The organism is Streptomyces sp. NPDC006739 (genome assembly GCF_042869815.1).
Classification (GTDB): domain Bacteria; phylum Actinomycetota; class Actinomycetes; order Streptomycetales; family Streptomycetaceae; genus Streptomyces.
The window spans coordinates 55,023-112,693 of the sequence record NZ_JBIAGM010000015.1; the positions used below are offsets into that span (position 1 = coordinate 55,023).

The window sequence follows — 57,671 nt, forward strand, 5'->3', positions numbered from 1 at the left end:
CTCGGCGCGGATGCCGATGCGGCCCAGCGGCAGCATGTCGGCGTCCGCCCAGCCGCCCGCCCGCCCCGTGCCCTGCCAGGGCGCCCAGCGGGCCATCCGGGCGAACTGCGCCTCGACGTCCTCCCAGCGGTCCCACAGGTCGTCGCACACCCGCCACATGGTGGCGTTGTCCCGCAGGTGGTCGAGGTGCGCCACGGAGACGTCGGTGCCGGGGGAGAGGCTCAGCTCGACGGGCCGGCCGCTTCGCTCGACGGCACGGGCATAGGCGGCGATCTCCCGTTCGTGGTACGGGAAGAGCATGTCGTCGGCCTTGACGAAATCGACGCCCCAGGCCGCGAACTGGGCCACCTGGGAGTCGTAGTAGGCCTGGGCGCCCGGATGGTCGTGGTTCAGACCGTAGTTGTCGGAGTTCCAGGGGCACACGGACGTGGTGTCCGCGATCTGGTCGGCGGTGAACGCGGTGCCCGCCACCGGCAGCCGGGCGTCGACGGCGCGGCGCGGGATGCCGCGCATGATGTGCAGGCCGAAGCGCAGGCCGAGCCCGTGCACCCGCTCGGCGAGCGGACCGAAGCCCGCACCGTCCACGGCGGAGGGGAACCGGTTCGGCGCGGGCAGCTGACGGCCGTAGGCGTCGAGGACCAGCGGCGCGTCCGGGTTGTACCCGTGGGCGCGGGCGGTGGGCTCGTACCACTGGATGTCCACCACCACGGTGTCCCAGCCGTGGTCGAGCAGACGGTCGCGCATGAAGTGCGCGTTGGCGAGGACCTCCTCCTCGGTGACCGTGGTGCCGTAGCAGTCCCAGCTGTTCCAGCCCATCGGCGGACGCAGTCGGCGGGCGGGGAGCGGACGGACGGGGCGCGTCATGGTCGGCTGTCTCCAGTGCGGGTGCGGGGACGAGTGCGGGGACGGTCAGGCGTGGGGCGGGACGTCGCAGGGGGCCTGGACGGTGACGAACGAGTGCGGCGGCAGGGTGAGGGTGAGGCCGCGGTCGGTGACGTCCACGCCGTCGAAGGGCCGCGGGGCGACGGCGGCGGGGTCCTCGGGGGTGTTGTGGGCCTGGAGCCGGCCGGCCGTCAGGATGCGGGCGCTGGGCTCGCCGATCCGGCCGCCGCGCAGGTCGAGGGTCACCTCGGCCGCCTCGTCGGCGTCCAGGTTGCTCAGCGAGACGAGGAGCGCCCCGTCCTTGACGCTGGCCGAGGCGGACAGGGTCTCCAGCTCGGCGTCCCCGACGCGCCGCCGGGCGTCGCGCGAGCGCAGGTGCACGGCGAGCGAGGTGGCGTCCTGGTGGCCCTTGTTCATCTCGAAGACGTGGTACGTCGGCGTGCGGACCAGGGTGTCGCCGTCGGTGAGGAGCATGGCCTGCAGCACGTTGACGGTCTGGGCGATGTTGGCCATGTACAGGCGCGCGGCGTGCCGGTGGAAGATGTCGAAGTGGGTCCCGGCCACCAGCGCGTCGCGCAGCGTGTTCTGCTGGAACAGGAAACCCGGGTCGGTGCCCGGTTCCACGTCCCACCAGGTGCCCCACTCGTCCAGCACCAGGCCCACCGTGCGGCCGGGGTCGTAGCAGTCCATCACCGTCGAGTGGCCGGTCAGGATCCGGTCGACCTGCCGGGCCGACAGCATCGTGCGGTAGTAGTCCTCGGTGTCGAAGACGGTGGCGCTGCCCTTGGCCTCCCAGGGGCCGGCCAGCGTGTAGTGGTGGACGGAGATCCCCTGGAAGAAGGTGCGCGGGGCGGCCTCGCAGCCGAAGCAGCTGATCTGCTGCATCAGCGTCTCGGTCCACTTGTAGTCGTCGTCGGAGGCGCCGGAGGCGATCCGGTACAGCTTGTTGTCGCCGTGGTCGCGGCAGTACGTCGCGTACTGCCGGGCCAGGTCGGCGGAGTACTCGGCGCGCATGTTGCCGCCGCAGCCCCAGGTCTCGTTGCCGATGCCCCAGAACCTCACCCGCCACGGCTCCTCGCGGCCGTTGGCCCGGCGCAGCCGCACCATCGGGCTGTCGCCGTCACGGGTCAGGTACTCGACCCACTCGCTCATCTCCCGCACGGTGCCACTGCCCACGTTCCCGCTGATGTACGGCTCGGCGCCGAGCAGTTCGCACAGGGCCATGAACTCGTGGGTGCCGAAGTGGTTGTTCTCCTCGACGTTCCCCCAGTGCGTGTTGACCATCCGGGGCCGCCGCTCCCGCGGCCCGACACCGTCCCGCCAGTGGTACTCGTCCGCGAAACACCCGCCCGGCCAGCGCAGGTTGGGGATGTCCAGGGCACGCAGGGCCTCCACCACGTCCAGGCGGATGCCGCCCGCGTGCGGGACGGCCGAGTCCTCGCCCACCCAGAAGCCGCCGTACACGCAGCGGCCCAGGTGCTCGGCGAAGTGTCCGTAGAGATGACGGCTGATCTTCGGGCCCTCGATGTCGAGGTTGACGATCGCGGTGGCGGTGGCGGTGGGCACGGGTACTCCGATCCGAGATCCTTTGTATCGATAAAAAAGCTGCCATCGCCGGTGTCGGCGCGTCAAGGGGTCGACTTGTGCGGGCGACCGTCAGATGGAACGCTCCTGTTCGAACGGGGTGTGGGGATCGGCGGGCCGGGGCCTCGGCACCCGGCGGGGGAGTGGGGATGGAGCTGGAGCTGCGGCACCTGCGCGTGCTGTGCGCGATCGCCGACGCGGGCAGCGTGGGCCGGGCCGCCGCGCACCTCGGGTACTCGCAGCCCGCCGTGAGCACCCAGCTCCGGCGCATCGAGCGCCACCTGGGCGAGCCGCTGTTCGAGCGCGGGACGGCGGGGGTGCGGCCGACACCGTACGGTGCCGAGGTCGTCGCCCAGGCCCGGGACGTGCTGGCCCGCGCCGACGCGATCGGGCACCGCCCGGCCGCCGGACCCGCACGCTCCCGCCGCGTCCTCAGGGTGGCGGCGACCAACTCCCCGATGCTGTCCGGCGCCGTGTCCCGGCTGCGCACCCGGCTGCCGGACCTGTCCCTCGCGCTGAGCAGCGTCTACGCCTCCTCGCGGATCGTGGAACTCCTGGAGGAGGGCGCGGTGGACGCAGCCATCGCCGCCGACTATCCCGGCATGGAGCTCAGGCATTCGGCCGCGGTGCGCCACCGGGGGATCGTCACCGAGCCGACCTTCGTGGCCCTGCCGTCCCGGCACCGGCTCAGACAGCGCGCCCAGGTGCCGCTCGCCGACCTGGCCGAGGACGCCTGGTTCCTGACCCCGGACGACGGGGCCGGCTGGCCGGGCGTGTTCTACACCGCCTGCTCGGCGGCCGGGTTCACACCCGTGGCCGTGCACGAGTTCCTCGGCGACCAGACGCAGCTGCAGAGCATGATCGCCGACGGCCTCGGCGTGTCGGTCGTCCAGCCGACGCTGCGCCCGGGCCCGCACGTCGTGGTCAAGCCCCTCGCCGGCACGCCGCTGTGGTGTCGTTACGTCCTGGCGTGGCGGCCCGACACGGTCGCCGACGACCTGGTGGAGGCCCTGTTCCAGTCCGCCACCGCCGCCTACCGCGACCTCGTCGCCCAGGCCCCGCACCTGAGAACCTGGGCCTCGCGGCTGTGGAGCGTGGCCGGCGCGTAGAGCGGCCGCGAGCCTTGGATGTTATGGGCGGGCGGTGCCATGTGCTATGTCACACGGCATTGTTGGGGCGGGCGGTGAGCGAGACAGTGCCTCACACGCCTCATCACCCCTCAGAGGCGCTTCCATCCGTGGAGGAATCCCGATGCGCTATCGCTTCGCGCTGCCCGGACGCACGGCCGGCGCCCTCGCCGTGTGCGTCACGGTGGCCGGCCTGCTGTCGACACCGGTGCCGGCGGCGTCCCTGCCGCAGGGCCCCCCGGGCGTCGTCTCTCGTACGTCGGTGCCGGTCGCGTCCCCGCAGCGGGGCGGTCCGGGTGCCGTGTCCCGTACGCCGGTGCGGGCCGCGTCCCCGTCGCAGGCGTCCGGCGCCGTCGCGTCCGGTTCGGCGGTGCGGGTCTCGGTGCCGTCGCCCGTCGGTGCCGATGTGCCCGTCGGCGAGCGGCCCGCCGCCCAGGCGCGGCGGATCAGTCCCGCCCAGCTCCCGCCCCGGGCGGCCTTCTCGCCGCGTTCCCTCCGCAGCGCCGGGACCGCCCGGCCGAAGACCGGGTCCTGCGGGGCGGCCGACTTCGGCAGCCGGTCCGGTGCCGCCCTCGTCGCGTTCGTCAAGGGCGCGACCACGGACTGCGTCAACACGCTCTTCTCGGTGACGGGCACGGACGCGCACGCGGTCTTCCGCCAGTCGCAGATGCTCAGTGTCGCCGACGCCTTCACCGCGCACGGCCCGGCACTACCGGGGCGACGACTCCGGCGGCCTGTGGCAGCTGGTGCTGTTCCTGCGCGCCGGCTACTACGCGCAGTTCAACCACCCCGGTGACGTCGGCGCCTACGACGCCCGCCTGTCCACCGCCACCACCCGGGGCCTGGACACGTTCTTCGGCCGCCCCCACTCCAGGGACGTCACCGCGGCCAACGGCGACGTGCTCGGCGAGGTCGTCGTCCTCACCGACAGCGCCGACCGGCAGGCCCGCTACCTGAACGTCTACCGGCGGCTGCTCGCCGCCTACGACAGCTCGTACGACACCGTCAACAGCATGGTCAGGGCCGTCAACGACGTCTTCACGCCCCTGTGGCGCGGCAACTGGAACACCGCCTATGTGAAGGCGGTCGCCGCCGACCCGCGGATCACTCGCACCCTGCACGACTTCGCGCTCGACCACACCGGTCTGCTCGGCACCGACCTGGCCTTCCTCGACACCAACGCCGGGATGAACCTGGCCCGGTACGTCGAACACCCCGAACTGCGGGCGAGGGTCCGGCCGCTGGCCCAGGACCTGCTGTACGAGTCGGAGATCACCGGTCCGACGGCCGCGCTCTGGGTGGCGGTGGCCACGCAGGCCAACTCCTACGACGGCACCGACTGCTCGTACTACGGCGTCTGCGACCTGCCGGGCAGACTGACCGAGGCCGCCCTGCCCGTCACCCACCGGTGCGACGCCGACCACACGATCCGCGCCCAGTCCCTCACCGCCGCGGACCTCGACGCCGTGTGTGCCAGTGTGCTGCACCAGGACGCCTACTTCCGCGGCCTGGTCAAGGCCGCCGGCGCGATACCCGGCCAGTACGTCTCGGCCATCCGGCTCGTCGTCTTCGCCAGCCGCGCCGACTACCAGACCTACGCCGGGGCGATCTACGGCGTCAGCACGGACAACGGCGGCATCACCTTGGACGGCGACCCCTCCGACCCCGCCAACCAGACCGTGTCGATCATGTACCAGAAGGACCACGACGACGGATTCGTGGCCCGGATCTGGAACCTCAACCACGAGTACACGCACTTCCTCGACGGCCGCGACGACATGAAGGGCGACTTCGCCCACCAGATCTCGGTGCCGGACATCTGGTGGATCGAGGGACTGGCCGAGTACGTCTCCTACAGCTACCGGGGCCTGACCGACGACCAGGCGGTGCAGGAGGCCGCCCGGCACACCTACCGGCTCAGCACCCTCTTCGAGAGCACGTACGACAACAGCGACGTGACCCGCACCTACCCGTGGGGCTATCTCGCCGTCCGCTACATGACCGAGAAGCACCCCGAGGACGTCCAGCGGATGCTCGCCGCCTTCCGCGCCGGTGACTACGCGGGCGGCTACGCCGTCTACCACGACGGCATCGCAACCCGCTACGACGCCGACTTCGACCAGTGGCTCACCGCGTGCGCGGCGGGCGGCCGCGCCACCCCCGCCGGCTGACGTCCGCCCGAGGCCGTACCGCACGCGTGGTGCCGCCGACCGGGTCGCCGGCCGGCGGCACCACGCGTAAGGGAGACGAGCAGACCGTCAGACCGCGGTCGCCGGGTACGTGGGGTACTCCACCCCGGAGACGTGCTGGACGACGCGGACGACCTGGCAGGAGTAGCCGAACTCGTTGTCGTACCAGAGGTAGAGGATCGCGTTGTCCCCCTCCACCTTGAGGGCGCCGGCGTCGACGATCGAGGCGTGACGGGAGCCGATGAAGTCGCTGGAGACCGCGTCGGGCGCCGTGATGAAGTCGATCTGGCGCTTGAGCGGCGAGGTCAGCGACACCTCCCGCAGGTACTCCAGGACGTCCTCGCGGCTGGTCGCGCGGGCCAGCTGGAGGTTGAGGATCGCGATCGAGACGTCCGGCACCGGCACCCGGATCGAGCTGCCGGTGATCTTCGCCTTCAGATCGGGCAGAGCCTTGGCGACGGCGGAGGCGGCGCCCGTCTCGGTGATCACCATGTTGAGCGGCGCGGAACGGCCACGGCGCTCGGACTTGTGGTAGTTGTCCAGCAGGTTCTGGTCGTTGGTGAAGGAGTGGACCGTCTCCACGTGGCCGCGCAGCACCCCGTACTCGTCCGCCATCGCCTTCAGCGGCGGCACGATCGCGTTGGTGGTGCAGGAGGCGCAGGACAGGATCTGCTCGTCCGGCTTGATCGTGTCGTGGTTGACACCGTGCACGATGTTGGGGACGTCGCCCTTGCCCGGCGCGGTCAGCACGACCTTCTCGATGCCGGGGCGCAGATGCCTCGACAGGCCCTCGCGGTCCCGCCACTTTCCGGTGTTGTCGATGAGGATGGCGTCCCGGATGCCGTACTCGGTGTAGTCCACCGATGTCGGGTCGTCGGCGTAGATGACCTTGATCGCGTTACCGTTGGCGACGATCGTGCCGGTTTCCTGGTCCACGGTGATCGTGCCCTGGAACTGGCCGTGGATCGAGTCGCGGCGCAGCAGGGAGGCCCGCTTGACGATGTCGTCGCCGCCGGCGCCGCGCACCACGATGGCGCGCAGCCGCAGCCCGTTGCCGGAGCCCGACTTCTCGATGAGCAGACGGGCCACCAGGCGGCCGATGCGGCCGAAGCCGTACAGGACGACGTCCCGCGGCTCACGGCGGTCGATCTTGTTCGCGCCCGTGGCCCCGGCGACCGACTCCGCGGTGAACTCCGCCACCGTCAGACCGCGGTCGTCGGCCCGGAACGTCGCGGCGAGCATGCCCAGGTCGATCTGGGACGGCCCGAGGTCGAGGGTGGTCAGGGCCTGCAGGAACGGCATCGTCTCGGTGACCGACAGCTCCTCGCCGGCGATCTGCCGGGCGAAGCGGTGGGTCTTGAGGATGCTGACCACCGACTTGTTCACCAAGGAGCGGCTGTGGAGGAGGACCGTGACGTCCCGCTCGCGGTGCAGCTTCCCGATGATCGGGATCATCGACTCCGCGATCTCCTCGCGGTTCTTCCAGTTGGTGAACGAGTCGTCGTTGACAGTCACAGATCTATCTTTCGAGCTAGGCGGCGCTCATATGCTAACCCGACACGCGTTCGGTCCTTCACAGGGTGTCCGCGGAGGGCGGAAGATCGTAAGAAAGTCCGATTCCCGATTGCGATCGCGCGCGTTCCTGGCCAGAGTCTGAGGGTGAGTACGTCTTCGGCATCCCCTCCCGAGTACGCGGCGGCCTACAGCCCCGCCCGCCTGCCCGCCATCGAGCGCGCCCGCCGGCGGATCCCGCCCGGCGCCCTCAAGGCCCTCGCCCTGTTCGCGGCCGTCCGCTGCGCCGGCATCCTCACGGTGATGCTGGTGAACGCCCTCACCGGTCATCCGCTGCTGAAGACCCTGGCCCACTCCTGGGACTCCCGCTGGTACCTGCACATCGCCGCGCACGGCTACGGCCACCTCATCTGGATCACCCCGAAGGGAGCCGTGCAGAGCGACTGGGCCTTCTTCCCGCTCTACCCGCAACTCATCCGGGCCCTGACCACGGTCCTGCCGCTCACTCCCGGCGCGGCGGGGCTGCTGATCTCCTGGGCGGCCGCGGGCGTGGCCGCGTACGGCGTCTACGCGATCGGCCACTACCTGTACGGGCGAGGAGTCGCCACCGCGCTGGTCGCCCTGTGGGCCGTCATGCCGCACGCGATCGAGCTGAGCCTCGCGTACACGGAGTCCCTCTTCTCGGCCCTGGCCATCTGGGCGCTGTACTGCGTGCTGAAGGGCCGGTGGGTGTGGGCCGGTTCGCTGGCCGCGCTCGCGGGACTGTCCCGGCCGAGCGGATTCGCGGTGGCCGCGGCCGTGGGAGTAGCCGGTGCGTACGAGGTCGTACGGCGGCGCGGGCGGGTGCCGGCGGGCCTGTGGATCGGCGTCCTGCTCGCCCCGCTGGGCTGGCTGGGCTATGTGCTGTGGGTGGGCCAGCAGACGGGTGACCTGCTCGGCGGCTACTTCAAGGTGCAGAGCGCCTGGGACTCGCGCTTCGACTTCGGCGTCGGGGCACTGCACTTCCTGAAGGCGCTGATGCTGTACGGCGGCAAGTTCGTGTACCCGATGGCGCTGGTCACCGTCCTGGCGGGGGTCCTGCTGTTCGGCCTGCTCTGCCTGGACCGGGCCCCGCTGGTCCTGGTGGTCTTCACCGGCCTCCTGATCCTGCTGGTGGTCGGCGGCTCCGGCTCCTTCTCCTCCAAGCCGCGCTTCCTGCTGCCCGCGTTCCCCCTGCTCATCCCCATGGCCAGAGCCCTCGTCCGGACCTGGCGGGTACGCCCGGCCCAGGCCGTACTGGTGTGCGCCGCGCTGACCCTCGTGTCCCTGCTCTTCGGCGCCTATCTGACGGTGGTGGCCCACTCCCCGCTCTAGCCCGGGTGGCTCCGCATGGCGGCCGCGATGGCTGGTATGTGCCCTTTCGAACGGCCGGTTCCAGCCGTTTGATCCGCGGGGAGAGGGAAAGCGCCTCTCCCCGCGGATCCGGGGCATCAGGAGGAACGGGCGGTCCCGCCGTCACACCGACGGCGCGGAGGGGGCCGGAACAGGCCACGGCGACGGGCCCCGTACATGTCGTGAACGCCTGGTGCCGGGCGGAGTGGACGCACGTAGAATCCTGCTGGATCTGACGCGGAGGCCATGCGTGCTGCACGTCAGCCGTGGCCGGCGGGTCGACGGACGAGCGGGGGGAGCCGCCCGATGATCTCGACGACACCGGCCCACACGGCCGAAGACGTGCTGAGTCCCGTCCGGCGACCGACCGCCGGCGCCGAGGCCCCACCCGGGCCGGCCCCCTCGTCCTCCCTCTCCTCCCCCTCGGCCTGAAGGCCCGGCAGACGCAGGAGGGACCGCAGTGTCGCCGGCTCATCCACCCCGCCGACCTGTTCCACACCGCCACCGCCGCAGGGCTCACCCGCTTCCCCGGCGTGCCGCTCACCGCCGCGCGCTCGACGGGCGCGGGCCCGGGCGGTCCGGCGGCCGGCTCCAGGCCGGCCCCCGCCCGTGCCGCGGCCGACGGGAGTACGCCGTTCGGGCCACGCCTCACCCCGACGGCCGACGAGAAGCGGTCGGAGCCGTGAATCGGGGTACGCGAGACGTCCGAGGAAAGGATCGTCATGACGACCTACGTGATCACCGTGCCCGGCACGTTCACCACACAGATCGAGGACGAAACCCGATCGCACCTGAGCCGGGCGCTACGGCCGGCCGATCCGCACAGCACTCGGATGGGCACCACGGAGGATCTCGACGTCCTCACCGTCAATGAGGACAACACCTTCACCATCCGTCTCACCGTCGAGGCCGACACCGGCCCCCACGCCGAGCAGGACGCCCGCGCGCTCGCCGACTCCGCGCTGCGGGACGCCGGACTGGACGAGAGCCAGGCACCGCTGGGGCCCGCGGTGATCACCGGCATCGACTCCCAGGTGAGCTGAGCGGGCGGCGCCGGCCTCCCCGGGCGGGATCATCGCACAAAGGTAAAATCTAGGCGTTTGCCCTGAAAAGGGGCACCGCCCAGCCGGAGTGACCGATGCCCCGCAAGCGTTCAACGGATCACGGCGACGAGCTGCTGGCCAGACTCGGCTCGCTCACCGCCCAGGCGCGCCGGCGCGCGGAGCTGCAGCGCACCCAGGTCGAACTGGCCATCGCCCTGCAACGCGGCATGCTCCCGCGCGACCTGCCCGCCGTCCCCGGCTTGCAGCTCGCCGTCCGTTACGCCCCCGCGTGCTTCGGGCTCAACGTGGGCGGCGACTGGTACGACGCCTTCCCGATGCCCGACGGCCGCATCGCCCTGTCCATCGGCGACGTACAGGGCCACAACATCGAGGCGGCCGCCTTCATGGGCCAGGTCCGCGCAGCGCTGCGGGCCCTCGCCTCCGTCACCGGCGAGCCGGGCGAACTCCTCGGCCGGACCAACGACCTGCTGGTCTCCCTGGGCAGCGACCTGTTCGCCACCTGCACCTTCATGCGGCTGGACCCCGCCACCGGGATCCTGGAGAGCGCCCGGGCCGGCCACATCCCGTTCGTCTGGGCCACCGCCGACGGGAAGTCCGGTGTCGCCGAGGACGAGGCGGGCCCGCCGCTCGGCATCGAACAGGGCATCGACTACCCGGTGGCCCGGCACCGGCTGACCACCGGCGGAGTGTTCGTCCTGCTCACCGACGGCGTGGTGGAGGGGCCCCGGATCTCCGTCGAGAACGGCCTGGACCAGGTGGTCCGGCTCGCGGGCATCGCCGCCGTCTCCGGTCTGGAGGCGCAGGCGCTGGCCGCCGCCGTCATCAAGGGCGCGGAGAGCGTGGGGCACGAGGACGACGCCGCCGTCCTCGTCGTGGGCCATGACGGACCGCGCGTTCAGCCATAGGGCCGGACCGGACCCCGCTCGCCTCGCCGACCGGGCGGCACCGGTGTCAGATGGCTGCTGTGGTGGGTAGCCAGGAGCTGCGCCGAGCCGGCGTGCGAACCGTCCAGGTGCTGGCCGTCGCCGTCGGCTACTACGCGGCCGGACGGCTCGGCCTGGTGCGCCGGCTCGCAGTCGGGGGCGCGGTCGTGACACCCATCTGGCCGCCCACCGGCGTCGCCGTCGCCGCCCTGCTGCTCCTCGGGCTGCGCTGCTGGCCCGGCATCGCACTCGGCGTGTTCGGCGTCGTCCTGTCCCTGACCACACCCGGGCCGGAAACCGTCGGCGTGCTGCTGGGCAACACCGCCGCACCCGTCTGCGCGGCCCTGCTCCTGCGCCGCGCGGGCTTCCGGAATGAGCTGGGCCGACTGCGCGACGGCCTCGCGCTGGTGTTCCTCGGCGCGCTGACCGCCATGGCGGTCAGCGCGACCGTGGGCGTCGGTCTGCTGGTCCTCGAGGACAAGCTCGCCGCCGACGGCTTCTGGCCGGTCTGGCTGGCCTGGTGGGTGGGCGACGCGATGGGCGTCCTGATCGTCACCCCGCTGCTGTTGCTCGCGCACCGGGCGCGGTGGCCCGTGCCGCTGTCCCGGTGGAAGGAGGCGACCGCCCTGACCGTCGTCGCCGGCTGCCTCCTCCCGCTGGCCGTCTACAGCACGGTCAGCCTGCTGTTCCTGGTCTACCCGCTGCTCATCTGGGCGGCCCTGCGGTTCCAGCTGGTGGGCAGCATGCTGTGCGCGCTGCTCACCTCGGTCGTGGCCACGGTCGCCGCGACGGACGGCGCCGGAGCGTTCACCGGACTGGACCGGGTCGAGGTGATGGTGAAGCTGCAGGCCTTCAACGGCGCGATGGCCCTGACGGCGCTGCTCCTGTCGGCCGTGATCACCGAGCAGCGCAACACCAGACGTTCCGTGGAACGGGCCTGTCAGGAACTGGCCGAGGTCCTGGAGCACCTCACGGCCGGGGAGTCCCCGCCCGTGCGGCCGGCGCACCGGGAGGACCGGCCCGGCCACCGCTGAGCGGCCCCGCGCCCGGCACCGCCACGCGTCCGGCGTGTCGAACGCCCGGGCAGGGGCACTGGGAGACGATGGGCCCGGCCCGCGCGGGCGGCGCGCGGGCGGCGCGCGGGCGGCGGGCGGGCCGGACGGACAGGGGCGCCATGGAGCAGCGGCCGGCAGCGCGGACGGCGGACGCGCGCGAGACCCACGACGTACGCCGTGGCGTCCCGCGCACCGACGCGGTGCTGCGCGATCCCCGGCTGTCGACGGCGGCCGGGCGGCTCGGCCCCGGCGTGGTGAAGGCCGCGATCCGGCAGGCACAGGAGCAGGCACGCGCGGGCGCCGTCCCGCCGGAGCAGGTGCCGGACCTGGCGGTCGCCCTGCTGCCGGACACCGCGGGCGGACTGCGCCCGGTGATCAACGCCACCGGAGTGCTGCTGCACACCAACCTCGGCCGGGCCCCGCTGTCGACGGCGGCCCGGCAGGCCGTGTGGGCGGCGGCCGGCCCCACCGACGTCGAACTCGACCTGACGACGGGCGCACGGGCCCGGCGCGGGCGCTCCGCCCTGGCCGCCCTGCGCGACCGGGTGCCGTCCGCGGCCGACGCGCACGTCGTCAACAACGGCGCCGCCGCCCTGGTCCTGGCCGCCACCGCGCTCGCGGCCGGCCGGGACATCCTGATCAGCCGCGGCGAGATGGTGGAGATCGGGGACGGCTTCCGGCTGCCGGACCTGCTCGTCTCCACCGGTGCCCGGCTCCGCGAGGTCGGCACCACCAACCGGACCACCGCCGCCGACTACGCCGACGCCCTCGGCCCCGCGACGGGCTTCATCCTGAAGGTGCACCCGTCCAACTTCCGCATCACCGGCTTCACCCGGGCCGCCGGGATCGGCGAGCTGACCCCGCTGGGCGTCCCGGTGGTCGCCGACATCGGCTCCGGGCTCCTCGCCCCCCACCCGGCGCTCCCCGGGGAACCGGACGCCGAGACCCAGTTGCGCGCCGGCGCCTCACTCGTCACCGCCAGCGGCGACAAACTCCTCGGCGGCCCCCAGTGCGGCCTCCTGCTGGGGGAACGCGAACTGATCCGCACCCTCACCCGCCACCCCCTGGCCCGCGCCCTGCGCGTCGACAAGCTGACGCTGGCCGCGCTGCAGGCCACCCTCACCGGCCCCGAGACCCCCACCGCCACCGCGCTCACCGCCGACCCGGCACGGCTGCGGGCCCGCGCCGGCCGGCTCGCCGACGCCCTGAGCGCCGACGGCGTCGACGCGCGGGCCGTCGCCGGCGCCGCCACCGTCGGCGGGGGAGGGGCGCCCGGCGTCACCCTGCCCAGCGCGGCGCTGTCCCTGCCCGAGGCGTACGCCGTACCGCTGCGCACCGGCCGCGTGCCCGTGGTCGGGCGGCTGGAGGCGGGGCGCTGCCTGCTCGACCTGCGGGCGGTGCCGCCCGAGGACGACGAGCGGCTGGCCGAGGCCGTACGGTCGGCAGCGGGAAGGTAGGCGTCATGCGGGTGCTGGCCACCGCCGGGCACGTCGACCACGGAAAGTCCGCGCTGGTGCGGGCGCTGACCGGGATGGAGCCCGACCGGTTCGAGGAGGAACGGCGCCGGGGCCTGACCCTGGACCTCGGCTTCGTGTGGACCAGGCTCGCCCCGGGCGGGGAACACCTGGCCTTCGTGGACGTACCCGGACACGAGCGGTTCGTCGCCACCATGCTGGCCGGGGTCGGACCCGTCCCGGGGGTGCTCTTCGTCGTCGCCGCCGACCAGGGCTGGCAGCCGCAGTCGCAGGAGCACCTGGCCGTCCTCGACGCGCTCGGCGTCCGGCACGCCGTCCTCGCGGTGACCCGAAGCGACCTCGCCGACCCCGAGGCCGTGCGCGCCGACGCGGTGGCCCGCATGGCCGCGACCTCCCTCGGCCGGGTGCCGTCCGTCGCCGTGAGCGCGGTGACCGGCACCGGACTCGACGCACTGCGCGCCGAACTCGCCCGCCTGGCCCAGGCCCTGCCGGATCCGGACACCGACGCCGACGTACGCCTCTGGCTCGACCGCGCCTTCACCGTGCGCGGCCACGGCACCGTGGTCACCGGTACCCTCGGCGCGGGCACCCTGCGCGTCGGCGACCGGCTGGCCACCGGCGACGGACCGGCCGGACTGCGGGTGCGCGGGCTGCAGAGCCTGCACGAGGAACGCTCCGCCGTCGGCGCGGTGGCCCGCGTGGCCGTCAACGTGCACGGCCCGGGCGACGGAACCCTGCGGCGCGGGCAGGTCCTGCTGACCCCCGGCCGCTGGCTGCTCACACGGGTGACCGACGTCCGGGTCACCGGGGAGGCGGCCGCCGACCTGCCCCGCGCCCTCACCCTGCACCTCGGCACCGCCGCCGTCCCGGTCACCGTCCGACCGCTCGGTGAGGACACCGCCCGGCTCACCCTGCGCCGCGCACTGCCGCTGCGCGTCGGCGACCGCGCCGTGCTGCGCGAACCCGGTGGCAGCCGCCCGCCCCGCGGCGTGACCGTCCTGGACGTACGGCCGCCGTCGCTGACCCGACGCGGTGCGGGCCGCGCCCGGGCGGCCGAACTCATGGCACTGACCGGCCGCCCCGACGGGCCGGCCGAGCTGCGCCGCCGCAAGCTGATCCGTCGAGCCGACCTGCTCGCGATGGGCGTCGCGCCCCCCACGGCACCGGTCACCGGGGACTGGCTGGCCGACGCCGGCCACTGGACGCGGCTGCGGGAGAGCCTGGCCGCCGAGGTCGAGCGGCACGCCCGGTGCCACCCCCTCGACCCGGGCCTGCCCACCGAGGCGGCCCGCCACCTGCTCGGCCTGCCCGACCGCGCCCTCGTCGACGCCCTCGCCGGGTCCCCCGGCACCGGCCCGCTCGTCAGCCGCCGGGGCAGGCTGTACGCCCCCGGAAGCCTCCGGCCGACGCTGCCGCCGCCGCTGCGGGCGGCCGTGGACGCCGTACGACGGGACCTGGCCCGTACGCCCTTCCGCGCGCCCGAGGCGGACCGGCTGGCGGACCTCGGTCTCACCCGCAAGGCGGTGGCCGCCGCCGTCGCGGCGGGGGCGCTGCTGCGGATCACCGACGGCATCGTGCTGCTGCCCGGGGCGGACACCGAGGCCGCCGCCGTCCTGCGCACCCTGCCCCAGCCGTTCACGCTCAGCGAGGCCCGCCGGGCCCTGGACACCACCCGCCGGGTCGCCGTACCGCTGCTGGAGTTCCTGGACGCCGAGGGGTACACGGAGCGCGTGGACGACCGGCACCGGCGCTGCCGGCCGGAGCCGGGAAGCGGAGGCGGACAGGAATCGAACCTGCCTGCCCGAGATCCTCGGGCACCTCGGTTTTGAAGACCGGGAGGGCCACCAGGCACCCACACGCCTCCACCGTCCGCCAGGCTACGCGACCCAGGAGACCCGATGAGCGCGACCCGCCAAGCCCCCGTCCGGCTCACGCAGTTCGCGCACGGCGGCGGCTGCGCCTGCAAGATCCCGCCCGGGGAACTGGAGGAGGTGGTCGCCGGGCTGGCCGCGCCGCCGTCCGCCGCGGCCGGGGCACCCCTGCTCGTCGGGATCGCCACCGGCGACGACGCCGCCGTGGTCGGCCACCGCGGGACGGCGCTCGTCTGCACGGCGGACTTCTTCACGCCGGTGGTGGACGACCCCTACGACTGGGGACGCATCGCCGCCGCCAACGCCCTGTCCGACGTCTACGCGATGGGCGGCCGGCCGCTGCTCGCCGTCAACCTGCTGGCCTGGCCACGCGACCGGCTCCCCTTCGACCTGGCCGGCGAGGTGCTGCGCGGCGGACTCGACGTCGCCACGGAGGCCGCCTGCCATGTCGGCGGCGGTCACAGCGTGGACGACCCGGAGCCGAAGTACGGCATGGCCGTCACCGGCGTCGCCGACCCGGAACAGCTGCTGCGCAACGACGCCGGCCGGCCCGGACTGCCGCTGTCCCTGACCAAACCGCTGGGCCTCGGCGTGCTGAACAACCGGCACAAGGCCACCGGCGAGCGGTTCGAGCAGGCCGTCGCCACGATGGTGGCCCTCAACCGGGACGCCGGCGAGGCTGCCCTGGCCGCCGGGGCCCGCTGTGCCACCGACGTCACGGGTTTCGGCCTCCTCGGCCACCTCCACAAACTGGCCCGGGCCTCCGGGGTGAGCGCCGTGATCGACACCGGTGCCGTGCCCTACCTGGACGGCGCCCGCGAGGCCGTCCGGGACGGGTACGTCAGCGGCGGCACCCGGCGCAACCTGGAGTGGGTCACCCCGTACACCGACTTCGGCGACACGGACGCCGACACCCGGCTGCTGCTGGCCGACGCCCAGACCTCCGGGGGCCTGCTCGTCGCCGGGGAGGTGCCCGGCGCGCCGGTGATCGGGGAGCTGGTGCCGCGCGGCAGCCATTCCCTGGTGCTCCGGTGACTCAGGGCTCGGTCCCCGTGTCCGCGTCGATGCCCGCCCGGGCCCGGTAGGCGCGCACCAGCTCCACGGCCGCCGGGCCCCTCGGGCGGCGGCCCGGACGGATGTCGACGGCGAACGCCTTGGTCTCCTGGATGTGCGTGTTGGGGTCCAGGGACAGGTGCAGCAGCTCGTTGGCCGAGTCACCGGTGCTGTAGCCGTTCGGGCCCCAGTGGTAGGGCAGGCCCACCTGGTGCAGCTCGCGCCCGTGCACGGTCAGCGGCGGCATGCGGTCGGTGACCAGCACCCGCGCCTCGACGACGGCCCGCGCGCTGACGATCGTCGCCCAGCCGGTGTGCTCCAGGCCGCGCTCGGCGGCGAGGCGCGGGGAGACCTCGCAGAAGAACTCCGGCTGCAGCTCGGCCAGATAGGGCTGCCAGCGGGACATGCCGCCCGCGGTGTGGTGCTCGGTGAGCCGGTAGGTCGTCGCCACGTACGGGAACACCTCGGAGCCGGGGTCGGCGCCGCTGGGCTGGTAGCGGTTGTCCGGGTGCGGGGGCAGCAAGTGCCGTACCGGATTGCGCTGTTGGTCGTACAGGAGGTTGGGGAACGGCGAGTCCTGCGGCTCGTAGTGCGTCGGCAGCGGACCGTCGGTGAGCCCGGACGGCACGTACAGCCAGGCCTTGCCGTCGGCCTGCATGATGAACGGGTCCTGGCCGGAGAGGGCGTCCGGCCCGGTCGCGTCCGGCGGCGGGCGGTGGCCGGGGGACTTGGTGGCCTTGAAGTCGGGGACGTCGTGCCCGACCCACTTCTCCTGCTCCGCGTCCCACCACACCAGCGCCTTGCGCTCACTCCACGGCCTGCCGTCCGGGTCGGCGGAGGCACGGTTGTAGAGGATCCGGCGGTTGGCCGGCCAGGCCCACGCCCACTCGGCCGCCACCCAGTCCTGCTCGCGGCCGGGCTTGCGGCGGGCGGCCTGGTTGACGCCGTCGGCGTAGACCCCGCAGTAGATCCAGCAGCCGCACGAGGTGGAGCCGTCGGCCTCCAGCTGTTCGTAGGAGGACAGCGGTTCGCCGTCGGCGCCATGGCCGTTGATCTCGGCGAGGACCGCTTCCGCGTCCGGCTCGGCGAGCCGGCCCTTCGTCGGGTAGTCCCAGACCAGGTCGAGGACGGGCCGGTCCACCGGGTCGGTGGACGCGGCGAGCCGGTCCCGGATCAGCCGGCCGAGGTGGTAGGTGAACCACAGGTCGCTGCGTGCCTCGCCGGGCGGCTCGACCGCCTGGTGGTGCCACTGCAGCAGCCGCTGGGTGTTGGTGAAGCTGCCGTCCTTCTCGGTGTGCGCGGCGGCCGGCAGGAAGAACACCTCGGTGCGGATGTCCTCGGTGCGCATCTCCCCGGTCTCGATCTCCGGGCCGTCCCGCCACCAGGTCGCCGACTCGATCAGGGAGAAGTCCCGCACCACCAGCCAGTCCAGGTTGGCCATCCCCAGGCGCATCAGCTTGGAGTTGGCGTTGCCCACCGCCGGGTTCTCGCCGATCAGGAAGTAGCCCTTGCACACGCCGTCCAGCTGGGCCATGGCCGTCTCGTAGGCGGAGTGGGAGCCGGTCAGACGCGGCAGGTAGTCGAAGCAGAAGTCGTTGTCCTCGGTCGCCGCCTCCCCCCAGTAGGCCTTGAGCAGGCTCACCAGGTAGGCGCGCATGTTGCCCCAGTAGCCCTTGCGGGCCGCCTCCGCCCGCACGAAGGCCTCCAGGTCCTGCCGCTGGTGCGCGTGCGGCATCGGGATGTAGCCGGGCAGCAGGTTGAACAGGGTGGGGATGTCCGTCGAACCCTGGATGGAGGCGTGGCCGCGCAGCGCCAGGATGCCGCCGCCCGGCCGGCCGATGTTGCCGAGCAGCGTCTGCAGCACGGAGGCGGCACGGATGTTCTGGACGCCCACGGTGTGCTGGGTCCAGCCGACCGCATAGGCGAAGGCCGTGGTCCGCTCGCGCCCCGAGTTGTCCGTGACCAGTTCGCACACCTGCCGGAACAGGGTCTGCGGCACCCCGCAGACCCGCTCGACCATCTCGGGCGTGTAGCGGGCGTAGTGCCGCCTGAGGACCTGGAACACGCAGCGCGGATGGGTCAGCGACTCGTCCCGCTCCGGCTCGCCCTCGCCGATGTCCGCGCCGCCCGAACCGTGGGACTCGCCGCGCCCGGCCTCGGTGACCGAACTGCCGCCGCCGGTGCGCTCCTCGTACTCCTGGTCCCGCCGGCCCGAGGCGGCCTGCATCTCCGTGCCCTCGTACTGCCAGCTCCCGTTGTCGTAGCTGCGGCTGTCCGTGTCCAGGCCGGAGAAGACACCGGCCAGGTCCTCGGTGTCCCGGAAGTCCTCGCGCAGCACTACGGGCGCGTTGCTGTAGGCGACGAGGTACTCGCGGAAGTACTTCTCGTTCTCCAGGACGTAGTGGATGATCCCGCCGAGGAAGGCGATGTCCGTGCCCGCGCGCAGCGGCACGTGTACGTCGGCCAGCGCGCTGGTCCTCGTGAACCGCGGATCGACATGGATCACCTTGGCGCCGCGCGCCCGCGCCTCCATCACCCACTGGAACCCGACCGGATGGCACTCGGCCATGTTCGAGCCCTGGATGACGACACAGTCCGCGTTCTGCAGGTCCTGCTGGAAGGTGGTCGCGCCGCCGCGTCCGAACGAGGTTCCCAGACCGGGAACGGTGGAGGAGTGTCAAACACGCGCCTGGTTCTCGATCTGGATCGCGCCCAGCGCCGTGAACAACTTCTTGATCAGGTAGTTCTCCTCGTTGTCCAGCGTGGCCCCGCCCAGGCTCGCGATGCCCATGGTGCGGCGGGTGCGGGTCTCGTCGACCTCCCACTGCCAGCCGGCCCGCCGGGCCTCGATCACCCGGTCGGCGATCATCCCCATCGCCGTGCCGAGGTCCAGGCGCTCCCACCCGGTGCCGTGCGGGCGCCGGTACAGGACGTGCTGCTCGCGGGCGTCCCCCGTGGTCAGCTGGAGGCTCGCCGCGCCCTTGGGACACAGCCTGCCGCGCGAGACGGGGGAGTCGGGGTCGCCCTCGATCTGGGTGACCCGGCCGCACTCGACGTACACGTTCTGGCCGCAGCCGACGGCGCAGTACGGGCAGACGGACTTCACGACGCGGTCGGCGGTGGCGACACGGGGCTCGAGCGACGCGCTGCGCCCGCTCTTGGCGGCGGCGCCCCGGCCGAGCGGATCGGTGCCCGTGAGCTGGCGGTACACCGGCCAGGAGTCGATCCAGGTGCGTACGCCCATCGGTCGCTCCCTCCGACTGCTCCCGTAACCGATTCTCCCGCCGCCGGCGGGCTACGGCATCTCCGCGCGGCGTAGGGTTCCCGCATGCGATGCCGGATATGCGGCTCCGGCCGGCTGAGCCCGGTCGGTGAACTCGCCTCGGGGGAGAGGCGGGGCGAGAACCTGCGGCTCAAGTTCCCCCGCAGGGGTGTCCTCAAGCCCCGGCCGGTCTTCGAGGCCCGTCTGGGGCGCGCCTGCCGCGACTGCGGAGCCCTCCTCCCCTTCCTCGACGAGTACGGCCGGCAGCAGCTGGACGCCGTGGCCGACGACCTGACCGATGCCGAGGGAGCCCCGGCGCCCCCTTACGGCGCCCCCGACTGCCCCGGTCAGTGATCGCGGTCCCGCTGCGGTACGACGGTGTACTTCGGGTCCTCGGCGGACGCCACCCCGGCCTGGAACACACCGAACCGCAGCGCCGCCGAACCGCAGAGCAGCGCGGCACCCGCCGCCACCGCGCGAGGGCGGCCGCCCGGTCGCCCGGACAGCAGGGACAGCGCGGCGCCGCCCGCCGTCAACACCTCGGCCCCGCGCAGCATCCGGTGCGCACGGCCCTGCTCATAGGGCTCGGCGAGCAGGCCCAGGCGTCTCTTCATCACCTGGAAGGCGCCCAGTTCCAGCGTCGCGCCCAGCACCGCCATGCGGCGGGCCGGGCCCGCCTGGCCGCCCGGGACGGCGGCCAGCGCCAGACCGGCCGCCGCGGTCGCCCCCGAGCCCGCGAAGACGAACGGCAGCTGACGGTAGCCCTCGTGCCAGGAGGGCACCGCGGTGTCCGAGACCAGCACGGCCGTGTAGGTCGTGACCGCCGGACCGAGAACGGCGCAGGCCGCCGTCGCGGCGGAGCCCAGCGGGCGGTAGCGGCGGGCCACGTCGGTGGCGGCCGCGGTGAGCGTCAGCGGCGCGTACCCGGCCAGCAGCCAGGAGCCGACGCTCATCGGCGAGGTGGGCTTGAAGACGCGCAGCATGTTGAGGAAGCGGGCGGGCCGCCCCAGGTCGTGCACGAGCGCCGCCAGCGACAGCGAGATCGCCCCGGCCGCCCCCAGCTTCGCCGGCCGGGCCAGCGCCGGCCGCCCGGTGAGCTGGCCCCCGGCCGCCAGCAGCGAGGAGGCGCCGGCCAGACCGCCGAGGTACAGGTACCCGGCGATGTCGAGCGGGTTCCAGGTCGGGCTCTTCAGGACCGGGCGGCCGTAGTACGACGAGAACTCGGCGTCCGGCACCATCGGCTGCTCGCCCCGTCCGCGCCGGCGCCGGCGGCGCCCGGTGTGCGCCTGGGCCGCCGGGGCCACCGCGTCCCGTCCGGGCCGCTCCCGCCGCACGCCGTCCCGGGTGACGTCCGATCCGCTCATCGCGGCCTCCTGACGAAACTGGCCACGGCCAGGGCCGCGAGGGAGGCGGCGGCCAGTGCCGCGTGCCGCCACATGTCGGGCAGGTCCCGGGTGGTCACCACCGGGTCGGGCGGCAGGCCGTACACCTCCGGCTCGTCCAGCAGCAGGAAGAACGCCCCGGCGCCGCCCACGCCGTCCTGCGGATCGGCGCCGTACAGCCGCGCGTTCGCCGTCCCGGCCGCGCGCAGTTGCGCCACCCGCCCCGCCGCCCGTTCCCGCAGTTCCTCCAGCGGGCCGAACTGGATCGACTCGGTCGGGCAGGACTTGGCGCAGGCGGGTTCCATGCCGGCGCCGAGCCGGTCGTAGCACAGGGTGCACTTCCAGGCGCGGCCGTCGTCCTTGCGCTGGTCGATGACGCCGTACGGGCAGGCGGGCACGCAGTAGCCACAGCCGTTGCAGATGTCCTCCTGGACGACGACCGTCCCGAACTCGGTGCGGAACAACGACCCGGTCGGGCAGACGTCCAGGCAGGCCGCGTGCGTGCAGTGCTTGCACACGTCCGAGGACATCAGCCAGCGCAGTTCCGTGCGCCCGTCGGGAGTCACCGGGGAAATGGTGTCCGTGCCCAGCCGGCGGGCGGCGTCGAAGACGTCGGCACCGTCCCCGGCGGCCCCGGCGTCCGGCGGGTCGATCGCCGTGCGCTGTTCGATGAAGGCCACGTGCCGCCAGGTGTCGGCGCCGAGCCCGCCCGTGTTGTCGTACGACATGCCGGTCAGCTCCAGGCCGTCCTCCGGCACGGCGTTCCACTCCTTGCAGGCCACCTCGCACGCCTTGCAGCCGATGCACACGGACGTGTCGGTGAAGAAGCCCATGCGCGGCGGGGCGTCCGGATAGCCGGAGGCCCCGGCCACGTCGGGCTGCGGGCCGTACAGCGCGTTGCCGACGCGCGCGGTGTCGTCGTCCCGGGTCATCCCGTGACCTCCTCGCTCACCGTGCCCGGCGAGGACGGTGCTCTCGTGCCCTCACCTTCGAGTCTGCTCGGGTTCCGCCCTTCGTGCCCGGCCGGTCCCGCCGTGCTCCGCGCGCAGGGCGAGGGTGGCGGTGACGCGTTTTCCGCCCGGTACCGGGACGGCCTCCACGCGGCTGCTGACCATGCCCACCAGCCACAGGCCGTGGCCGCCGGCCCGGCGGGGGTCGTGCGGCCGGCCCTCGGGCAGTTCGGGCGAGGTGTCCGTGACGGTGATGCGCACGGCCGTCGCGTCCGGGACCAGCTCCACGAACAGGCCGCAGGGGCCGGGGGCGTGTTTGAGGGCGTTGGTGAGGAGTTCGCTCACGACGAGCTGGGCGTCCTGGACGACGCGCCGGCCGGGTGCGTGGCCGGCCCGGGCGAGCAGTGCGCGCACGGCATCTCTGGCCTCGCCGAGACGGGGGGCTTCGGTGTCCCACACGACGGCGTGGTGCGGCGGGGCGGGCCCGGCGGCCCGTGCCGTCTGCTTCGCGGGGGAGAGGTACATGCTGGATGCCCTTCGCTTCGAGGGGACAGGGTTCCTTCCCGTGGCTGCCCTTCCCGTGGCGTTCCCTTCCCTTGGCTGCGGGCGGGATCAGTGGCGGAAGGTGTCCTTCGTCTTCTCCTTCGCCTGCCGGGCGTCGCCGCGGGCCCCCTCCACACGGCCTTCGGTCTCCATGCGCTCGTTCCCGACGGCCCGCCCCACGGCCTCCTTCGCCTTGCCCTTGGCCTGCTCGGCCTTGGCCTTCGCCTTCTGATTGCGAGCCATGGCAGTCACATCCCCATCTCTTTCGGTTCGGATCTTTTCGATATGCGCTCAATGTCCGGCTCTCCGCCGCGCCGCTGTCTAAACACCGGTGAGCGCGAGCGGCCGGGCGATTACCCTCGCCTGGTTGAACAGTCCAAACTGATAAGTCTATGCTGGGTAATTGTGGACGTGACGAAGCGGCCCCCGGGCCCCGGGTACAAGTGGGTGGCTCTCTCCAACACCACGCTCGGCGTGCTGATCGCCACGATGGACGCCTCCATCGTGATCATCTCGCTGCCCGCGATCTTCCGCGGGATCGGCCTCGACCCGCTGGCGGCGGGCAACATCGGCTATCTGCTGTGGATGATCCTCGGTTACCTGCTGGTCTCCGCGGTGCTGGTGGTCGTCCTCGGCAGGCTCGGCGACATGTTCGGCCGGGTCCGGATCTACAACCTGGGCTTCCTGGTCTTCGCGTGTGCCTCCGTCGCCCTGTCCCTCGACCCGTTCCGGGCCGGCGCCGGCGCGCTCTGGCTGATCCTGTGGCGGATCGTGCAGGCCTTCGGCGGCTCCATGCTGACCGCCAACTCGGCCGCCATCCTCACCGACGCCTTCCCGGCCCGGCAGCGTGGCATGGCCCTCGGCATCAATCAGATCACCGCGCTCGCCGGGCAGTTCCTCGGCCTGCTCGCCGGCGGCCTGCTGGCCGCGGTCGACTGGCGCGCGGTGTTCTGGGTGAGCGTCCCGGTCAGCGTCACCGGTACCGTCTGGTCGTACCTGAGCCTGCGCGAGACCTCGGCGGGCCGGCGCGGCCGGGTCGACTGGTTCGGCAACGTCACCTTCGCGGCGGGCGCCGGGATCCTGCTCGCGGGCATCACCTACGGCATCCAGCCCTACGGCGGCGACGCCACCGGATGGGGCAACCCCTGGGTGCTCGCCGCCCTGTCCGGCGGGCTCTTCCTGCTGCTGGTGTTCTGCCTCGTCGAGACCCGGGTGGCCGAGCCGATGTTCCGGCTGTCGCTGTTCCGGGTCCGGGCGTTCGCCGCCGGCAACCTGGCGGCGCTGCTGACGGCGATCGCCCGGGGCGGCCTGCAGTTCATGCTGATCATCTGGCTGCAGGGCATCTGGCTGCCGCTGCACGGCTACGACTTCGAGGACACCCCGCTGTGGGCCGGCGTCTTCATGCTGCCCCTGACCGTGGGCTTCCTGGTGAGCGGGCCGCTCTCGGGCTACCTGTCCGACCGGTTCGGCGCCCGGCTGTTCTCGACGGCGGGCCTGATCCTGGTCGCGGCCTCCTTCGTCGGGCTCCTGGCGCTGCCGGTGGACTTCGACTACGGCCTGTTCGCCGCGCTGTTGCTGCTCAGCGGCATCGGCCAGGGGATGTTCTCCGCGCCCAACACCTCGTCGATCATGGGGAGCGTGCCGGCCGAGTACCGGGGGGTGGCGTCCGGGATGCGCTCCACGTTCCAGAACTCGGGCACCGCCCTGTCCATCGGGGTGTTCTTCTCGCTGATGGTCTCGGGCCTGGCGTCCTCGCTGCCGGCGACGCTCGGCAGTGGGCTGCGGGCCCACGGCGTACCGGCCGCCACGGCCGACCGGATCGCCTCGCTCCCGCCGGTGAGCACGCTGTTCGCCACCTTCCTCGGCGACAACCCCATAGGCCACCTGCTCGGCTCCGGCGGCACACTCGGCGGGCTGTCCGCCGCCCAGCGCGCGACGCTGACCGGCCACAGCTTCTTCCCCCGGCTGGTCTCCGGCCCCTTCCACCACGGTCTGACCGTCGTCTTCGCCGTCGCCGCGGGCATGGCCCTGGTCGCGGCCCTCGCCTCCGCCCTGCGCGGCGCCCACCGGCCCCCCGGCGACCGGCGCCCCCGGGGAGCGGCCCGGGACCACGGCACACGGGCGAGCGGGGCGGGCCAGGAGTACGGCCGCCGGTGACCCGGGACGGCCGGCGTCGCCCGCGCCGTCAGCGTTCGCGCCTGCGGCGCACGACGTGTCGTACGGCGAACGCGGCGACCAGGACCGCGAAGGCGATCAGCGCGTACAGCTCGTAGCGCCCGATGTCCGCGTAGATGGTCGTGATGTGGGAGCCGGCCAGGTACGCCAGGGCCGACCACAGGCCGACCCACAGGGCCGCGCCCAGCGCGTTGAAGGCGAAGAAGCGGCGCCAGGGCATGCCCGTCGTGCCCGCGACGATCCCGTTGACCTGGCGCAGGCCCTCGATGAAGCGGGCCACGGTGACGATCTTGCCGCCGTGGTGGTGGAAGAAGTCCTCGGCGGCCTGGAAGCGCTTCGGCGTCAGCAGGACGTACCGGCCCCAGCGGTGCACGCAGGCGCGCCCGCCGGCCCGGCCGATCAGATAGCCCACGTTGTCGCCCGCCACGGCCGCGACGAACGCGATCACCGCCACGGCCACGATGTTCAGCCGCTGCGCTCCCGCGTAGATTCCGGCGGCGATCAGGATCGTCTCGCCGGGGGCCGGAACCCCGAAGTCCTCCACGAAGACCACGGCCCCCACGGCCCAGTAGCCGTAGTGGCCCAGAAGCGGCGCCAGATGAGCCAGCGGACCCGGAAGCGGAGGGGCCATGCCTCAACGGTACGTCGTCCGCGTTCCAGGGCGGTCAGCGCACCGGTGGTCGGGTGGAGTCGGGGCCGGATCCGCCGTCGCCGGGTTCCGGCTGGCAGGTGTGGCACAGTTCGTGTTCCCCGTCGCGGGTGACGACGGTTCCCCAGCCGAGGCACTGCTCGCAGTCACGAGCGCGGCCCAGGTCGGGGCGGGGAGGCAGGAGGGGGCTGTGGTGGGCTCCGTACGCCATGCGGTGAGCGGCTCCTCGAAGTCGCGTGGTCCGAATTGCTCCCATTATGTCTGATTTTTCGCTTCCTTCGGTGACGGCGGTCACCGGGATCGGGCGGCGGACCGGGATTCGCCGTGGTGGCGACGGTCGCGCTGTTCGATCCTACGAACTTCTCGCGGAGTGGGTTACCTTGCCTCGGCTCATTTGATAGGAAACTTTCCTACCAGTGTAGTGCGTCGACCGACTCCCCACCCCCCACTCCCACTTGGAGTTCCCGTGGCACAACCCGATGGCGAAACAGCAGTTCCCGCCCGTCTGTCCCGCCGGACCTTCGTCGCCGTGCTCGGTGCCGTCGCCTCCGGCGCCCTGATCGGCGCCTCGCGCGCCGTGGCGGCTCCGGGCGCTCCTGCGGCCGCGCCGGGCCTCGACGACCCGGCGAAGAAGGAGATCGCCATGCAGCTGGTGTCGAGCGCGGAGAACTCCTCGCTCGACTGGAAGGCCCAGTACAAGTACATCGAGGACATAGGGGACGGCCGCGGCTACACCGCCGGCATCATCGGCTTCTGCTCGGGCACCGGCGACATGCTCGACCTCGTCCAGCTGTACACCGACCGCAGGCCAGGCAACGTCCTGGCCAAGTACCTCCCCGCGCTGCGCCGGGTCAACGGCAGCGACTCCCACGCCGGACTCGACCCGGACTTCCCCAAGGACTGGCGCAAGGCCGCCCAGGACACGGCCTTCCAGCAGGCCCAGAACGACGAACGCGACCGCGTGTACTTCAACCCGGCGGTCAAGCAGGGCAAGGCGGACGGCCTGCGCGCCCTCGGCCAGTTCACCTACTACGACGCCATCGTCATGCACGGCGACGGCGACGACCCGACCAGTTTCGGCAACATCCGCAAGCGCGCCCTGCGCTCCGCGAAGCCGCCGGCCCAGGGAGGCGACGAGAAGACGTACCTGAACGCCTTCCTGGACGCCCGGGTCTGGGCCATGAAGCAGGAGGAGGCCCACAGCGACACCACCAGGGTGGACACCGAACAGCGGGTCTTCCTGCGCAAGGGCAACCTCGACCTGAACCCGCCGCTGGACTGGAAGGTGTACGGGGACAGCTACCACATCGGCTGAGGCCCCGGCGGCCGGACACCACCCGGCGGGCGCGCGATCCACGGACCGCGCGCCCGCCGTTCCGCGCGCGCACGCGAAGCGCCCTCGGCCCCGGGATCGTCGCCGCCGCCGGTGACAGCCGTTTCAGCGGCCCGTCAGACGGGTGTCAGAGAGCCGCGTGAGGGTTCTGTGTGTGCGGTCCAGTCCATTGGGCCCGCACCCGATCCCGCCGGGCATGGAGGTGTGCGCCATGACAGGGGCCGACGTCGACCCGTTCGCAGGCACCGGAACCGACCCCGCCGGGGAGGCCGCCGTACCACTGGCGCGGCGGCTCGCCGCGACGGACCGGGCCGGCCGGCACCGGCTGCTGGTCTCCCTGATAACCCATCACATACGGGCCTTGATCGGCGCGTTGGCGCCGGAGGAGATCCATGGCCACGAGACCTTCCGAGACCTCGGCCTGGGCTCGCTGACCGGTGTCGAACTGCGCGGCCGCCTCGGCGAGGAGACCGGGCTGCACCTGGCCGCCACCGCGATCTTCGATCACCCCACCCCGGACGACCTGGCCGCGCACCTGCTCGCGGAGATCCTCGGCCGGCGGCCCGAGCCCGAGCCCGCCCCCGGGCCCGGGCCCGACGCGCGAGTCCCGGCCGGAACGGACGGCGTGCCCCGGGACGAGCCGGTCGCCATCGTCTCCATGGCCTGCCGCTTCCCCGGCGGGGTCGAATCCCCCGAGGACCTGTGGCGGCTGGTCGAGGACGGCGTGGACGCGGTCTCGGAGTTCCCCACCGGGCGCGGCTGGGACCTGGAGGACCTGCGGGGCACGGGCCCGGACCGCCCCGGGCGCAGCCACACCGCCGAAGGGGGATTCCTGCACGAGGCGGACCGGTTCGACGCGGCGTTCTTCGGTATCTCGCCCCGCGAGGCGCAGGCGATGGACCCCCAGCAACGGCTCGTGCTGGAGTCCTCGTGGGAGGCGGTCGAACGGGCCGGCATCGACCCGCTGACCCTGCGCGGCACCCGCACGGGAACCTTCGTCGGCTGTGCGCACACCGACTACGGCACCGACCTGCGCCAGGCCCCGGACGGCATGGCGGGCCACCTCGTCACCGGCGGCGCCGCGAGCGTGCTCTCCGGCCGCGTCGCCTACACCCTCGGTCTCGAAGGCCCCGCCGTCACCGTGGACACCGCCTGCTCCTCCTCGCTGGTCTCCCTGCACCTGGCCGCGCAGTCGCTGCGCGCCGGGGAGTGCACGCTGGCGCTCGCGGCCGGCGTGACCGTGATGAGCACCTCCGGCGGCTTCATCGGGATGAGCGCCCAGGGCGCGCTCGCCGAGGACGGCCGGTCCAAGGCCTTCTCCGCCGACGCCGACGGCATGGGCATGAGCGAGGGAGTCGGCGTCCTGCTCCTGGAACGCCTCTCCGACGCCCGCCGCCACGGTCACCCGGTCCTGGCACTGTTACGGGCCTCCGCCGTCAATCAGGACGGTGCCAGCAACGGCCTGACCGCGCCCCGGGGTGTGGCCCAGGAACGCGTGATCCGCCAGGCGCTCGCGGCGGCCGGGCTCACCCCCGGCGAGGTGGACGCCGTGGAGGCGCACGGCACGGGTACCCCGCTCGGCGACCCGATCGAGGTGCGCGCCCTCCAGCAGACCTACGGGCAGGACCGTCCCGCCGGCCGGCCGCTGTGGCTCGGCTCGGTGAAGTCCAACATCGGCCACACCGCCGGGGCCGCCGGAGTCGCCGGCGTCATCAAGACGGTCCTCGCGATGCGCCACGGCGTACTGCCCCGCACCCTGCACGCCGACCGGCGTTCCACCGTCATCGACTGGACGGCGGGCGCCGTCGACCTGCTCACCGAGGCACGGCCCTGGCCCGGGGCGGAGCGGCCACGGCGGGCGGGGGTGTCGTCCTTCGGCATCAGCGGGACGAACGCGCACGTCATCCTGGAGCAGCCGCAGGACGTCGGCGAGACGGCATCCGTCCCGGACGGGGGTGGGGTGTCCGTCCTGGGCGGCGCCGACGGGCCGGTGCCGTGGCTGGTGTCCGGCCGGGGCCCGGCGGCACTGCGCGCCCAGGCCGTACGGCTGCGGGCGTTCGTGCGGGCCCGCCCGGAGCTGCGGCCGCTGGACGTCGGCTACACGCTCGCCACGGGCCGGTCGGCCTTCGAGGACCGGGCCGCGATCGTGGCCCCGGACCGGGCCGGACTGCTGCGTGGCCTCGATGCCCTGGTGGCCGGTGAGGGTGCCGCGGAACTGACCCGGGCGGTGGTTCCCCGGGCCGGCGGCACGGTCTTCGTGTTCCCGGGGCAGGGTTCCCAATGGGCGGGCATGGCAACCGAGTTGCTCGACTCCTCCGAGGTGTTCGCCGACAGCCTCGCCGAGTGCGGCCGGGCCCTCGCGCCGTACGTGGACTGGTCCCCGGAACAGGTGCTGCGGCAGGCTCCCGGAGCGCCGGACCCGGACCGGGTGGACGTCGTCCAGCCCGTGCTGTTCGCCGTGATGGTGTCGCTGGCCCGGCTGTGGCGCGCGGCCGGTGTCGTACCCGACGCCGTGCTCGGCCATTCACAGGGCGAGATCGCCGCCGCCTGCGTCGCCGGGGCCCTCTCCCTGGAGGACGCCGCCCGCGTCGTCGCCCTGCGCAGCCGGGCCCTGCTGGACGCCGCGGGCAGCGGCGGGATGCTGTCGGTCGGCCGGCCGGCCGACCGGGTGCGCGGCGAACTGGAGCGCTGGAACGGGCGGTTGTCGGTCGCGGCGGTCAACGGTCCGGCCTCGGTGGTCGTCGCCGGCGACGACACGGCCCTCGACGCGTACGCGGCCGACTGCGAGGAACGGGGCGTGCGGGTGCGCCGGATCGCCGTCGACTACGCCTCGCACAGCGCCCACATGGAGCCCCTGCGCGAGCGCGTCCTCGACGGACTGTCCGGCATCACGCCGGGCGCCGGGCACACCGCCTTCCATTCCTGCGTCACCGGCGGGGCGATGGACACCACGGGCCTGGACGCCGCCTACTGGTACCGCAACCTGCGCGGCACCGTGGAGTTCGAACAGGCCACCCGCTCCCTGCTCGCCGCCGGACACCGGCTGTTCATCGAGGTGAGCCCGCATCCGGTGGTCACCCTCGGCATCGAGGAGACCGCCGCCTCCGTGGACGACCTGACGGCCGGCCGGACCGCGGTGGTGGGCACACTGCGCCGCGACGAGGGCGGCCCGGACCGCTTCCTCAGGTCACTGGCCGAGGCGCAGGTGGGTGGCGCCACCCCCGACTGGGAGGCGGTCTTCGCGGGCCGGGGCGCGCGACGTGTCGACCTGCCCACCTATGCCTTCCAGCGACGGAGCCACTGGCTCGCCACCGAAACCGGCCCCGCCCGCGGCCTCGGCCAGGCCGGACTGGAGAGCCCCGGACACCCGCTGTTGGGAGCCGCCGTGCACCTCGTCGGGTCGGGCGGGCTGCTGTTCACCGGCCGGCTGTCCCGGCGCGGTCAGCCCTGGCTCGCCGAGCACCGGGTCGGGGGCCGTGCGGTGCTGCCCGGCGCCGCCCTGGCCGACCTCGCGCTGTACGCGGCGGCCCGCGCCGGGTGCGCCGCCGTGCGGGAGCTCGTCCTCGAAGCCCCACTCGAACTGCCGCCGGACGGCGCCGTACAGGTGCAGATGGCGGTGGGCGCGGCCGAGGCGGACGGCGTACGGCCGCTGGACATCTACGGCCGGCGCACCGGCGGTACGGACGACGGGGAATCCTGGCGCCGGTACGCCACCGGCACGGTCGGCGCACCGGGGGCGACCGGTGCCACGGGCGCCACAGGGGTGGAGACCGCCGGTGCGTGGCCCCCCGAGGGCGCCGAACCCCTGGCCCTCGACCGCCTGGATGACCGGTTCGCCGCGGCGGGGGTCCACTACGGCCCCTCCTTCCGGGGACTGCGGTCGGTGTGGCGGCGCGGGACGGAGGTGTACGCCGAGGTCGACCTGCCCCTGGCGCCGCGGTCCGAGGCCGGACGGTTCGGACTGCATCCCGCGCTCCTGGACGCCGCCCTGCAGCCCCTCGCGCTGACCCTGGACGACCCCGGCGAGGGCGCGCCGCGTCCCTTCTCCTGGCACGACCTCACGCTGTACGACACCGGCCGCACGTCCCTGCGCGTGGCGCTGCGCCGCACGGGCGCCGACCGGATCACCGTCGAACTGTCCGACGAGGACGGGCGACCGGTCGCCTCGGTGGGCTCCCTGGTCCTGCGCGCCCAGACCCCGGCACCGGGCGACGACAACGCTGTCGAAGCCGGGACGGCGGTGCGGCTCCCGCCCGGCGCCGGGCCCTCGGACGGCCCGCACCCCCTCGCAGGCGGGGCGCTCCCGGGCGGGCTGCCGGAGCGGGCGGCGGACGGCGGGCGGGGCTGGGCGCGGCGGCTGGCCGGTCTCGACGAGCCGGAACAGCTGCGCCTGCTCCAGGACCTGGTGCGGACGCACGCCGCCTCGGTGCTCGGCCACCCGGCCAAGAACGACGTCCCCGTGGACCGGTCCTTCCGGGACATCGGCTTCGAGTCGCTGACGGCCGTCGAACTGTGCAAGCGGCTCAACTCGGCCACCGGCGTACGCCTGCCCGCCGTCACCGTCTTCGACCATCCCACGCCCGTCCTGCTCGCCCGGCGGCTGCGCGAGGAACTCACGGCCGTGGGCGGCGAGGCGCGAACGCCGGTCCTCGTCCAGCTCGACACCCTGGAAGCGGCGCTGGCCGACGCCGACGCGGACACCCTCACCCGCGCCACGGCCCGCCTCAACGCGCTGCTGTGGAAGCTGGAGGACTCGGCGACCGCGGCGGCACCGAAGGCCCCGGAGGCCGGCGCCACCGAGTCCGAGGACCTCTCCGCGATCTCGGACCTGGAGATGTTCGCCCTGATCGACAAGGAGTTCGGCTCCGCGTGACCGACTGGCAGGCGCCGTTACCCGACCCCCACTCCCGAGGAGCGAACCGACATGGACACTGACGAACGCATGCGCGGCTACCTGGAGCGGATGGTCGGTGAGGTGCGGCGCTCGCAGCGGCTGCTCGCCGAGGCCGAGGCCAGGGAGCACGAGCCGGTCGCGATCGTGGCGATGAGCTGCCGGTACCCCGGCGGTGTCCGCTCACCCGAGGACCTGTGGCAGCTCATCGGCACCGACGGCGACGCGATCACCGGCTTCCCGGTCACCCGGGGCTGGGACACCGCCAACCTGTACGACCCCGACCCGGACCACCCCGGCACGACGTACGTGCGCGAGGGCGGATTCCTGCACGACGCGGACGAGTTCGACGCCGACTTCTTCGGCATCTCACCCCGTGAGGCCCTGGCCATGGACCCGCAGCAGCGGATCCTGCTGGAGACGGCGTGGGAGGCGTTCGAACGGGCCCGCATCGATCCGGCCACCCTGCGCGGCACCCGCACCGGAGTCTTCGTGGGCTGCAACGGCCAGGACTACGCGGCCCGGCTGACCCGCACCGCGCCGGACGTCGAGGGACTCATCGCCACCGGCAACGTGGCGAGCGTGATGTCCGGCCGGATCGCCTACACGTTCGGCTTCGAGGGCCCGGCCGTCACCCTGGACACCGCCTGCTCGTCCTCGCTGGTGGCCCTGCACCTGGCCTGCCAGGCGCTGCGGCGGCGCGAGTGCTCGCTGGCACTGGCGGGCGGGGTCACGGTGATGTCCTCGCCGGTGTCGTTCATCGAGTTCAGCCGGCAACGGGCGCTCGCCCGCGGCGGCCGATGCCGGCCGTTCGCCGAGGGCGCCGACGGGATGTCGCTGGCCGAGGGCGTGGGGCTGCTCGTCCTGGAGCGGCTGTCCGACGCCCGGCGCGCCGGACACCGGATCCTCGCCGTGGTGCGCGGCTCCGCGGTCAACCAGGACGGCGCCAGCAACGGGCTCTCCGCTCCCCACGGCCCGTCCCAGCAACGCGTGATCGCCCAGGCGCTGGCCGACGCCCGGCTCTCGCCCGAGCAGGTCGACGTGGTGGAGGCGCACGGCACCGGGACCGCGCTGGGCGACCCGATCGAGGCCCAGGCCCTGTTGGCCGCGTACGGGCAGCGGCGTCCCTCCGGCCGGCCGCTGTGGCTCGGGTCGGTGAAGGGGAACATCGGCCACACCCAGGCCGCCGCCGGAGTGGCCGGCGTCATCAAGGTCGTCGGTGCGCTGGGACACGGCGTGCTGCCGCCCGCCCGGCCGGTGTCCGAGCCGTCCACGAAGGTCGACTGGCCGGCCGGCGCGGTGCGGCTCGCGGCGCGGGCCGAGCCGTGGGAGACGGACGGCGGGCCGCGCCGGGCCGCCGTCTCGTCGTTCGGGATCAGCGGCACCAACGCGCACGTGATCCTCGAGGAGTGGCGGGCACCGGCAGGACCGGAGCCCGCCGGCGAAGCCGATTCCGAACCCACCGAACAGGGGACCGCAACAGGCCCACGAGCGGCCGGAACGGAGACAGACGGGCAGGAGGCCGCCGCCGTACAGGCCTGGACCCTGTCCGCCCCGACCGAGGTCGGCCTGCGCGCCCAGGCCGAGCGGCTGCGCGCCCATGCCACGGCCCGCCCCGCCGAGGACCCCGCGGAGGTCGCCCACGCGCTGGCGACCACCCGGACCCGCTTCGCCCACCGGGCCGCCGTGGTGGCGGCCGACCGGTCCGGGTTCCTGGCCGGGCTCGACGCGCTGGCCGACGGCCGGGAGGCACCGGGGGTGGTCCGGGGCCGGGCGTCCGACGACGGCAAGGTGGTGTTCGTCTTCCCCGGACAGGGCGCGCAGTTGGCCGGCCGGGGGCTCGAACTCCTCGATTCGGCACCGGTGTTCCGCGCGGAGATCGAGAAGTGCGAGGCCGCTCTCGCCCCGTACGTGGACTGGTCGCTGACGGCCGTGCTGCGCGGCGCGCCGGGCACCCCGCCGCTCGCCGAGACCGCGGTGGTGCAGCCGGTGATGTTCGCCGTCAACGTGGCGCTCGCGGCCCTGTGGCGCTCCTACGGGGTCGAGCCGGACGCCGTGATGGGGTCGAGTCAGGGCGAGGTGGCCGCCGCGTACGTGGCCGGTGCCCTGACGCTGGACGAGGCGGCGCGGATCATCGCCCTGCGCAGCCGGGCGGCCGGCGACCTCGTGTCCGACCGCGGGGCGATGCTGTCCGTCACCCTCCCGCGCGGACGGCTGGAAGACCGCCTGGAGCGATGGGGCGGACGGCTGTGCGTCGCCGCGTACAACGGCCCCACCTCGCACGTCGTCGCCGGGGACGAGGCGGCCGTCGACGAACTGCGGGCGGCACTGGAGGAGGAGGGCGTGTGGGTGCGCCGGATCTCGGCGACCTTCGCCTCCCACTCCCGGCACGTGGAACCCGTCGAACAGCGGCTCCTGCGTGACCTGTCCGGCGTCACCGCACGCCCCGCCGAGGTGCCGTTCCACTCGACGGTCACCGCCGGCCCGTACGACACCCGGGGCCTGGACGCGGCGTACTGGTACCGGAACCTGCGCCGCCCCGTCGAGCTGGAGCGGACCGTGCGCGCGCTGCTGGACGCCGGGTTCACCCGCTTCGTCGAGATCAGCGCCCACCCCGCGCTCGCCTTCGCGCTGCGCGAGACCTTCGACGACAGCCCGGACACCGACGCCTCGGTGGTGCCCTCGCTGCTGCGCGACGAGGGCGACCTGCGGCGCTTCGTCACCTCCGTGGCCGAACTGCACGTAGCGGGCGGCCAGGTGGACTGGACCGGGGCCGCCGGCGGCCGGCCGGCCCGGCCGGTGGACCTGCCGACCTACGCGTTCCAGCGCCGCCGTCACTGGCTGGAGGACGCCGCCGACGGGACACGGAACGCGGGCGGCTCACCCGCCGACGCGGAGTTCTGGGACGCCGTCGAGCAACAGGACGTGGCGTCGCTCGCCGAACTCGTCCGGGCGGACGGGCTGGACGCCACCTCACCGGTGAGCGAACTGCTGCCGGCGCTCACCTCCTGGCGGCAGCGCTCCCGCGAGGAGATCCCGGTGACCGACTGGCACTACCGCGTCACCTGGATCCCGCTGCCGGAACCCGGCCCCGGACCGGCGGCCGGTACCTGGCTGCTCGCGGTCCCCGCCGGGGCGGGCGCGGAGCCGCTCGCCACCCGGCTGGCGGACGCCCTCACCGCACACGGCGCCCGGGTGGTCCGCCGGGACATCGATGCCGGCCACTGCGAACGCATCACGCTGGCCGAGGAGTTGCGCACCGCGTTCGACGCCGGCCACGAGCCGCGCGGGATCGTCTCCCTGCTCGCGCTCGACGAACGCCCGCACCCCGCCCACCCCGCCGCCCCGGCCGGTACGGCCGCCACCCTGGCCCTGCTGCAGGCGACGCTCGACGCCGAACTGGCCGTCCCCCTGCACCTGGTGACGAGCGGCGCGGTGGCGGTGTCCGACAACGATGCGCTCACCAGCCCCCGCCAGGCGATGATCTGGGGCACGGGCCGGGTCGTCGCCCTGGAGCACCCCGAGCGCTGGGGCGGCCTGATCGACCTGCCCGCCACCCCCGACGAGCGGACCGTCGAGCGGCTGTGCGCGGTGCTGACCGGCACCGGCGACGAGGACCAGCTGGCGCTGCGCCCGGACGGCACCCACGCCCGGCGCCTGGTCCGTGCCGACGCCGGCCCGGCCACCGCGCCCGAGTGGCGGCCGCACGGCGCGGTGCTGCTCACCGGCGCCACCGGCACGCTCGGCCCGCACATCGCCCGCTGGCTGTGCGACCGGGGCGCGGAACACCTGGTGCTCACCAGCCGGCGTGGGCCGCAGGCCGCCGGAATGCCCGAGCTGCGCGCCGAACTGGGCGCCCGGGGCACCCGGTTGACGGTGGCGGAGTGCGACGTCGCCGACCGTGCGGCCGTGCGCGACCTGCTGGCCTCGCTCCAGGAGCAGGACGTCACCGTGGGTACGGTCGTCCACGCGGCGGCGCTCGTCGACATCGTGCCGCTGAGCGAGACCGGCCTGGCCCGGTACGAGGAGTCGCTCGCCGCGAAGGCGGCCGGCGCGGACCACCTCGCCGAACTCCTCGACGGACAGGGCGTCACCGACTTCGTCCTGTTCTCGTCGGTGGCGAGCACCTGGGGCAGCGGAGGACAGGGCGCGTACGCGGCGGCCAACGCCTACCTCGACGCGCTCGCCGTCCACCGCCGGGGCCGGGGCCTGCCCGCCACCTCGGTGGCCTGGGGTCTTTGGCACCTGCAGGACAACCACCGGCCCAAGGCCGTGGACCCCGAGCAACTGCGGGAGAGGGGGCTTCAGTTGATGCCGGCCGGCCCGGCCTTCGACGCGCTGGGGGCCGCCCTCGACCGGGGCGAGGCGTGCCTGACCGTCGCGCCGGTCGACTGGGACCGCTTCGTTCCCGCCTTCACCTCCGCCCGCGACCGGCCCCTGCTCGACGGTGTGCCCGAGGCACGGCGGCTCATGGCGGCAGCCGCGCGCCCCGGGGCCGACACCGACACCGACGGCGAGCGGCGGGAGGGACCCGAGGACCTGCGCCGGACCCTGGCCGCCCTCACCGAGCAGGAGCGCGAGACCTTCGTCCTGGACCTGGTGCGGTCCACCGTCGCCGAGGTGCTCGGGCACCCGTCGGCCGACTCCGTCGACGCCGACCGCGCCTTCCGCGATCTCGGCCTGGACTCACTGGGCGCGGTCAAGATCCGCAACCGGATCGGCACCGCGACCGGCCACCCCGTACCCGCCACCCTGGTCTTCGACCACCCGACACCGGCCGCCCTCGCCGCCCACCTGCTCACCGAGGTACTGACCCCCGCCGAACAGACGGAGACGGCCACGCAGTCCGCGCGGCCGGAGCACCCCAGGACCCAGCAGGCCGGACCCACGCCCGCGGTCCGCCCACAGGAGCCGTACGAGACCCACGACACCGACCGGGACGCCGTCGCGATCGTCGGCATGGGCTGCCGTTTCCCCGGCGGAGTGCGCACCCCGGCGGAACTCTGGAACCTGATCACGTCCTCGGGCGAGGCGATCACCTCCTTCCCGGCCGACCGGGGCGGCCACGGCGCCCCGGGAGCACCCCGGCCCCGGGGCGGATTCCTCCGGGACGCGGACGCCTTCGACGCCGACTTCTTCGGCATCTCACCGAGTGAGGCCCTGGCCATGGACCCGCAGCAGCGGCTCCTGCTGGAGACCACCTGGGAGGCCGTCGAGAACGCCGGCATCGACCCGATGTCCCTGCGCGGCAGCCGGACCGGCGTGTTCACCGGCGCCTCGCACAGCGGCTACGCGGCCGACGTCATCCACCACGCGGCCGGCAGCGGCCTGGACCTGCTCCCGCGGGAGTTGCCGGGCTACCTCGGCGGCGGCACCACGGCCGGCGTCGTCTCCGGCCGGGTCGCCTACACGCTCGGCCTGGAAGGCCCCGCGCTCACCCTGGACACCGGCTGCTCCTCCGCCCTGCTCGCCCTCCACCTGGCCTGCCGGGCGCTGCGCGACGGCGAGTGCACCATGGCGCTGGCCTCCGGGGCGACGGTGATGGCGACGCCGGTCCTGTTCACCGGCCTCTCGTCGTCCCTCGGTCTGTCCCCCGACGGGCGCTGCGGATCCTTCAGCGCCGACGCCGACGGCATGGGCCTGGCCGAGGGAGTGGGCACCCTGCTCCTCGAACGCCTCTGCGACGCCGAGCGGCTGGGCCACCCCGTGCTCGCGGTGGTGCGGGGCAGCGCGGCCAATCACGTCGGGGCGGGCAACGGCCTCAGCGCCCCCTCCGGCGCGGCCCAGCAGCGGGTGATGGAACAGGCACTGGCCGCCGCCGGGCTCACGGCCGCCGACATCGACGCCGTGGAGGGACACGGTTCGGGCACGCCGCTCGGCGACGCCGTCGAGGCGCGGGCCGTGATCGCCACGTACGGCGCGGACCGTCCCGAGGACCGGCCGCTGTGGCTCGGCTCGGTCAAGTCCCACCTGGGCAACGCGCAGTGCGCGGCCGGCGCGGCCGCCGTCATGGCCACGGTCCTGGCCATGCGGCACGGCACCCTCCCGGCCTCGCGCGGCGGCGACCGTCCGAGCGGCCAGGTGGACTGGTCGGCGGGCACGGTTCGACTGCTGGGCGAGCCCGTGGCCTGGCCCCGGTCCGGCCGCCCGCGCCGCGCGGGCGTCTCCACCTTCGGGGCGAGCGGCACCAACGTCCACCTCATCCTGGAGGAGGCCACCGCACCGGAGCCCGACCCGCACGCCGGGCCGGTGCGGGAGACGGCCGGTCCGACGCCGGACACCGCCACCCCGCCCTGGGTCCTGTCGGCCCGTACCCCCGAGGCGCTGCGCGACCAGGCGGCCCGGCTGGCCGCCCACCTGGCCGACCGGCCCGGGCTCGGCGTGACACAGGTGGCGTTCACCCTGGCCGCCGGCCGGGCCGCCTTCCCGCACCGGGCCGCGGTGACCGGCGCGGACCGCACGGCCCTGCTGCGCGGGCTGACCGAGCTGGCGGCGGGCCGCCCGGCCGGTCGGGTCCGCACGGGCGAGGCCGGTCGGGTCCGCACGGGCGAGGCCGTGAAGGTCCGGCCCACCCTGGTCTTCCCCGGCCCCACGGGCACCGGCACCCACGGGCGCGCGGCCGCGGACGGGTGGGCGGCGACCGCGATCGGCCGGCTCGCCCAGGAGTTCCCGGCGTTCGCGGTCGCCGTCGGCGAGATACGGCTGCACGCCCCCGACCTCGCCCTGTCGACGTTCGCTCTGGAGGTCGGCCTGTTCCGGCTCCTCGAGGCCTGGGGGCTGCGGCCGGACCGGGTGCTCGGCCACGGGACCGGCGCGGTGCCGGCGGCCCACGCCGCCGGGGTGCTCTCCCTCGCCGACGCGTGCGCGCTGCTGAGCGCGGGCGCCCGCCTCGACCGCGTCGCCGCCGAGGTGACGTACGCGGCCCCGCGGCTCCCGGTCCTCGCCGAGGACGGGCAGCCGGTGGCCGCCGACCGGCTGCGCTCGGCCGCGCACTGGAGCGCCCTGCTGCGGCCGTCGCGGCCGCGTACCGGAGCCGGGACGGCGGCAGGCCCCGCACCCCGGCCGCACGGCATCGTCCTCGGCGCCGGACCCGCGGGCCCCGGCCGGCACACCGTGCTGGACCTCGAACGGCCCGCGCCCGAGGCCCTGTTGGACGCGGTCGCCGCGCTCTTCGTGGACGGCGTGGAGTGGAACTGGCCCGCGGTCCTCGCGGGCCGGCCGGTCGGCCGGGTGGAACTGCCGACGTACGCCTTCCGGCGCGGACGGTACTGGCTGGACACCCCGGTCGCCGAGCGGAAGTCCGATCCCGCCGCCGCGGTGTGGGCGGCCGTCCGCAGCGGTGACCCGAGCGCGCTGGCGAGCGCGCTCGGGGTGGGCGTCCGGGGCGCGGACGGGGCCGAGGACCCGCTGCTGGCCCGGGCGATCAGCGCCCTCGCCGACCTGTCGGCCCAGGCGAGCCCCAGGTAGCCCACCACGCCGGTCCGGGCCGGCCTGCCCGCTCCGCGCGGTGCCGCACTCGCGCCCCAGGCCCCCCACGCGCAAGGATGGGGCGTCCAGCGATGGATCAACCGATGCGGAGGAACGGACTCATGCCGCACGAGCGAGCAGGCAGGTCGGCCGGTCCCGAGGACCTGGTCGACGTGGCCCGGCTGGTCACGGCGTACTACGCGCTGCACCCCGACCCGGCGGAGCCGGCCCAGCGGGTGGCGTTCGGGACGTCGGGACACCGCGGGTCGTCCCTGGCGGCCGCCTTCAACGAGGACCACATCGCCGCCACCAGCCAGGCCATCTGCGAGTACCGCGGCGCCCAGGGCACCGACGGTCCCCTCTTCCTCGGCGCCGACACCCACGCGCTGTCGGAGCCCGCGAGGGTCACCGCCCTGGAGGTGTTCGCCGCCAACGACGTGACCGTCCTCATCGACGCGGCGGACGGCTACACGCCCACCCCCGCCGTCTCGCACGCCATCCTCACCCACAACCGGGGCCGCGCCACCGGCCTCGCGGACGGCGTGGTGGTCACGCCCTCGCACAACCCGCCCGCCGACGGCGGCTTCAAGTACAACCCGCCCAGCGGCGGCCCGGCCGCCTCGGACGCGACCTCCTGGATCCAGGACCGGGCCAACCAGATCATCGCGGGCGGTCTGAAGGACGTACGGCGGGTGCCCTACGAGCGGGCGCTCGCCGCCACCACGACCGGGCGCCACGACTTCCTGGGCGGCTATGCCGGCGACCTGCCGAGCGTGCTGGACCTGGAGGCGGTCCGGTCCGCCGGGGTGCGGATCGGCGCCGACCCGCTGGGCGGGGCGTCCGTCGCCTACTGGGGCCGGATCGCCGAACAGCACGGCCTCGACCTGACCGTGGTCAACCCGTACACCGACCCCACCTGGCGGTTCATGACGCTGGACTGGGACGGCCAGATCCGCATGGACTGCTCCTCGCCCTACGCGATGGCCTCGCTGATCGCCCAGCGCGACCGCTTCCGCATCGCCACCGGCAACGACGCCGACGCCGACCGGCACGGCATCGTCACCCCGGACGCGGGCCTGATGAACCCCAACCACTACCTCGCCGTCGCCATCGACTACCTGTACCGCCATCGCGAGCAGTGGCCGGCCGGTGCCGGCATCGGCAAGACGCTGGTGTCGTCCACGATGATCGACCGGGTCGCCGCCGCCCTGGACCGCCGGCTCGTCGAGGTGCCCGTGGGGTTCAAGTGGTTCGTGGACGGGCTGGTCAGCGGCGCGCTCGGGTTCGGCGGCGAGGAGTCGGCCGGCGCGTCCTTCCTGCGCCGGGACGGCTCGGTGTGGACGACCGACAAGGACGGCATCCTGCTCGCCCTCCTCGCCTCCGAGATCACCGCGGTCACCGACCGGACGCCCTCGGAGCACTACGCCGCCCTGACCGCCCGCTTCGGCGAACCCGCCTACGCCCGCGTCGACGCGCCCGCCACCCGGGAACAGAAGGCGCTGCTGGCGAGACTGTCCCCGGCCCAGGTCACCGCCGAGACGCTGGCCGGAGAAGCGGTCACCGGCGTCCTCACCGAGGCCCCGGGCAACGGCGCCGCCATCGGCGGCATCAAGGTGACCACCGCCAACGCCTGGTTCGCGGCCCGCCCTTCGGGCACCGAGGACGTCTACAAGGTCTACGCCGAGTCGTTCCTCGGCCCCGGCCACCTCGCCCGGGTGCAGGAGGAGGCCAAGGCGGTCGTCCTGGGCGCGCTCGGCGGCTGACCCCGGCCCCCCCCGGGGCGGGTGACCACGGTCCCGGTCACCCGCCCCGCCCGTTCAGTACCGGTCGTGCCCCGCGCCGTCCAGCCGTGCCAGCACGGCGTCCGCCATGGCCCGCTCACCCTTGGCGTTGGGGTGGGCGGGAGCCGCGGGGGAGGCCGGCTGCAGCGGCTCGATCCAGCGGTCCGCGGGCGCCTTGCACATGTCGTGGCCACGGGTGGGGCCGTAGGTGTCGACGTACTCGGCGCCGTCCCACGCGGCCACCAGACGCAGCATCAGGTTCAGCCGCTTCTCGGTGTCCCGCAGATAGGGGAAGTCCTTCGCCGCGAACGGCAGCGAGGGGTAGCAGCCGCTGCCGTCGTCCGGCAGCAGGTCCGGATAGCCGACGACGAGCACCCGGGCACGGGGAGCCCTGGCGTGTACGGCCCGCAGCACCCGGTCGATCCTCGGCGCGGTCCGGGCGATGGTGAGCGTCAGCTGGTCGAACCCCGACGAGCCGTAGTAGCGCTCGCACGGGTTCCCCGCCGGGTCCTGGGAGCCGAGGCGGGCGCAGGTGCCGATGATGGTGCCGAATCCCACGTCGTTGCCGCCGATCTGCACGCTCACCAGACCGGTGTCCCGGTTCAGCGCGTCCAGTTGCGGGTCGTTGGTGCCCTGCGCCTTCCACATCTCGGCGGTCGTCGCACCCGCACAGCTGACGTCCTTGAACGTGCTCACCGGGCGCTCGGCCGCCACGAGCGAGGGGTAGTTGTGGTCGGAGCGGGCGCAGTTCGCGTCGACCTGCCGGGGAATCGCGGGGCCCGAGGTGTAGGAGTCGCCGAGAGCCACGTAGGTGAGATCACGGCCGTGACCCGCCCCCTCCGCCGCGGCCGGTGCGGCCGACGCGGCGAAGAGGGCGCATCCGCCCAGTGCCGCCCCCGCCACGACCGCCCGCCGACGCCGTCTCGCGGCCGTGGCCGACCGCTCGCCGTTCGCCATCAATTCCTCCCCCTGGAGCCGGGACACAGCGCACGGGCCCGGCCGATCGGCCGGACCTCGTACGTTCGACCGGCTCTGTATACCGGTCGGTACGGCACCCGGGCCAGAAGCCGGAGCCGACGAACTGAGCGGATCCGACGTTCACCCGGACGTCCGGCACCCGTTGACCGGCGTCCGGGACGGTGTCGATGTGCGCCGGCCACCGCGGCGCACCAGGATGAGGAACGGCGCTCCACCGAAGGGACGCCCCGGCGACCGGCTCGACGGGCTCGACCGGCTTGGCCGCGCCGCGCAGGGGAAGGCTGGGGCCTGAGCAGCCGCCGAGTCCGCCGACCGACCGTGGAAGAACAGGAACCGACGTCATGACCGACCAGCTCACCGTGAGCGTCCTGGGCACCGGCATCATGGGCGCCGCCATGGCCCGTAACCTCGCCCGCGCCGGACACGCCGTCCGGGCCTGGAACCGCACCCGCGCCAAGGTCGAACCGCTGGCCGGGGAGGGCGCGTTCGTCGCCGGCACCCCCGCCGAGGCGGTCGAGGGCGCCGACGTCGTCCTGACCATGCTGTACGACGGCCCGGCCGCCCTGGACACGATGCGGCAGGCCGCGCCGGCCCTGCGTCCCGGCACGGTCTGGGCGCAGTCCACCACCGCCGGCACGGAGGCGATCGGCGACCTGGCGGCCTTCGCCCGCGAGCACCGGCTGGTCTTCTACGACGCACCCGTGCTCGGCACCCGGCAGCCCGCCGAGGCCGGACAGCTGACCGTGCTGGCCGCCGGGCCGCAGGAGGGCCGGGAAAGGGTCACCCCGGTCTTCGAGGCGGTCGGCGCGCGCACCGTGTGGACCGGTGTGGACGGTGCGACGGGCAGCGCCACCCGGCTCAAGCTGGTCGCCAACAGCTGGGTCATCGCGGCGACCGCGGCGGCCGGCGAGGTCCTCGCGCTGGCGCAGGCCCTCGACGTGGACCCGCGGAGCTTCTTCGACCTCATCGCGGGCGGCCCGCTGGACATGGGCTACCTGCGCGCCAAGTCGGACCTGGTCCTGGAGGGCCGGCTGTCCCCGCCCCAGTTCGCGGTGGCCACCGCCGCCAAGGACGCCCGGCTGATCGTCGAGGCGGGCGGGCGCGGCGGCGTACGCCTGGACGTGGCGGCCGCCGCCGCGGAACGCATGGAGCGCGCCGCCGCGCAGGGCCACGCCGACGAGGACATGGCCGCCGCGTACTTCGCCAGCTTCGACGAGTAGCGGCCCGCCTGAGGGGGTGCGGCGAGTAGCGGCCCGCCTGAGGGGGTGCGGCGAGCAGCGGCCGGTCTGAGGGGGCGCGGCGAGTAGCGCCTGGTCTGAGGGGGTGCGGCGAGTAGCGCCCGTTCTGGGGGAGGGTGCGGCGAGACGCGGTCTGTCTGAGGGTGTGCGACGGTAGGCGGTCGGTCTGGGTGCGGCGAGGAGCGGCCGTCTGGGGGAGGGTGCGGCGAGACGCGGTCTGTCTGAGGGGGGTGCGAGGGTAAGCGGTCGGTCCGGGGCGGGCAACGAGCGGCCGGCCGGGGGGTGCGGCGAGACGCGGTCTGTCTGAAGGGGTGCGAGGGTATGCGGTCGGTCCGGGTGCGGCGAGAAGCGGCCGTCTGGGGGAGGGTGCGGCGAGACGCGGCCCGTCTGAGGGGGTGCGACGGCAAGCGGCCGGTCCGGGGGGCACGGTGGGCCACCACTTCCAGCAACTTCATGGCATGCTCCGGTCAAATCTGCGAGGCTTCGCGCAGCAACGCGCAACCCCCGACCGTCTCCGGCGCACCCGAGCCGGGCGGCCACCGAGCAGGCCGGGATCCCGGCCGCCGCAAAGGAGCATTGCGTGAGATCGACCCCCCACAAGGCCCTCGCCGCGGGCGCCCTCGCCGTGACGGCCCTGGCCGCTGTCTCCCTCCCCGTCACCCCGGCCGCCGCGCTGCCGCCGACGGCCGCACGGGCCGCCGCCTGCACCCCGGCGCAGGTGGTCACCAACGGCGGCTTCGAAAGCGGCACTTCGCCCTGGACCCAGTCGTCCACCGGCGTCATCACCACCCGCACCGGCCAGAGCGCCCACGGCGGCACCGGCTTCGCCTGGCTGGACGGTGTCGGCAGTACGCACACCGACACGCTCTCGCAGAGCGTCACCATCCCGTCCGGGTGCGCCTCGGCCACGCTCACCTTCTGGCTGCACATCGACACCGCCGAGACCACCTCGTCCACCGCCTACGACAAGCTGACCGCCAAGATCGGCGGTACGACACTGGCGACGTACTCGAACCTCGACGAGAACACCGGGTACCTGCGCAAGTCGTTCGACGTCTCGGCGTTCGCGGGCCAGACCGTGAACCTCGCCTTCACCGGAACCGAGGACTCCAGCCTGCAGACCAGCTTCGTCCTCGACGACGTGGCCCTCGACACCTCCGGTGACAGCACCCCGCCCGCCGACTCGGCCCGCACCCCGGCCGCACCCTCGTACACGGTCAGCCTGAGCAGCAACACCAGCGGCACCGTCTGGACCGGCCACGAGAGCGCGACCTTCACCAACGCCTCAGCCACCGCGCTCGGCGAGGTGTACCTGCGGCTGTGGGACAACTACCACGGCACCTGCTCGGCCATGCCGATCGCGGTCAGCAACGTCACCGGGGGCACCGCCGGTTCCCTCTCGGTCGACTGCACCGCCCTGCAGATCACGCTGCCGACACCGCTGGCCCAGGGACAGAGCGCCACCATCGGCTTCGACCTGGGCATCACCGTGCCCAGCGGCGCCGACCGCTTCGGACACGACGGGGCCTTCGACTTCATCGGCAACGCCCTGCCCGTGCTCGCGGTCAAGGACGCGGCCGGCTGGCACCTCGACCCCTACACCAACAACGGCGAGTCGTTCTACTCGCTGGCCGCCGACTTCAAGGTCACCCTCGACCACCCCACCTCCCTGTTGGTCCCGGCCACCGGCACCTCGACCGACACCCCCGGCTCCAGCGGCCGTACCGTCACCACCGCGACCGCCTCCAAGGTGCGTGACTTCGCCTGGGCCGCCGGGCCCTTCACCAAGATCTCCGGCACCTCGGCCGCCGGCACCGCCGTGAACGTCTACACCGTCTCGGGCATCAGCTCCTCCGACGCCCAGTCGATGCTCACCACCGCCAAGTCGGCCGTCGACGCCCACGCGGCCCGGTTCGGCGCCTACCCCTACGGCGAACTCGACGCGGTCATCGACAACAACTACTGGTTCGGCGGCATGGAGTACCCGGGCTTCGTCCTCGACCTCGTCAGCACCACGGCCCTCACCCACGAGATCGGCCACCAGTGGTGGTACGGCATCGTCGGCGACGACGAGTACAACAGCCCCTGGCTGGACGAGGCGTTCACCGACTACTCCACCGATCTGGCCCTCAACAAGACCGGCAGCAACTGCTGGAACAGCGTGTCGTGGGCGTCGTCGGCGGAGAAGATCACCAACTCCATGGCCTACTGGGACGCCCACTCCTCCCGCTACTCGACCGTGGTCTACGGCTACGGCAAGTGCGCCCTGCACGACCTGCGCAGGGTGCTCGGTGACAGCGCCATGGCCAAGCTGCTGAAGGACTACGCCGGTTCCCACTGGTACGGCGTCTCGACCACCGCCGAGTTCAAGGCCGCCGCCCAGGCCGCCACCAGCACCGACCTCACGTCGTTCTGGACCAGCCACCGCATCGACGGCTGACCCCGCACGGTGCCCGCACGGGTCCGCCCTCGCGGACCCGTGCTCAGGCCCGGCTCAGCGGATACGGCGTATCTCGCCGCGCACCCGGTAGAAGCCGCCGGCCGCCGCGTGGACGGCGTCGACCACATAGCGGGCGCCCGGCTCCCGGATCTCGCGCGGGAACTGGACGTGCCAGCCCGGCTCGAATCCGTCCGACACCACATGGACCCGCGTCCGGCCGGCCTGCTGGACGCACTCGACCACCACCCCGCCGGCCGGCGGCGCCTCCACGGTCGCCAGCGCGGAGACCGACGTCGTCGGATCGTAGGTGGGCAGCGCGGCGGCCGACTTCACGTCCAGCGCGACCGGCACCGACCCCTGCTGGGCGGCCGCGATGGCCGCCTCCGAGGTGTCCACGCACACCAGGGACCCGTCCGTGGTCACCAGGTAGAGCCGCTCCTCGAAGTACTGCATGGACAGCGCCGAGCCGCTGCCCGTGCGCAGCTTCCACAGCCGGTTGCCCGCCGCGTCGAAGCAGTAGACGGAGGAGGCGTTGTCACCGGCGAACACGTACCGCCCGTCGGGCGCGGTGGCGCAGGAGTACACCACGTCGTCGCAGGTGAAGACGGCCTCGACCCGGCCGGTCGCCTTCGACAGACGCTGCACCACATGCCGGTCCGTCCCGGCGTACACCGACAGCGCCTCCTGCCACCCGAACAGCACCCCGCCACGGGTGTCGGTGTGCCACAACTGGCCGCCGCCGTCCGGTGCGTAGGCCGTCACGCCGCCGCGGTGCCCGTGGTACACCGCGTCCTCGTCGGCCCGCACCATCCAGCCCGCCTGGCCGGACGAGCGCCTGGACCACTGGTGTTCGTCCTCGTGGTCGATGACGGTCAGGCCGCCCGAGGCGTCCGAGACGTTCAGCACGCCCTCGTGGATGTCCAGCCAGAAGATGTCGACGTTCGCCGCGATGTCGTAGGCCGCGAAGGGCAGCTTCGACGACAGGTCGTACACCCGGCCGTCGTCGCACCCGGCGTAGATCCAGAAGTCGTCCGCGACCAAACACTTGACGCCGTCGGGCAGCCGGTAGCGGGCCAGCACCTCGCCGTCGTGGGCCAGGGTGTAGACGTCCCCCGCCTGGTTGCCGACCCAGGCGCGCTCGTCGTCGACGTGGATGCCGAACGCGGCCGAGCCGGTACGGAACCGCCACAGCACCGGTGCCGTGGCGCGGGCCGTGGACGGCGCGGAGCCGACCTGGCGCCGGGTGACCGAGCGAGGTGCCCGGGCGCCCCGCACCGCCGCCGCGTACCCCTTGCGGGCCTTCTGGTCGATCTTCTTCGCCGCGGCTGCCCGGGCCTTGGCCGGGCTCGGGAACGTCGACGTCTGCACCTGGCCGGACGCGCCGATACGGCCGTAGCGCACCGTGACGGTGGTCCCGTCGACCGTCACCTCGTAGAACTTGTGCGCCCCGCCGCCGTCCTCGGACAGCTCCAGATACGTCGTCTCCGCCACGACCGGCCCCTCCCGCACGACCCCACAGACGAGACCGCCGAGCGGCCCGCCTTCCGATGATCGAAACATACGGGAGGGCACTGACAATCGGTCCGGCGTGCTTCGTTGGGCGGTATCCGACGTGCGAGACGGCCGTGCGGCGGTTCAGATGGATTTCGTGCGGAGATCGATATGCCTACAGCCCCGCCGCCCGCGCCCGTTGACGACCGGCGCCCTGAGCGGCCTCCTCCTCTTCCTGTTCGCCCATGCGGCGGTGCCCGCGGCGGCCGGGGACACACTCGAGCGCGGCAGCGCCTACATGGGCATCGGCGTCCAGGCCCACGAGGGCGGCCCCGGCACGCCCGACGCCGTGCCCTCGGACGGCCGGACCGGCCAGCCCGAGGGCGTGGACGTCTCCAGCTACCAGGGCAAGGTCGCCTGGGCGACCTTGTGGAGCAGCGGGGTCAAATGGGCGTACACGAAGGCGACCGAGGGGACGTCCTACCGCAACCCCTCCCACTCGCAACAGTACGACGGCGCGTACGCCGTCGGCATGATCCGCGGTTCGTACCACTTCGCGACGCCGGACACCACGGGCGGTGCCGCCCAGGCGGACTACTTCGTCGACCACGGCGGCGCCTGGTCCAAGGACGGCAGGACCCTGCCCGGCGTCCTCGACATCGAGTGGAACCCGTACGGCGACTCCTGCTACGGCAGGTCGAAGTCGGCGATGGTCACCTGGATCCGCGACTTCCTGGACCGCTACAAGTCCCGGACCGGCCGTGACGCCGTCATCTACACGTCCACGAGCTGGTGGACCCAATGCACCGGGAACTACAGCGGTTTCGGCTCGACCAATCCGCTGTGGGTGGCCCGGTACGCCTCGACGGCGGGCACGCTGCCGGCGGGCTGGTCGGTGTACACCATGTGGCAGTACACCTCGACCGGACCGACGGTCGGCGACCACGACCGGTTCAACGGCGGCTCGACCGAGCTGGGCAAGCTGGCCGCCGGCTGACGGCCCGCCCCGGCACCCCGGGTCCGGCGGCGGTGCCGCTCACGGCACACTGGGCGGATGATCGCAGGCATCGACCATGTGGCCGCCCTGGGCAGCTCGTTCGCCGCCGGACCCGGCATCGAGCCGCTCGCTGACCGGGCCGCGGGGCGGTCGGCACGCAACTACCCGCACCTGCTCGCCGAGCGGCTCGGGGCACGGCTGACCGACCTCACCGTCTCCGGGGCGACGACCGCCACCCTCCTCGACACGCCCCAGCGCAGGTCGAGACGGCGTTTTCCCCCGCAGCTGGACGGGCTGCCGTCCGACGTGGACCTGGTGACGGTCACCGCCGGCGGCAACGACCTCGGGTACATCGGCGGCATGGTCCGACTGGGCCTGGCCGGGCGGCTGTCAGCGCGGCCCTGGAGCCGCCCCCTCGGCGCGGTGCTGGCCCGGCAGGGGGTGGCCGACCCCGGCCCGGAGGCCGTCGGCCGGGCCGCGGCCGGTCTCGTCCGGGTCGTGGAGGCGGTGCGGCTCCGGGCTCCCGGGGCCCTGGTCGTGCTGGTCGACTACCCGGTCCTGATCGGCCCCGACACGCACCACTGTCCGCAGACCCCGTTCGACCCGGCGACCCTGGAGGGGCTGCGCCGGGTGGGGGAGCGGGTGGCGCAGGTGTTCGCGACGGCCGCCGAGCGCTCCGGGGCGACGCTGGTGCCGATGGCCGAGCGCAGCCGCCCGCACGCGCTGGGATCGGCCGACCCCTGGGTCACCGGACTGCCGGACCGGCTCCGGGACCTCCAGGGCGCGGCCCCCTTCCACCCCAACGCGGCGGGCATGCGGGCGATCGCCGATGCCGTTCATGAGCGTCTTTCGGCCACCCTTTCCTCACCGTGACCGGTATGCGGACGTCAACTACCGGTAAGTGGAAAGGTTTTGACCCTGCCGATGATTATCCGATGATCCGGTGAGGGAAGGCTGACGGAGCCACCGACACGTGATCTTCACGGTTCGCCCGGGCTGCCCGCGTGTCACCCGTCGCCCCGAAAGGAGGTGCACTGATGAAGCTCCTCTTCGCCCTGCGCAACAAGGTCGCGGCCCGCAAGAGCCTCAAGGCGAGCGCCTGGTACCTCTGGTACTGACCTCGCCACCCCCGCCGGGCGGCCCCGACATCGTTGTCCACGATGACCGGCCGCCCGGCGGGAGCCCCACGCCCCGGCATCCCCGACCGTCCCGGAGAGGACCCGGAGAGACCATGCCCCTGCCGTCCGTGCCGCGCACCCGCACCACCGTCCTCGCCCCGCGGCTGGCCGCCCTGCTCCGCGACCACCTCGGCCAGGACGTGTTCCGGCTCGAACCCGACACGGTCGGCGTCGCCGGGCCGGATGTGGCGGACCGGATCCTCGCCGCACGCCGGGCGACGGAGACCGAGCGGCCCACCTTCAAGCCGCTGCACGGACGCTCCATCTCCCGCGCCGAGGCCTCCTCCGTGACCCGGACCATCGGCCACGACGTCCGTGCGGCGCTCGCCGGACCGCTGCCCGAGGACGTCGACCTGTCCGGCTCCTGGCCGCTGACCGGACACCTCTTCCTGCGGGACCTCGTCCTCGGCGGCGATCCGTACCGGCTGCGGATGCTGATGAGCCGCAACCTCGAACTGACACCCAAGCTGACCTGGTCCGTCATCGCTGTGGGCGCGGCGCTGCCGGGCTGGCCCCGGCCCGGTGGCCACCTCACCGGACTCGCCGGCCGGGCGGCGCGTGCCGTCGGCTACCAGGACCGCAGATACGCGATGGGCGTCTACCGCAGGGCCGCCGCCCCGGTGTGCTTCACGGTCTCCACCCTGGTGGCCAACGCGCTCTGGCTCGGCTTCCCCTTCGAAAAGGACATGCCGAACCGGCACATCATCCACGAGTCGCTGCGCCTGCTGCCGCCCTCGTGGAACATCCTGCGCAACGCCTCCCCGGAGTACCCCGCCGTCGACGGCCGGATAGGCGAGGGCGACGACGTGCTGGTGCTGCCGCTGCTCTCCCACCGCGACCCGGCGCTCTGGGACGACGCGGAGTCCTTCCGCCCCGAGCGCTGGGAGAGCCTCGACCCCGACACCGCCCCCGGCTATCTGCCCTTCGGCCACTCCTCCGAGCGCTGCTGGGGCAGGCACATGGTGCTGCCGCTGGCCGAGCTGCTGCTGGACCTGGTCCGCCGCTCCGGGCTCGTGGTGGACCCTGACCGGCGAACCGCCAAGGTGCCCCTGCTCGGTCTGCTGGGGGTGGAGGACGTACCGCTGACCAGGCCGCGGTGAGCGGGCGCGGCCCCGGTCAGGCCTCGGGTTCGCGGTGCTCGTGCGCCGCCCGCTCCAGCTCCTCGGCCTCCGCCAGGGCCAGCCGCGTCTCGGCCTCCACGTCGATCGAGCGGCTCAGCCACCAGTACAGCAGGGCGGCCACGGGCAGCCCGACGAACAGCGAGATGTCCGCTCCGCCGAGGGCGTCGGCGGCGGGACCGACATAGAGCGTCCCCACGGAGAAGAACGGGATCATCGCGGCGAACCCGACGAGGTAGGCGATGATGCCGTGCCAGCCCCAACGCCCGTAGATGCCGCGCGGGTTGAAGATCTCGGCGATGGCGTAGTGCCCGCGGCGCACGATGTAGTAGTCCATCAGGTTCACCGCCGTCCACGGGATGAACAGATAGAGCACCAGCAGCAGGAAGTCGTTGAAGTTCGCCAGGAAGTTCGAGGTCGCCGCCAGCGCGCCGATCACCGAGAGCAGCGCGGTCAGTCCGAGGGTCAGCAGGCGCACGCCGAGTGTCGGCCGCACCCGCTTGAAGGAGTCCATGGCACTGATCAGGGTCAGCGAACCGCCGTACATGTTCAGCGCGGTCACGGAGACCAGGCCCAGCGCGGCGAACAGCAGCACGATCGCCCCGAACCCGCTGAACACCTTGTCGCCGGCCGCGTTGATCGACTTGATGGTGTCGAAGTCCTTGCCCGCCCAGGCGGCCAGCAGCGTGCCGAGCACCATCAGCCAGATGCCGCCGAGGGCCGAGCCGAAGTAGGTCCAGTAGAAGGTCTTGCGGACGGTGACGTCCGGGGGCAGGTAGCGCGAGTAGTCGGAGACGTAGATGGCCCAGCTGATCTGGTAGCCGGCGACCACGCCGAACTGGGCGAGGAACGGGGTCAGCCTGAAGTCGCCGAGATCGAAGGAGCCCGCCGGGTAGTGCAGGCCGACCAGGACGCCCACGGTGAAGACGCCGAAGACGACCAGGAAGGTGTAGGTGAGGATCCGCTCGGCCTTGTGGATGATGTCGTAGCCGACCAGCGCGATGACCAGGGCGACGACGGTCACCGCGATCACCCACGGCTTGACGCCCCCGTGCAGCGTGGCGTGCAGGGCCTGTCCGGCGAGGATGGTGTTGAAGACGTTGAACCCCGCGTACTGCACATAGGCGAACAGCCACACCAGGAGGGCGCCGACGTAGCCGAACTGCGGCCGCGACTGGATCATCTGGGGCAGCCCGAGCTGCGGGCCCTGGGCCGAGTGGAAGGCCATGAAGAAGGTGCCGATCACGGTGCCGGCGACGATCGCCAGCAGCGACCAGATGAGATCGCCGCCCTCCGTGATGCTGATCAGGCCCACGGCCAGCGTGGCGATCTGGGCGTTCGACATGAACCACAGCGGTCCCAGGTGCCACAGCTTGCCGTGCCGCTCGTCCAGTGGGACGTAGTCGATCGACCGGACCTCCAGGCCCGACACCCTCGGCTCTGTTGATGTGCTCATGGCGCCTCCCGGGAGTGGGCCTGCCTTCTCCGCTCTCATTCTTCCCCGGGAGCGCCCGTTTGGGGATTCCTGGGGCCCGGGCCGTGAGAATCGCGGCCCGGGCCGGCCGCCTCAGGGGACCTTCGTCGCCGATACGGCGGTGACGGTCACCTTGTTGTCGCACTCGGCGAACTCGCCGTCCGCGAGGGCCACCTGGTGGGCCCCGGAGCCGGGCAGCCCGACCACCAGCGTCGGGTACACCACGGGCTGCGAACCGGACACGCAGTAGCCGTCGGCCTCGCCCTGGACCTGTACGAAGGTCAGCTTCACCCATGCCTTGGCGCCCGGCGCCAGCCGTACGGACGACGCGGTGCCCTTGGGGGTCACCTTGAGCGGCTTGCTGTGCCCGGGGGAGCCGTTGCCCGCGCCGGCCACCGACGGGAAGCCCCGTACCAGGCACGGCTTGCGGGAGACGTTGGTGAACTCGACGGCCGCCGCCCCCGTGCCCGTGCCGACCGGACGGTGGGCGGCCTGGTAGGCCCTCGCGCTCAGCGCGCTCGCCGCACAGGTCGCCACCGCCGCCGGGGACGTCCTGGCGACGGGTGGGGTCGCCACCGCGGCCGCCGGCGACGTGCCGGTCCCGGTGTGCCGCGCGGTCGCCGGGGCCACGGTGACGGCGCCGCTCGTGGCCGGGGCGGTGGTGGAGGCGGCGGCCGTGCTCGGCTTGTCGGCGGCCGCGTGCCCGCCCCCGGACTGACAGGCGGTCACCGACACCGCCGCCGCCACCGCGGCCATCGCCCAGGCGGTTCTGACGATCGTGTTCCCGTACGGCATGACGTCCCCCGATTTCGCTCGGTCCAAGGCGTCCGGCCCCCTGCCGGCACGCACCGAGGGAGACAGGACGGCCGGCGCGCGGGTTCCCCCCTGGTTCACCTGTGACGTGTCAGTGACAAGGTCCGGGCCTTCCCGGTACATATCAGGGCCGTCGTCGCCGCTTCGCCGGGCGGGGCGGCGGCTCGTCGCTCCAGGCCTCGTAGCCGCTGAACGGATCCTCGGGAGCGGCGGCGGCCAGGGCCGCCGCCGCGCGCGCCGTGGCCAGGGGCCCGGCCGCGTTCAGGGTCAGGGTGTCCGTGTCGGGTGCGGCACCGCCCCCCGGGCGGGTCAGGGTGTCGGGCAGCATGACGAGCGACGTCGTACCGGACTCCTCGCCGGAGGGCCGCAGGCGGACGCGGACGCCGTGCCGTTCGGCCAGTCTGCCGACCACGAACAGGCCCATGTGCTGGTACACGTCGGCGTCCACGGTCGGCGGATGGGCCAGCTTGTGGTTGATCACCGCGAAGTCCTCGGCCATCAGCCCGATGCCGCGGTCATGGATCTCGATCATGGCGCCGCCGTCGGGCAGCCGGGAGGCGGTCACCCGGACCCTGGAGCGCGGGGAGGAGAACACCGTGGCGTTCTCCAGGAGTTCGGCGAGCAGATGCACGAGGTCGGTCACGGCCTCGCCGGGAACCTCGGTCTCCGGGATGCCGGACAGTTCGATGCGCTCGTACTGTTCCACCTCGGCGGCGGCCGCCCGGATGACGTCGACCAGGGGGAGGGCGCCCTCCCACTGCCGGCCGGGCGTCCGGCCGCCGAGCACGAGGAGATTCTCGCCGTTGCGGCGCATGCGGGTGGCGAGATGGTCGAGGCGGAAGAGGTTCTCCAACTGCTCCGGGTCCGTCTCGTGGTCCTCCAGGTCGGTGATCAGGGCCAGTTGGCGTTCGACCAGCGACTGGTTGCGCAACGAGAGGTTGGTGAAGACGGTGTTGATGTTGCCCCGCAGCAGGGCCTGCTCGGCCGCGAGCCGTACGGCCTCGCGGTGCACGTGGTCGAAGGCGCGGGCCACCTCGCCGATCTCGTCCGTGGTGTCGATCGGGATGGGTTCGGCCCGGGTGTCGGCCTGGCCGGGGACGGCCCGGGAGAGCTGGGTGATGAGGGCCGGCAGCCGCTGTTCGGCGATCTCGATGGCCGAGGCGCTCAGGCGTCGCATGCCCCGGCTCATCGTACGGGCCACCCAGGACGCGAGCAGGAAGGCGAGGAGGACCGAGGCGAGCACCACGACGGCGTTCATGACGGCGTCGCGGCGCGCGACGGCGGCGATGTCCTGCGCGTTGGCGAGCGCGGTACCGGCGAGGTGGACCTGGATGCCCCGGTAGGCGTCGAAGCCGAGCGTGGACGCGGCGAAGAAGGACTCGGCGGTGATGCCCTCGGCGGCGAGCGTGGAGGCCGGCTTCCCGGTGGCGATCTCGCTGATCATCCTGGACATGGCCGGCGGGGCGACGAACGGCTTGCCGGCCGCCTTGGCCCGGGCGGCGGCGTCGGCGGTCTGCGCCGCGCCTTTGGTCTGCGCGGCGGCCAGCGCGGTGCGCAGCCGGGCCATGTCCCCGGCGGTGCCGGCCCCCGCGTACTCCTGGAGCGCGACCTTCTCCAGATAGGCGTAGGAGCGGAACGAGCCGAGCTGCGCGTCGAGTTCACCCGCGGTGAGACCGGTGCGGTCCTCCACCAGCAGATGGGTGCCGATGGACCGGATCAGGGACTCGGCCGCCTGGGTCAGCGAGATGGCGTACAGGGTCCGGCCGAAGCTCGCCTGGTTGTCGCTGCCGAAACCGAGCTCGTTGGAGATCTCCATCAGCGGGTGCTGGACCAGGTGGTAGCTCTCCTCCGTCCGCACACCGGACATGCGGGAGGTGAACGCGCCCGCCCGTACCGCCGGAAGCTGCTGTTCGCCCGTGCGCACCAGCTGCACCCGCCGGAGCAGCCCGGCGGTCTTCGGCATACGGGCCACCGCCCGGTCGAAGGCCCGCGCGTCCTCGTCGGTGACCTTGCGGGCCTGTACGACCTCGGGGGCCGTCCGCCTGCCCTGGAGCAGCGGGATGACCGACACGTCGCGCTCGTTGATCGCGTCGCTCGCGTACTTGTTCGCCGCCTGCACCAACTCGGCCACCCGGACCGCGTCGTCGGCGGCCCGCCAGGTGTCGACCGACCGTTTCACCCGTACGCCGCCGAGGACGAGGGCGACGAGCACCGGGATCAGCAGCACGGCCCTGAGCCGCCTGGCGACGCGCCAGTCACGGGTGAGGGATCTTCGAGGGGTGGAGGGCAACGTCGTCCTTCGGGGTGAGCCGGACCGGCCCAATGTCTAGCACTGTGGGGCCGATGGTGACCGGTGTTCGCGTGAAATAGTACAAAGTTCATCCAACGCGCGGACCATCGGCCCCTCCCCGTGTGCCGAGCAGGGTCCTTGAGCTGAACCTGTGTCAGGAGACGCCGTGCGGTGCCGTGGTGCCACGGGCCGCCGCCGCGCTGCCGCCGAGGGCCGACAGCACCGCGTTGTACGCGGCCTTCTTGTTGCCGGAACCGTCGAACAGCAGCGGTTTCTCCCCGCTGCGCCAGGAGTCGCTGTCCCGGATGCCCCACACCGTGATGCCGGTGCAACGTGCCACGCTCCGGCACGCCTTGACGGTGTTGGCGTACCCGGTCGCCGGTGCCTGGGCGATGTCCAGCTCGGTGATCTGTACGTCCACGCCGAGCGCGGCGAAGTTGGACAGCGTGGTCTGGAAGCTCGCGGGCGGTCCGCCGGCGCCGAAGTGGGACTGGAAGCCGACGCAGTCGATGGGCACGCCCCGCGCCTTGAAGTCGCGCACCATCCGGTACACGCCCTGGGTCTTGGCGTCGGTCCAGTTCTCGATGCTGTAGTCGTTGTAGCAGAGCTTGGCCGAGGGGTCGGCGGCCCGGGCGGTGCGGAAGGCCTCCTCGATGAAACCGTTGCCGAGCACGTTCTGGAAGACGGAACCGCGGTGCTGGCCGCTGCCGCCGTCGGCGAAGGCCTCGTTGACCACGTCCCAGGCGTAGATCCGGCCCTTGAAGTGGTTCATCTCGGAGGTGATGTGATTGTCCATCACACTGCGCAGGGTGTTCGCGTCGTTGATGGACTGGACCCAGCCGGGCAGCTGGGAGTGCCAGACCAGCGTGTGGCCGCGCATCCGCTGTCCGTGCGCGGTGGCGTGGTTGACGATCTGGTCGGCCGGTCCGAAGTTGAAGTTGCCACGGGAGCGCTCCGTGGTGTCCCACTTCATCTCGTTCTCGGGCGTGATCATGGTGAACTCACGGTCCAGGATCGACGCGTAGGTGCCGTCGCCGAGCTTGCCCGCGGCCACGGCGGTCCCGAAGTACCGCCCGGACTGGGCGGCCTGGCCACCGAGGGTGGTGGCCTTCACGGCCGGGTGCGCCGCGGTGGGCGCGGTGGCGGGTGCGGCGGTGGCCGTCCCGGTCGCCACGAGCGCGGCCGTGGTCAGCAGACCTAAGACGGAGGCCCGGCACCGGCCGGGCCGCTGGGGTCGGTTCATGCTTCTCCTCGTACGGGATGCGGGTGCGAGTGCGGGTGCGAAAGCCGTGCGGGGCATGACAGGGCATGACAGGGCATGACTTTGAGCAGGACATGACATGTCCGAGTGGTTCGCCTGCTCGAACAGCGATCGCACTCTCGGATGCTTCTGGATGATAGGAGGCCCACCGGAGCCGTCAATACGTCTCGCATCATTCGACGTTCACACCGAAACATTTCGCTCCGGGTTACGGCGGTACCGCGCGCAGCGCCCGCAGGACCGTCCACACGACGGACACCACCGGAACGGCCACGACGGCGCCGACCACACCGGCCACGATGCTGCCCGCGATGACCGACACCGCGACGACGAGCGGGTGCAGGCGCACCGCCCAGCTCATCACCAGGGGGTGCAGCACATGCCCCTCCAACTGGCCGATGACGACGATGAGCACCACGACCGCCGCGGCCGTGAGCGGACCGCGCCCGGCGAGGGCGACCACCGTCGCCACGCCGAGCGCGACCGGTGAGCCCACCAGCGGCACGAACGCGGCGAAGAACTCCAGCAGCGTCAGCGGCAGCGCGAGCGGCACCCGCAGCACCACCAGGGCGATCCCGACGAGCACGGCGTTGGTGCCGGCCACGATGATGATGCCCCGCGTGTACCCCGCGAAGGCCTGCCAGGCCGCGCGCCCCGCCCGGTCCCAGGCCGGGCGGGCGCCGCCGGGCAGCAACTGGTCCCGCGCCCAGCTCCACAGGCGCTCGCCGGAGTGGATGAAGAAGACCGAGGCGAAGAGCGCGAGGGCGGCTCCGGTGACCAGTTCGACGAGTGTGCCAAGACCGGTGACCGCGCTGCTGAGCAGACTGGCCCGGTGCGCCGTGATGTAGTTGGTCACCTGGCGCTGCAGATCGGACAGTTTCCCCGGACTGATGCGGAACGGCGGGCCCTGCAGCCACACCTCGATCCGGTGGATGCCGCCCCGGAACTCGCCCGCCAGGGTCCCCGACTCGCCCGCCACCGCATTGCCCACCAGGGCGAGCAGGGCGAACAGGCACAGCAGGCTGCCGACGAGCGCGACGGCCACGCACAGGGGTCTGGGCAGGACGTGGTTCAGCAGGTCGGTGAGGGGGCGCAGGACCGAGGTGACGATCAGCGCGAGGAACAGGGCGACGGCGATGAGCTGGAAGCGGCCGACGATCGTGAAGACGCCGTACGCGACGATGCCGACGAGGATGAGCCGCCAGGCGTAGGCCGCGGCGACCCGCAGCCAGGGCACCGTGCGCTCGGCGACCGAGCCGACCGGAGCGGCCGAGGCCGTCGAGCCGTCAGCGGCCTTCGTGGCCGCGGGGGTGCGCGGCGGGAGCCGTCGGGTGTGCGGCCGTCTGCTGCCCAGCACCACGCCGAACGCCCGGTGCCCGGGGCCCGGCCCGGCCGTGCGGCGGCCCGCTTCCGGCATGACGGCTCACACTCCTCTCCGGTCCTGACGGCCAGTCACCTCCAGAGCACGGTAAGCGCAAGCCGGGCGGCCGGGCGCGTCCAACGCGCCCGGCGTCGGACGGACGGCGGCGCCGTGCGCCGCGAACCGAGGACGGCCGAACACGCACCGGGCCCGGGGCGTCGACGGCCGAGCACGCACCGGGCCCCGAGGCGTGGAATCGGATGGACACGGACCGGGGCCGTCCCCGATGATCTGCCCCATGATCCGGGCCGCCACCACGAACGACATCGCGGAGATCCGCGCCATGATCCGCGAACTCGCCGAGTACGAGCGGGCCCTCGAACAGGCCCGGGCGAGCGAGGAGCAGCTGCGCGAGGCGCTGTTCGGGGAGCACCCCGCCGCCTCCGCGCTGATCGCGGAGGACGACGAGACGGGCGAGACCCTGGGCTACGCCA

The 57,671-nt window shown here is 73.4% G+C and carries 37 protein-coding genes, 1 tRNA gene and 4 pseudogenes (2 of these 42 cut by a window edge); 24 read left to right on the forward strand and 18 right to left on the reverse strand.

What is annotated here, in order from left to right; genetic code table 11:
- Positions 1–864, reverse strand: partial view of a glycoside hydrolase family 27 protein gene (locus ACFYMM_RS27750; protein WP_388391129.1) — the 5' portion only. 450 nt of this gene lie to the left of the window's left edge; only the first 864 of its 1,314 coding nucleotides appear in the window; it begins with the start codon at positions 862–864; its stop codon lies off the left edge, out of view.
- A 45-nt stretch (positions 865–909) separates the two neighbouring features.
- Entirely contained in the window at positions 910–2,448 is a 1,539-nt protein-coding gene (locus ACFYMM_RS27755) for an alpha-N-arabinofuranosidase (protein WP_388391131.1), read from the reverse strand.
- 167 nt (positions 2,449–2,615) lie between these two features.
- Between ACFYMM_RS27755 and ACFYMM_RS27760 the strand changes: the two genes are divergently transcribed.
- The 3 genes and pseudogenes from ACFYMM_RS27760 (at position 2,616) to ACFYMM_RS27770 (ending at position 5,764) form a co-directional block, all read left to right on the forward strand.
- Complete coding sequence (locus ACFYMM_RS27760; RefSeq protein ID WP_388391133.1) at positions 2,616–3,575, forward strand: LysR family transcriptional regulator; 960 nt, start codon at positions 2,616–2,618, stop codon at positions 3,573–3,575.
- A 142-nt stretch (positions 3,576–3,717) separates the two neighbouring features.
- Positions 3,718–4,230, forward strand: a pseudogene (locus ACFYMM_RS27765) (M9 family metallopeptidase N-terminal domain-containing protein); the annotation flags it as partial.
- Positions 4,231–4,267: 37 nt separating this feature from the next.
- Positions 4,268–5,764, forward strand: coding sequence for a collagenase (locus ACFYMM_RS27770; protein WP_388391135.1), 1,497 nt, complete (start codon positions 4,268–4,270; stop codon positions 5,762–5,764).
- A gap of 87 nt (positions 5,765–5,851) precedes the next feature.
- Here the strand turns inward: ACFYMM_RS27770 and ACFYMM_RS27775 are convergent, their stop codons facing one another.
- Positions 5,852–7,297: a glyceraldehyde-3-phosphate dehydrogenase gene (locus tag ACFYMM_RS27775; RefSeq protein WP_388391137.1), complete on the reverse strand. Its 1,446-nt coding sequence runs from the start codon at positions 7,295–7,297 to the stop codon at positions 5,852–5,854.
- Between the two features lie 144 nt (positions 7,298–7,441).
- On the opposite strand from ACFYMM_RS27775, the gene ACFYMM_RS27780 reads away from it, so the two are divergent.
- The 7 genes and pseudogenes from ACFYMM_RS27780 to ACFYMM_RS27810 form a co-directional block, all read left to right on the forward strand.
- The gene (locus tag ACFYMM_RS27780; RefSeq protein WP_388391139.1) at positions 7,442–8,647 is read left to right on the forward strand and encodes a hypothetical protein; all 1,206 of its coding nucleotides are present in this window, start codon (positions 7,442–7,444) and stop codon (positions 8,645–8,647) included.
- 284 nt (positions 8,648–8,931) lie between these two features.
- Positions 8,932–9,351: a hypothetical protein gene (locus ACFYMM_RS27785; RefSeq protein WP_388391141.1), complete on the forward strand. Its 420-nt coding sequence runs from the start codon at positions 8,932–8,934 to the stop codon at positions 9,349–9,351.
- A 36-nt stretch (positions 9,352–9,387) separates the two neighbouring features.
- Positions 9,388–9,708, forward strand: coding sequence for a hypothetical protein (locus ACFYMM_RS27790; protein ID WP_388391143.1), 321 nt, complete (start codon positions 9,388–9,390; stop codon positions 9,706–9,708).
- Positions 9,709–9,803: 95 nt separating this feature from the next.
- Positions 9,804–10,634 carry a PP2C family protein-serine/threonine phosphatase gene (locus ACFYMM_RS27795; protein ID WP_388391145.1) on the forward strand — a complete coding sequence of 277 codons (831 nt, stop codon included), beginning with the start codon at positions 9,804–9,806 and terminating at the stop codon, positions 10,632–10,634.
- Between the two features lie 59 nt (positions 10,635–10,693).
- On the forward strand, positions 10,694–11,686 hold the full coding sequence (locus ACFYMM_RS27800) for an MASE1 domain-containing protein (protein WP_388391428.1): 993 nt from the start codon (positions 10,694–10,696) through the stop codon (positions 11,684–11,686).
- A 140-nt stretch (positions 11,687–11,826) separates the two neighbouring features.
- Entirely contained in the window at positions 11,827–13,164 is a 1,338-nt protein-coding gene (selA, locus tag ACFYMM_RS27805) for an L-seryl-tRNA(Sec) selenium transferase (protein ID WP_388391147.1), read from the forward strand.
- Between the two features lie 5 nt (positions 13,165–13,169).
- Positions 13,170–14,918: pseudogene (locus ACFYMM_RS27810) on the forward strand (SelB C-terminal domain-containing protein); the annotation flags it as partial.
- A gap of 34 nt (positions 14,919–14,952) precedes the next feature.
- Here the strand turns inward: ACFYMM_RS27810 and ACFYMM_RS27815 are convergent.
- Positions 14,953–15,046: transfer RNA gene (locus ACFYMM_RS27815), tRNA-Sec, on the reverse strand.
- 34 nt (positions 15,047–15,080) lie between these two features.
- On the opposite strand from ACFYMM_RS27815, the gene selD reads away from it, so the two are divergent.
- Positions 15,081–16,088, forward strand: coding sequence for a selenide, water dikinase SelD (gene selD / locus ACFYMM_RS27820; protein ID WP_388391149.1), 1,008 nt, complete (start codon positions 15,081–15,083; stop codon positions 16,086–16,088).
- A 1-nt stretch (position 16,089) separates the two neighbouring features.
- Here selD and fdh read toward each other — a convergent pair whose 3' ends face one another.
- Positions 16,090–19,350 carry a formate dehydrogenase gene (gene fdh / locus ACFYMM_RS27825; protein WP_388391151.1) on the reverse strand — a complete coding sequence of 1,087 codons (3,261 nt, stop codon included), beginning with the start codon at positions 19,348–19,350 and terminating at the stop codon, positions 16,090–16,092.
- 84 nt (positions 19,351–19,434) lie between these two features.
- On the opposite strand from fdh, the gene ACFYMM_RS27830 reads away from it, so the two are divergent.
- Positions 19,435–19,722 (forward strand): hypothetical protein, encoded by a 288-nt coding sequence (locus ACFYMM_RS27830; protein ID WP_388391153.1) that lies wholly within the window; start codon positions 19,435–19,437, stop codon positions 19,720–19,722.
- Here the strand turns inward: ACFYMM_RS27830 and nrfD are convergent.
- The 4 genes from nrfD to ACFYMM_RS27850 form a co-directional block, all read right to left on the reverse strand.
- Positions 19,716–20,732, reverse strand: coding sequence for an NrfD/PsrC family molybdoenzyme membrane anchor subunit (gene nrfD / locus ACFYMM_RS27835; protein ID WP_388391155.1), 1,017 nt, complete (start codon positions 20,730–20,732; stop codon positions 19,716–19,718). The genes ACFYMM_RS27830 and nrfD overlap by 7 nt on opposite strands.
- Positions 20,729–21,682 carry a 4Fe-4S dicluster domain-containing protein gene (locus tag ACFYMM_RS27840; RefSeq protein ID WP_388391157.1) on the reverse strand — a complete coding sequence of 318 codons (954 nt, stop codon included), beginning with the start codon at positions 21,680–21,682 and terminating at the stop codon, positions 20,729–20,731. The genes nrfD and ACFYMM_RS27840 overlap by 4 nt, the downstream gene beginning before the upstream one ends.
- A gap of 51 nt (positions 21,683–21,733) precedes the next feature.
- Positions 21,734–22,225 (reverse strand): ATP-binding protein, encoded by a 492-nt coding sequence (locus ACFYMM_RS27845; protein WP_388391159.1) that lies wholly within the window; start codon positions 22,223–22,225, stop codon positions 21,734–21,736.
- Between the two features lie 87 nt (positions 22,226–22,312).
- On the reverse strand, positions 22,313–22,486 hold the full coding sequence (locus tag ACFYMM_RS27850; protein ID WP_388391161.1) for a CsbD family protein: 174 nt from the start codon (positions 22,484–22,486) through the stop codon (positions 22,313–22,315).
- Positions 22,487–22,537: 51 nt separating this feature from the next.
- Here ACFYMM_RS27850 and ACFYMM_RS27855 point away from each other — a divergent pair, with 51 nt between their 5' ends.
- Positions 22,538–24,400 carry an MFS transporter gene (locus ACFYMM_RS27855; protein WP_388391163.1) on the forward strand — a complete coding sequence of 621 codons (1,863 nt, stop codon included), beginning with the start codon at positions 22,538–22,540 and terminating at the stop codon, positions 24,398–24,400.
- 28 nt (positions 24,401–24,428) lie between these two features.
- Here the strand turns inward: ACFYMM_RS27855 and ACFYMM_RS27860 are convergent, their stop codons facing one another.
- Positions 24,429–25,049 (reverse strand): DedA family protein, encoded by a 621-nt coding sequence (locus ACFYMM_RS27860; protein WP_388391165.1) that lies wholly within the window; start codon positions 25,047–25,049, stop codon positions 24,429–24,431.
- A gap of 34 nt (positions 25,050–25,083) precedes the next feature.
- Positions 25,084–25,278 carry a hypothetical protein gene (locus tag ACFYMM_RS27865; RefSeq protein WP_388391167.1) on the reverse strand — a complete coding sequence of 65 codons (195 nt, stop codon included), beginning with the start codon at positions 25,276–25,278 and terminating at the stop codon, positions 25,084–25,086.
- Positions 25,279–25,533: 255 nt separating this feature from the next.
- Here ACFYMM_RS27865 and ACFYMM_RS27870 point away from each other — a divergent pair, with 255 nt between their 5' ends.
- The 4 genes and pseudogenes from ACFYMM_RS27870 (at position 25,534) to pgm (ending at position 40,521) form a co-directional block, all read left to right on the forward strand.
- Positions 25,534–26,382 (forward strand): chitosanase, encoded by an 849-nt coding sequence (locus ACFYMM_RS27870; RefSeq protein WP_388391169.1) that lies wholly within the window; start codon positions 25,534–25,536, stop codon positions 26,380–26,382.
- Positions 26,383–26,602: 220 nt separating this feature from the next.
- Positions 26,603–31,273: an acyltransferase domain-containing protein gene (locus ACFYMM_RS27875; protein WP_388391430.1), complete on the forward strand. Its 4,671-nt coding sequence runs from the start codon at positions 26,603–26,605 to the stop codon at positions 31,271–31,273.
- Between the two features lie 138 nt (positions 31,274–31,411).
- Positions 31,412–38,758 (forward strand): annotated as a pseudogene (locus ACFYMM_RS27880) (type I polyketide synthase); the annotation flags it as partial.
- A gap of 122 nt (positions 38,759–38,880) precedes the next feature.
- A complete protein-coding gene (gene pgm, locus ACFYMM_RS27885; RefSeq protein ID WP_388391171.1) occupies positions 38,881–40,521 on the forward strand; it encodes a phosphoglucomutase (alpha-D-glucose-1,6-bisphosphate-dependent) in 1,641 nt (546 codons plus the stop codon).
- A 54-nt stretch (positions 40,522–40,575) separates the two neighbouring features.
- On the opposite strand, the gene ACFYMM_RS27890 is transcribed toward pgm, so the two are convergent.
- Positions 40,576–41,496, reverse strand: coding sequence for an SGNH/GDSL hydrolase family protein (locus ACFYMM_RS27890; protein ID WP_388391173.1), 921 nt, complete (start codon positions 41,494–41,496; stop codon positions 40,576–40,578).
- A gap of 362 nt (positions 41,497–41,858) precedes the next feature.
- Here ACFYMM_RS27890 and ACFYMM_RS27895 point away from each other — a divergent pair, with 362 nt between their 5' ends.
- A complete protein-coding gene (locus ACFYMM_RS27895) occupies positions 41,859–42,737 on the forward strand; it encodes an NAD(P)-dependent oxidoreductase (RefSeq protein WP_388391175.1) in 879 nt (292 codons plus the stop codon).
- A gap of 598 nt (positions 42,738–43,335) precedes the next feature.
- Positions 43,336–45,195 (forward strand): M1 family aminopeptidase, encoded by a 1,860-nt coding sequence (locus ACFYMM_RS27900; protein ID WP_388391177.1) that lies wholly within the window; start codon positions 43,336–43,338, stop codon positions 45,193–45,195.
- A gap of 54 nt (positions 45,196–45,249) precedes the next feature.
- On the opposite strand, the gene ACFYMM_RS27905 is transcribed toward ACFYMM_RS27900, so the two are convergent.
- Positions 45,250–46,686 carry a WGR domain-containing protein gene (locus ACFYMM_RS27905; protein WP_388391179.1) on the reverse strand — a complete coding sequence of 479 codons (1,437 nt, stop codon included), beginning with the start codon at positions 46,684–46,686 and terminating at the stop codon, positions 45,250–45,252.
- A gap of 148 nt (positions 46,687–46,834) precedes the next feature.
- Between ACFYMM_RS27905 and ACFYMM_RS27910 the strand changes: the two genes are divergently transcribed.
- The 4 genes from ACFYMM_RS27910 (at position 46,835) to ACFYMM_RS27925 (ending at position 49,961) form a co-directional block, all read left to right on the forward strand.
- Positions 46,835–47,683: a lysozyme gene (locus ACFYMM_RS27910; RefSeq protein ID WP_388391181.1), complete on the forward strand. Its 849-nt coding sequence runs from the start codon at positions 46,835–46,837 to the stop codon at positions 47,681–47,683.
- A 57-nt stretch (positions 47,684–47,740) separates the two neighbouring features.
- Positions 47,741–48,556 (forward strand): SGNH/GDSL hydrolase family protein, encoded by an 816-nt coding sequence (locus ACFYMM_RS27915; RefSeq protein WP_388391183.1) that lies wholly within the window; start codon positions 47,741–47,743, stop codon positions 48,554–48,556.
- Between the two features lie 131 nt (positions 48,557–48,687).
- Positions 48,688–48,801 carry a tryptorubin family RiPP precursor gene (locus ACFYMM_RS27920; protein ID WP_388391185.1) on the forward strand — a complete coding sequence of 38 codons (114 nt, stop codon included), beginning with the start codon at positions 48,688–48,690 and terminating at the stop codon, positions 48,799–48,801.
- Between the two features lie 113 nt (positions 48,802–48,914).
- Complete coding sequence (locus ACFYMM_RS27925; RefSeq protein ID WP_388391187.1) at positions 48,915–49,961, forward strand: cytochrome P450; 1,047 nt, start codon at positions 48,915–48,917, stop codon at positions 49,959–49,961.
- Between the two features lie 16 nt (positions 49,962–49,977).
- Here ACFYMM_RS27925 and ACFYMM_RS27930 read toward each other — a convergent pair whose 3' ends face one another.
- From ACFYMM_RS27930 to ACFYMM_RS27950, 5 genes and pseudogenes are all read right to left on the reverse strand, one after another.
- Positions 49,978–51,435 carry a purine-cytosine permease family protein gene (locus ACFYMM_RS27930; RefSeq protein WP_388391189.1) on the reverse strand — a complete coding sequence of 486 codons (1,458 nt, stop codon included), beginning with the start codon at positions 51,433–51,435 and terminating at the stop codon, positions 49,978–49,980.
- Positions 51,436–51,546: 111 nt separating this feature from the next.
- Complete coding sequence (locus tag ACFYMM_RS27935) at positions 51,547–52,248, reverse strand: DUF4232 domain-containing protein (RefSeq protein ID WP_388391190.1); 702 nt, start codon at positions 52,246–52,248, stop codon at positions 51,547–51,549.
- A gap of 142 nt (positions 52,249–52,390) precedes the next feature.
- Positions 52,391–54,556 (reverse strand): nitrate- and nitrite sensing domain-containing protein, encoded by a 2,166-nt coding sequence (locus ACFYMM_RS27940; RefSeq protein WP_388391192.1) that lies wholly within the window; start codon positions 54,554–54,556, stop codon positions 52,391–52,393.
- Positions 54,557–54,728: 172 nt separating this feature from the next.
- Positions 54,729–55,799, reverse strand: a pseudogene (locus tag ACFYMM_RS27945) (endo-1,4-beta-xylanase); the annotation flags it as partial.
- A 226-nt stretch (positions 55,800–56,025) separates the two neighbouring features.
- Complete coding sequence (locus ACFYMM_RS27950; protein ID WP_388391194.1) at positions 56,026–57,234, reverse strand: AI-2E family transporter; 1,209 nt, start codon at positions 57,232–57,234, stop codon at positions 56,026–56,028.
- Between the two features lie 241 nt (positions 57,235–57,475).
- Here ACFYMM_RS27950 and ACFYMM_RS27955 point away from each other — a divergent pair, with 241 nt between their 5' ends.
- Positions 57,476–57,671 carry the start of a GNAT family N-acetyltransferase gene (locus ACFYMM_RS27955; protein WP_388391196.1) on the forward strand. Its footprint extends 299 nt past the window's final position, so the window shows 196 of its 495 coding nt (coding positions 1–196); the start codon lies at positions 57,476–57,478; its stop codon lies beyond the right edge, outside the window.

Excerpts from the sequence above, each read along its gene's own strand:
- ACFYMM_RS27760 (WP_388391133.1), top strand. The coding sequence starts at position 2,616 with ATGGAGCTGGAGCTGCGGCACCTGCGCGTGCTGTGCGCGATCGCCGAC.
- ACFYMM_RS27790 (WP_388391143.1), top strand. The coding sequence starts at position 9,388 with ATGACGACCTACGTGATCACCGTGCCCGGCACGTTCACCACACAGATC.
- ACFYMM_RS27795 (WP_388391145.1), top strand. The coding sequence starts at position 9,804 with ATGCCCCGCAAGCGTTCAACGGATCACGGCGACGAGCTGCTGGCCAGA.
- selA (WP_388391147.1), top strand. The coding sequence starts at position 11,827 with ATGGAGCAGCGGCCGGCAGCGCGGACGGCGGACGCGCGCGAGACCCAC.
- selD (WP_388391149.1), top strand. The coding sequence starts at position 15,081 with ATGAGCGCGACCCGCCAAGCCCCCGTCCGGCTCACGCAGTTCGCGCAC.
- ACFYMM_RS27830 (WP_388391153.1), top strand. The coding sequence starts at position 19,435 with ATGCGATGCCGGATATGCGGCTCCGGCCGGCTGAGCCCGGTCGGTGAA.
- nrfD (WP_388391155.1), bottom strand. The coding sequence starts at position 20,732 with ATGAGCGGATCGGACGTCACCCGGGACGGCGTGCGGCGGGAGCGGCCC.
- ACFYMM_RS27840 (WP_388391157.1), bottom strand. The coding sequence starts at position 21,682 with ATGACCCGGGACGACGACACCGCGCGCGTCGGCAACGCGCTGTACGGC.
- ACFYMM_RS27845 (WP_388391159.1), bottom strand. The coding sequence starts at position 22,225 with ATGTACCTCTCCCCCGCGAAGCAGACGGCACGGGCCGCCGGGCCCGCC.
- ACFYMM_RS27850 (WP_388391161.1), bottom strand. The coding sequence starts at position 22,486 with ATGGCTCGCAATCAGAAGGCGAAGGCCAAGGCCGAGCAGGCCAAGGGC.
- ACFYMM_RS27855 (WP_388391163.1), top strand. The coding sequence starts at position 22,538 with ATGTCCGGCTCTCCGCCGCGCCGCTGTCTAAACACCGGTGAGCGCGAG.
- ACFYMM_RS27860 (WP_388391165.1), bottom strand. The coding sequence starts at position 25,049 with ATGGCCCCTCCGCTTCCGGGTCCGCTGGCTCATCTGGCGCCGCTTCTG.
- ACFYMM_RS27865 (WP_388391167.1), bottom strand. The coding sequence starts at position 25,278 with ATGGCGTACGGAGCCCACCACAGCCCCCTCCTGCCTCCCCGCCCCGAC.
- pgm (WP_388391171.1), top strand. The coding sequence starts at position 38,881 with ATGCCGCACGAGCGAGCAGGCAGGTCGGCCGGTCCCGAGGACCTGGTC.
- ACFYMM_RS27890 (WP_388391173.1), bottom strand. The coding sequence starts at position 41,496 with ATGGCGAACGGCGAGCGGTCGGCCACGGCCGCGAGACGGCGTCGGCGG.
- ACFYMM_RS27895 (WP_388391175.1), top strand. The coding sequence starts at position 41,859 with ATGACCGACCAGCTCACCGTGAGCGTCCTGGGCACCGGCATCATGGGC.
- ACFYMM_RS27910 (WP_388391181.1), top strand. The coding sequence starts at position 46,835 with ATGGATTTCGTGCGGAGATCGATATGCCTACAGCCCCGCCGCCCGCGC.
- ACFYMM_RS27915 (WP_388391183.1), top strand. The coding sequence starts at position 47,741 with ATGATCGCAGGCATCGACCATGTGGCCGCCCTGGGCAGCTCGTTCGCC.
- ACFYMM_RS27925 (WP_388391187.1), top strand. The coding sequence starts at position 48,915 with ATGCCCCTGCCGTCCGTGCCGCGCACCCGCACCACCGTCCTCGCCCCG.
- ACFYMM_RS27930 (WP_388391189.1), bottom strand. The coding sequence starts at position 51,435 with ATGAGCACATCAACAGAGCCGAGGGTGTCGGGCCTGGAGGTCCGGTCG.
- ACFYMM_RS27935 (WP_388391190.1), bottom strand. The coding sequence starts at position 52,248 with ATGCCGTACGGGAACACGATCGTCAGAACCGCCTGGGCGATGGCCGCG.
- ACFYMM_RS27950 (WP_388391194.1), bottom strand. The coding sequence starts at position 57,234 with ATGCCGGAAGCGGGCCGCCGCACGGCCGGGCCGGGCCCCGGGCACCGG.